Origin of the sequence: Anaerozeibacter quisquiliarum, from assembly GCF_051162045.1 — a bacterium.
Lineage (GTDB): Bacteria > Bacillota > Clostridia > Christensenellales > Aristaeellaceae > Anaerozeibacter > Anaerozeibacter quisquiliarum.
In genome coordinates this window covers 1-55,841 of sequence record NZ_JBISDI010000011.1, presented here as the reverse complement: position 1 = coordinate 55,841, position 55,841 = coordinate 1, and the positions used below count along the sequence as shown (strand labels likewise).

Annotated in this window: 54 protein-coding genes, 1 other RNA gene and 1 pseudogene (1 of these 56 running past the window's edge); 16 read left to right on the top strand and 40 right to left on the bottom strand. The window is 65.1% G+C overall.

All coding sequences use genetic code 11. The features are described from left to right. Window positions 1–364: the beginning of an SDR family NAD(P)-dependent oxidoreductase gene (locus ACH6CV_RS06605; RefSeq protein ID WP_456357386.1), read on the bottom strand. The gene continues 431 nt to the left of window position 1, outside the view; 364 of the gene's 795 nt are visible here — the first part of the coding sequence; its start codon is at window positions 362–364; its stop codon lies beyond the left edge, outside the window. 138 nt (window positions 365–502) lie between these two features. Here ACH6CV_RS06605 and ACH6CV_RS06600 point away from each other — a divergent pair, with 138 nt between their 5' ends. From ACH6CV_RS06600 to ACH6CV_RS06590, 3 genes are all read left to right on the top strand, one after another. Further along, on the top strand, window positions 503–1,309 hold the full coding sequence (locus ACH6CV_RS06600; protein ID WP_456357385.1) for a Cof-type HAD-IIB family hydrolase: 807 nt from the start codon (window positions 503–505) through the stop codon (window positions 1,307–1,309). A 105-nt stretch (window positions 1,310–1,414) separates the two neighbouring features. Then, on the top strand, window positions 1,415–1,738 hold the full coding sequence (locus ACH6CV_RS06595) for a hypothetical protein (protein WP_456357384.1): 324 nt from the start codon (window positions 1,415–1,417) through the stop codon (window positions 1,736–1,738). Window positions 1,739–1,952: 214 nt separating this feature from the next. Continuing rightward, complete coding sequence (locus ACH6CV_RS06590) at window positions 1,953–3,299, top strand: MATE family efflux transporter (RefSeq protein WP_456357383.1); 1,347 nt, start codon at window positions 1,953–1,955, stop codon at window positions 3,297–3,299. Between the two features lie 70 nt (window positions 3,300–3,369). Here the strand turns inward: ACH6CV_RS06590 and ACH6CV_RS06585 are convergent, their stop codons facing one another. From ACH6CV_RS06585 to ACH6CV_RS06560, 6 genes are all read right to left on the bottom strand, one after another. Further along, on the bottom strand, window positions 3,370–3,624 hold the full coding sequence (locus ACH6CV_RS06585) for a hypothetical protein (protein WP_456357382.1): 255 nt from the start codon (window positions 3,622–3,624) through the stop codon (window positions 3,370–3,372). Beyond that, window positions 3,614–4,597 carry an ABC transporter ATP-binding protein gene (locus ACH6CV_RS06580; protein WP_456357381.1) on the bottom strand — a complete coding sequence of 328 codons (984 nt, stop codon included), beginning with the start codon at window positions 4,595–4,597 and terminating at the stop codon, window positions 3,614–3,616. Before ACH6CV_RS06580 ends, ACH6CV_RS06585 begins: the two co-directional genes overlap by 11 nt. Next, window positions 4,594–5,586, bottom strand: a complete 993-nt coding sequence (locus ACH6CV_RS06575) for an ABC transporter ATP-binding protein (protein ID WP_456357380.1) — start codon at window positions 5,584–5,586, stop codon at window positions 4,594–4,596. Before ACH6CV_RS06575 ends, ACH6CV_RS06580 begins: the two co-directional genes overlap by 4 nt. Before the next feature lie 11 nt (window positions 5,587–5,597). Further along, window positions 5,598–6,533, bottom strand: a complete 936-nt coding sequence (gene opp4C / locus ACH6CV_RS06570) for an oligopeptide ABC transporter permease (protein ID WP_456357379.1) — start codon at window positions 6,531–6,533, stop codon at window positions 5,598–5,600. Window positions 6,534–6,549: 16 nt separating this feature from the next. Continuing rightward, window positions 6,550–7,515: an ABC transporter permease gene (locus ACH6CV_RS06565; RefSeq protein ID WP_456357378.1), complete on the bottom strand. Its 966-nt coding sequence runs from the start codon at window positions 7,513–7,515 to the stop codon at window positions 6,550–6,552. 110 nt (window positions 7,516–7,625) lie between these two features. Continuing rightward, window positions 7,626–9,278 carry an ABC transporter substrate-binding protein gene (locus ACH6CV_RS06560; protein ID WP_456357377.1) on the bottom strand — a complete coding sequence of 551 codons (1,653 nt, stop codon included), beginning with the start codon at window positions 9,276–9,278 and terminating at the stop codon, window positions 7,626–7,628. A 175-nt stretch (window positions 9,279–9,453) separates the two neighbouring features. On the opposite strand from ACH6CV_RS06560, the gene ACH6CV_RS06555 reads away from it, so the two are divergent. Then, window positions 9,454–11,163 (top strand): alanine/glycine:cation symporter family protein, encoded by a 1,710-nt coding sequence (locus ACH6CV_RS06555; RefSeq protein WP_456357376.1) that lies wholly within the window; start codon window positions 9,454–9,456, stop codon window positions 11,161–11,163. Between the two features lie 63 nt (window positions 11,164–11,226). Here ACH6CV_RS06555 and ffs read toward each other — a convergent pair. Together ffs and ACH6CV_RS06545 are read right to left on the bottom strand one after the other, a co-directional pair. After that, window positions 11,227–11,326: signal recognition particle sRNA small type (ffs, locus tag ACH6CV_RS06550), an RNA gene on the bottom strand. A 59-nt stretch (window positions 11,327–11,385) separates the two neighbouring features. Further along, complete coding sequence (locus ACH6CV_RS06545; RefSeq protein WP_456357375.1) at window positions 11,386–11,580, bottom strand: hypothetical protein; 195 nt, start codon at window positions 11,578–11,580, stop codon at window positions 11,386–11,388. A gap of 82 nt (window positions 11,581–11,662) precedes the next feature. Between ACH6CV_RS06545 and ACH6CV_RS06540 the strand changes: the two genes are divergently transcribed. Further along, a complete protein-coding gene (locus ACH6CV_RS06540) occupies window positions 11,663–12,235 on the top strand; it encodes a glycerol-3-phosphate responsive antiterminator (RefSeq protein WP_456357374.1) in 573 nt (190 codons plus the stop codon). A 5-nt stretch (window positions 12,236–12,240) separates the two neighbouring features. Next, the gene (locus tag ACH6CV_RS06535; RefSeq protein WP_456357373.1) at window positions 12,241–13,053 is read left to right on the top strand and encodes a metallophosphoesterase; all 813 of its coding nucleotides are present in this window, start codon (window positions 12,241–12,243) and stop codon (window positions 13,051–13,053) included. Between the two features lie 530 nt (window positions 13,054–13,583). Here ACH6CV_RS06535 and ACH6CV_RS06530 read toward each other — a convergent pair. From ACH6CV_RS06530 to ACH6CV_RS06470, 13 genes are all read right to left on the bottom strand, one after another. After that, a complete protein-coding gene (locus tag ACH6CV_RS06530) occupies window positions 13,584–14,792 on the bottom strand; it encodes an LCP family protein (protein ID WP_456357372.1) in 1,209 nt (402 codons plus the stop codon). A gap of 86 nt (window positions 14,793–14,878) precedes the next feature. After that, a complete protein-coding gene (locus ACH6CV_RS06525; protein ID WP_456357371.1) occupies window positions 14,879–16,231 on the bottom strand; it encodes a TldD/PmbA family protein in 1,353 nt (450 codons plus the stop codon). Next, the gene (locus ACH6CV_RS06520; RefSeq protein WP_456357370.1) at window positions 16,231–17,619 is read right to left on the bottom strand and encodes a TldD/PmbA family protein; all 1,389 of its coding nucleotides are present in this window, start codon (window positions 17,617–17,619) and stop codon (window positions 16,231–16,233) included. Before ACH6CV_RS06520 ends, ACH6CV_RS06525 begins: the two co-directional genes overlap by 1 nt. Window positions 17,620–17,806: 187 nt before the next feature. Beyond that, window positions 17,807–18,361 carry a hypothetical protein gene (locus ACH6CV_RS06515; protein WP_456357369.1) on the bottom strand — a complete coding sequence of 185 codons (555 nt, stop codon included), beginning with the start codon at window positions 18,359–18,361 and terminating at the stop codon, window positions 17,807–17,809. 2 nt (window positions 18,362–18,363) lie between these two features. After that, complete coding sequence (gene floA, locus ACH6CV_RS06510; RefSeq protein WP_456357368.1) at window positions 18,364–19,362, bottom strand: flotillin-like protein FloA; 999 nt, start codon at window positions 19,360–19,362, stop codon at window positions 18,364–18,366. Window positions 19,363–19,448: 86 nt separating this feature from the next. Further along, window positions 19,449–21,026 carry a hypothetical protein gene (locus tag ACH6CV_RS06505; protein ID WP_456357367.1) on the bottom strand — a complete coding sequence of 526 codons (1,578 nt, stop codon included), beginning with the start codon at window positions 21,024–21,026 and terminating at the stop codon, window positions 19,449–19,451. Between the two features lie 37 nt (window positions 21,027–21,063). Beyond that, window positions 21,064–21,564 (bottom strand): NfeD family protein, encoded by a 501-nt coding sequence (locus ACH6CV_RS06500; RefSeq protein ID WP_456357366.1) that lies wholly within the window; start codon window positions 21,562–21,564, stop codon window positions 21,064–21,066. An 85-nt stretch (window positions 21,565–21,649) separates the two neighbouring features. Then, on the bottom strand, window positions 21,650–22,192 hold the full coding sequence (gene cobU, locus ACH6CV_RS06495; protein WP_456357365.1) for a bifunctional adenosylcobinamide kinase/adenosylcobinamide-phosphate guanylyltransferase: 543 nt from the start codon (window positions 22,190–22,192) through the stop codon (window positions 21,650–21,652). Continuing rightward, window positions 22,189–23,016, bottom strand: coding sequence for a metal ABC transporter permease (locus ACH6CV_RS06490; protein ID WP_456357364.1), 828 nt, complete (start codon window positions 23,014–23,016; stop codon window positions 22,189–22,191). The genes cobU and ACH6CV_RS06490 overlap by 4 nt, the downstream gene beginning before the upstream one ends. Beyond that, on the bottom strand, window positions 22,997–23,719 hold the full coding sequence (locus ACH6CV_RS06485; RefSeq protein WP_456357363.1) for a metal ABC transporter ATP-binding protein: 723 nt from the start codon (window positions 23,717–23,719) through the stop codon (window positions 22,997–22,999). Before ACH6CV_RS06485 ends, ACH6CV_RS06490 begins: the two co-directional genes overlap by 20 nt. 3 nt (window positions 23,720–23,722) lie before the next feature. Then, window positions 23,723–24,151: a Fur family transcriptional regulator gene (locus ACH6CV_RS06480; RefSeq protein ID WP_456357362.1), complete on the bottom strand. Its 429-nt coding sequence runs from the start codon at window positions 24,149–24,151 to the stop codon at window positions 23,723–23,725. A gap of 12 nt (window positions 24,152–24,163) precedes the next feature. Then, entirely contained in the window at window positions 24,164–25,090 is a 927-nt protein-coding gene (locus tag ACH6CV_RS06475) for a metal ABC transporter substrate-binding protein (RefSeq protein WP_456357361.1), read from the bottom strand. A gap of 120 nt (window positions 25,091–25,210) precedes the next feature. Continuing rightward, a complete protein-coding gene (locus ACH6CV_RS06470; protein ID WP_456357360.1) occupies window positions 25,211–25,684 on the bottom strand; it encodes an SH3 domain-containing protein in 474 nt (157 codons plus the stop codon). A 332-nt stretch (window positions 25,685–26,016) separates the two neighbouring features. Here ACH6CV_RS06470 and groES point away from each other — a divergent pair, with 332 nt between their 5' ends. Both groES and groL read left to right on the top strand, forming a co-directional pair. Further along, window positions 26,017–26,304, top strand: coding sequence for a co-chaperone GroES (groES, locus tag ACH6CV_RS06465; RefSeq protein WP_456357359.1), 288 nt, complete (start codon window positions 26,017–26,019; stop codon window positions 26,302–26,304). Window positions 26,305–26,340: 36 nt separating this feature from the next. Beyond that, on the top strand, window positions 26,341–27,969 hold the full coding sequence (gene groL / locus ACH6CV_RS06460; RefSeq protein WP_456357358.1) for a chaperonin GroEL: 1,629 nt from the start codon (window positions 26,341–26,343) through the stop codon (window positions 27,967–27,969). Window positions 27,970–28,772: 803 nt separating this feature from the next. Here the strand turns inward: groL and ACH6CV_RS06455 are convergent. The 16 genes and pseudogenes from ACH6CV_RS06455 to ylxM all read right to left on the bottom strand — a co-directional run bounded on the left by ACH6CV_RS06455 (window position 28,773) and on the right by ylxM (window position 43,212). Next, a complete protein-coding gene (locus ACH6CV_RS06455) occupies window positions 28,773–29,960 on the bottom strand; it encodes a tRNA(Met) cytidine acetate ligase (RefSeq protein WP_456357357.1) in 1,188 nt (395 codons plus the stop codon). Then, window positions 29,961–31,214 (bottom strand): zinc-binding dehydrogenase, encoded by a 1,254-nt coding sequence (locus ACH6CV_RS06450; protein WP_456357356.1) that lies wholly within the window; start codon window positions 31,212–31,214, stop codon window positions 29,961–29,963. An 81-nt stretch (window positions 31,215–31,295) separates the two neighbouring features. Further along, window positions 31,296–32,081 (bottom strand): sorbitol-6-phosphate dehydrogenase, encoded by a 786-nt coding sequence (srlD, locus tag ACH6CV_RS06445; protein ID WP_456357355.1) that lies wholly within the window; start codon window positions 32,079–32,081, stop codon window positions 31,296–31,298. A 161-nt stretch (window positions 32,082–32,242) separates the two neighbouring features. After that, the gene (locus tag ACH6CV_RS06440; RefSeq protein ID WP_456357354.1) at window positions 32,243–32,989 is read right to left on the bottom strand and encodes a GntR family transcriptional regulator; all 747 of its coding nucleotides are present in this window, start codon (window positions 32,987–32,989) and stop codon (window positions 32,243–32,245) included. 22 nt (window positions 32,990–33,011) lie between these two features. Further along, entirely contained in the window at window positions 33,012–33,836 is an 825-nt protein-coding gene (locus ACH6CV_RS06435) for a PfkB family carbohydrate kinase (protein WP_456357353.1), read from the bottom strand. Window positions 33,837–33,875: 39 nt separating this feature from the next. After that, window positions 33,876–34,733 (bottom strand): carbohydrate ABC transporter permease, encoded by an 858-nt coding sequence (locus ACH6CV_RS06430; RefSeq protein WP_456357352.1) that lies wholly within the window; start codon window positions 34,731–34,733, stop codon window positions 33,876–33,878. Window position 34,734: 1 nt separating this feature from the next. Next, window positions 34,735–35,640, bottom strand: a complete 906-nt coding sequence (locus ACH6CV_RS06425; protein ID WP_456357441.1) for a carbohydrate ABC transporter permease — start codon at window positions 35,638–35,640, stop codon at window positions 34,735–34,737. An 89-nt stretch (window positions 35,641–35,729) separates the two neighbouring features. Beyond that, complete coding sequence (locus ACH6CV_RS06420; protein WP_456357351.1) at window positions 35,730–36,998, bottom strand: ABC transporter substrate-binding protein; 1,269 nt, start codon at window positions 36,996–36,998, stop codon at window positions 35,730–35,732. A gap of 100 nt (window positions 36,999–37,098) precedes the next feature. Beyond that, complete coding sequence (locus ACH6CV_RS06415; protein ID WP_456357350.1) at window positions 37,099–38,073, bottom strand: SIS domain-containing protein; 975 nt, start codon at window positions 38,071–38,073, stop codon at window positions 37,099–37,101. A gap of 912 nt (window positions 38,074–38,985) precedes the next feature. Then, window positions 38,986–39,522: a rubrerythrin gene (gene rbr, locus ACH6CV_RS06410; protein ID WP_456357440.1), complete on the bottom strand. Its 537-nt coding sequence runs from the start codon at window positions 39,520–39,522 to the stop codon at window positions 38,986–38,988. Window positions 39,523–39,597: 75 nt separating this feature from the next. Further along, a pseudogene (gene trmD / locus ACH6CV_RS06405) lies at window positions 39,598–40,266 on the bottom strand (tRNA (guanosine(37)-N1)-methyltransferase TrmD); the annotation flags it as partial. A 3-nt stretch (window positions 40,267–40,269) separates the two neighbouring features. Beyond that, window positions 40,270–40,794: a ribosome maturation factor RimM gene (gene rimM, locus ACH6CV_RS06400; protein ID WP_456357349.1), complete on the bottom strand. Its 525-nt coding sequence runs from the start codon at window positions 40,792–40,794 to the stop codon at window positions 40,270–40,272. Window position 40,795: 1 nt separating this feature from the next. Beyond that, window positions 40,796–41,023: a KH domain-containing protein gene (locus ACH6CV_RS06395; protein ID WP_456357348.1), complete on the bottom strand. Its 228-nt coding sequence runs from the start codon at window positions 41,021–41,023 to the stop codon at window positions 40,796–40,798. A 24-nt stretch (window positions 41,024–41,047) separates the two neighbouring features. After that, complete coding sequence (gene rpsP, locus ACH6CV_RS06390) at window positions 41,048–41,287, bottom strand: 30S ribosomal protein S16 (RefSeq protein ID WP_456357347.1); 240 nt, start codon at window positions 41,285–41,287, stop codon at window positions 41,048–41,050. 213 nt (window positions 41,288–41,500) lie between these two features. Then, complete coding sequence (ffh, locus tag ACH6CV_RS06385) at window positions 41,501–42,841, bottom strand: signal recognition particle protein (RefSeq protein WP_456357346.1); 1,341 nt, start codon at window positions 42,839–42,841, stop codon at window positions 41,501–41,503. A 14-nt stretch (window positions 42,842–42,855) separates the two neighbouring features. Further along, window positions 42,856–43,212: a YlxM family DNA-binding protein gene (ylxM, locus tag ACH6CV_RS06380; RefSeq protein ID WP_456357345.1), complete on the bottom strand. Its 357-nt coding sequence runs from the start codon at window positions 43,210–43,212 to the stop codon at window positions 42,856–42,858. A gap of 153 nt (window positions 43,213–43,365) precedes the next feature. Between ylxM and ACH6CV_RS06375 the strand changes: the two genes are divergently transcribed. The 6 genes from ACH6CV_RS06375 to ACH6CV_RS06350 all read left to right on the top strand — a co-directional run bounded on the left by ACH6CV_RS06375 (window position 43,366) and on the right by ACH6CV_RS06350 (window position 49,579). Then, entirely contained in the window at window positions 43,366–44,418 is a 1,053-nt protein-coding gene (locus ACH6CV_RS06375) for an aldose epimerase family protein (RefSeq protein ID WP_456357344.1), read from the top strand. 237 nt (window positions 44,419–44,655) lie between these two features. Next, on the top strand, window positions 44,656–45,432 hold the full coding sequence (locus ACH6CV_RS06370) for a hypothetical protein (protein WP_456357343.1): 777 nt from the start codon (window positions 44,656–44,658) through the stop codon (window positions 45,430–45,432). A 13-nt stretch (window positions 45,433–45,445) separates the two neighbouring features. Then, window positions 45,446–46,675, top strand: coding sequence for a sporulation integral membrane protein YtvI (gene ytvI, locus ACH6CV_RS06365; RefSeq protein ID WP_456357342.1), 1,230 nt, complete (start codon window positions 45,446–45,448; stop codon window positions 46,673–46,675). A gap of 79 nt (window positions 46,676–46,754) precedes the next feature. Further along, window positions 46,755–47,459, top strand: a complete 705-nt coding sequence (locus ACH6CV_RS06360; protein WP_456357341.1) for a response regulator transcription factor — start codon at window positions 46,755–46,757, stop codon at window positions 47,457–47,459. After that, a complete protein-coding gene (locus ACH6CV_RS06355) occupies window positions 47,452–49,122 on the top strand; it encodes an ATP-binding protein (protein ID WP_456357340.1) in 1,671 nt (556 codons plus the stop codon). The genes ACH6CV_RS06360 and ACH6CV_RS06355 overlap by 8 nt, the downstream gene beginning before the upstream one ends. A gap of 307 nt (window positions 49,123–49,429) precedes the next feature. Beyond that, window positions 49,430–49,579, top strand: coding sequence for a hypothetical protein (locus tag ACH6CV_RS06350; RefSeq protein ID WP_456357339.1), 150 nt, complete (start codon window positions 49,430–49,432; stop codon window positions 49,577–49,579). A gap of 3 nt (window positions 49,580–49,582) precedes the next feature. On the opposite strand, the gene ACH6CV_RS06345 is transcribed toward ACH6CV_RS06350, so the two are convergent. Next, a complete protein-coding gene (locus ACH6CV_RS06345) occupies window positions 49,583–50,923 on the bottom strand; it encodes an Ig-like domain-containing protein (protein WP_456357338.1) in 1,341 nt (446 codons plus the stop codon). A 372-nt stretch (window positions 50,924–51,295) separates the two neighbouring features. Between ACH6CV_RS06345 and mgtA the strand changes: the two genes are divergently transcribed. Then, on the top strand, window positions 51,296–53,941 hold the full coding sequence (gene mgtA, locus ACH6CV_RS06340) for a magnesium-translocating P-type ATPase (protein WP_456357337.1): 2,646 nt from the start codon (window positions 51,296–51,298) through the stop codon (window positions 53,939–53,941). Between the two features lie 58 nt (window positions 53,942–53,999). Here mgtA and ACH6CV_RS06335 read toward each other — a convergent pair whose 3' ends face one another. Continuing rightward, on the bottom strand, window positions 54,000–55,253 hold the full coding sequence (locus ACH6CV_RS06335; RefSeq protein WP_456357336.1) for an MFS transporter: 1,254 nt from the start codon (window positions 55,251–55,253) through the stop codon (window positions 54,000–54,002). 148 nt (window positions 55,254–55,401) lie between these two features. Here ACH6CV_RS06335 and ACH6CV_RS06330 point away from each other — a divergent pair, with 148 nt between their 5' ends. After that, complete coding sequence (locus ACH6CV_RS06330; protein WP_456357335.1) at window positions 55,402–55,836, top strand: hypothetical protein; 435 nt, start codon at window positions 55,402–55,404, stop codon at window positions 55,834–55,836. The last annotated feature ends 5 nt before the right edge of the window (window positions 55,837–55,841 follow it).

The following is a 55,841-nucleotide window of genomic DNA, read 5'->3' as shown; positions in this document are numbered from 1 at the left end:
CGCCGAACAGCGTGCTTTTGAAGCACAGCGAGACCGCGCGATCCACCTGCGCGGCGCTGAACTCCCAGCTCTCCTTGACAACCGTGGCCCCCACGTTGTTCACCCAAGCGTCGATCCCGCCAAAGGCCTCGGCTGCGCGGTCCGCGAAGCCGTACACCTGCGCCTCTTCGGTGGCATCCACCAAGAAGAACCGGATGTCGCCGTAAGCCGACAGCGCGCGTTCGGCCTCGCCGATCTCCCGCGCCCCGCGCGCGCAAGCCGCCACGCGCGCCCCCTCCAGCAAGAACTCCTTCGCAATGGCCAGCCCAATCCCCCTGCTCGCGCCCGTCACCACGGCCGTCTTGCCCTTCAGGCCCAAATCCATGCGCAACGCCCCCGTCGTTCAATTCCTACCGTCATTATACCGAATCCAGACGAAAACACAAGCGAAGCCATGCGCTTGCCGCGCCCATCTCGCCATGGTATAATGCGCTCATAAAATACAACAGCGATGGGATGGGCCATGGCGTACAAGATCGTGTTTTCAGATATCGACGGCACCCTGCTCGACAGCGCGCACCGGGTATCCGATCGGCTCAGGGCGGTGGTCGCCCGCATAAAGGCGCGGGGCGTCGAGTTCGTGCTGGCGTCCGCGCGGCCGCCCGACGGCATGCGGGAAATCCGCGACCGGGTGGGCGCGTCGGAGACCATGATCTGCTACGGCGGCGCGGTGATTTGCGACGACGAGCGGGTGTATTACAGCGACCGGCTGCCCATCGAGCATGTCCGGGCCGTGTGGGCGGCGGTCGAGGGAAAAGGCATCAACGTCAACTTCTATCAGAACCTGGACTGGTACGTCGAGGCCGAGGACCGTTGGAGCCGGCAGGAGGGCGAGATTGTGCGGATGACGCCCACGGTCACGCCGATCGGCCCGCTGCTGGACGACTGGATGGCGCGGGGCTTAAGCGCCAACAAGCTGCTGCTGATCGCCTCGGCTGAGGAAATGCGCCGGGTCGCGCCCGCGGTCGAGCGGGCGGCGGGCGACGCGGCCGTGGTCAGCTTCTCCAAGGACAACTACCTCGAGGTGGTGCCCCGCGCCACCGACAAGGCCAAGGCCGCCCGGTTCTACTGTGAGCTGCGCGGCATCGAGCGCGAGGCCGTCGTCGCCGCCGGCGATCAGGACCAGGACCTGCCCCTGCTGCGCTTCGCCGGCTTCGGCATCGGCATGGCCAACGGCTCGGCCGAGGTCAGGGCGCAGGCCGATGTCCTCGCCCGCTCCAACGACGAGGACGGCTTGGCGCTCTCGCTCGAGGCGCTGTTTCGGCTGTGACCGCCGCGCGGGCGTTTGAAGTCGTCCGGTTCGGTTTATATAGCTCGGTAACGGCGGGCGGCGCAACCGCCGCTCAAGAACATATAGACATGAGGAGGTGCCGGAATGCATTGTCACAACCATGCAGATGAACTGGGCCGCCGCGTATCAGCGCCGGGCGACGATCTTCCCGAGCTGCACTGCTCGCCGGAATTCCCCGGCGGCTGCGCCGAGCCCATGGCCGAGCAGGGGCCGCTCGAGGCGTCCGCCCGAATTCCGCCGCGCGCCGTAAAAACCTTTCGAGCGAATCCCGCCGGCGACCACGAGGTCGTCGCGGTGCCCGACCTTGACCCGGCCGACCCCTACGCAACGCAAGCGCCCGGCTACCCCGAAGGCGCCTACTCCCACGAGTTCTCCGCCGGCGGCGTGGCGCCGGAGCGCGAGGACTGAGAGATCGGCTTTCGCCGATGTGAAATGTGCTGCGGCACATAGGAAGAGGCTTTCCTATGTGCCGCAGCACATTTCGCATCGCGCAGCGATATTTCACGCGCAAGATGGCGCTTTTCACGTGCCAAACACACCTGCTGGTTGCTTGACGCCGGGCGAACAGGTAGTGTACAATAACACCTCGGGTACCTTGAATACGGCAATGGGATGGATGAGCATGGACGCGAGGCATGAACGTTACGACTTGACACGGGGCAATATCTTCCGCAAGCTGGTACTGGTGGCGGTGCCGATCATGGGCACGCAGTTCATGCAGATGGCCTACAACCTGACCGATATGTTCTGGCTCGGGCGGATGGAAGCCTCGACGATGGCGGTGGCGGCCTCGGGCATGGGCGGCATGTTTCTGTGGCTGTCGCAGGCGTTCCTGCTCTTCGGACGGATGGGCGCGGAGATCGGGGTATCCCAGAACTTGGGGCGCGGCGACCGGCGCGCGGCGTTAAGCTACGCCGAGCACGCGGCGACGATCGCGCTGCTGCTGGGCGTGGCGTTCGGGCTCGCGCTGTCGCTGTTCGCCGGGCCGATGATCGGGCTTTTCAATATTCAGGAGGCCGACGTGCGGGCGAACGCAGCCGTCTATATGCGCATCACCGGCTTGGGCATCCCGCTCACCTTCCTGTCGGCGGCGATTACCGGCTCGTTCAACGGCGCGGGCCGGTCGCAGCTGAGCTTCTGGGCCAACGCGGTCGGACTTGCGGTCAACATGGCGCTCGACCCGCTGATGATCCTGACATTCGGCTGGGGCGTGGCCGGCGCGGCATGGGCGACGATCATCGCGCAGGGCGTGGTGTGCCTGGGCTTTGTCATCTTGTCGCAGCATAACAAAACGCGCGTGTTCGAGCACTTCCGTCTGTGGGTGTGCCTCAAGCGCGAGGTGGCCGGGCAGATCATGCGCTGGGGAGTGCCGATGGCGCTGGAAAGCGGCGCGTTCACGCTGCTGGCGATGGCGGTGACCGACCTGAACGCCACCTTCGGGCAGGAGGCGCTGGCCGTGCAGAAGATCGGCAGCCAGATCGAATCGCTGAGCTGGCTGATCGGCGGCGGATTCGGCTCGGCGGTGACGGCGTTCGTTGGGCAGAACTACGGCGCCCAGAAACCCGATCGCATCCGCGAGGGAGTGCGCATCAGCGCGCTGACCATGGTGGCATGGGGGCTGATCGTGACGGCGCTCCTATACTTCTTCGGCCGCGCGCTGTTCAGCTTGTTCTCGCCGGACGCGCAGGTGCTTACCCTGGGCGAGTCGTACTTGAAGCTGCTGGCGATCGCCCAACTGCCGATGTGCCTGGAGGCCGGCTACGCGGGCGCGTTCCGCGGCGTCGGCAAGACGCTGCCGCCCAGCCTTTCGAGCATCGTGAGCAATGTGCTGCGCGTGCCGCTGGTGTACGCGCTGGTCGACGCGGGGCTGGGCCTCTGGGGCATCTGGCTGGGCGTGGTAATCACGTCCACGCTGCGCAGTCTGGCGGTCACGGTCTGGTACGCGGCCGACGCGCGGCGCTTCAAATGATCGTTACAGGGATAGGCGGGATGGCGCGAGGGGCGAAATAAGAGAGTTGACCGGCCTTCCCCCGCAGCCACTACCCCATCCACAGTTTCATCAAATAACCCACCAGCGCCATCGCGGCGGCCAGGCCCAGCACCCAGGGCACCACCAGGCTCAGCGCGGCCAGAATCATCGCCAGCACGTCGTGCTTCTCCAGTTCGACGCCGGGCACCCTCTCCGGCTTCTCCGCCCGCCTGAACCAGTCAAACAGCGGAAAACGCGAATGCCGCTCCCGGATGCGCTCCTTCTCCCGCCTCAGGCGTTCCGCCCGCCCGTCCTTAGCCTTCATGCCCGTCCACCAGGTGGCAGGCTACGCAGTGCCCGCCGCCCACGTCGCGGAACTCCGGTTCCGCTTCTTCGCATAGCTTGGTCGCCCTCGGACAGCGCGTGTGGAACCTACAGCCGCTCGGCGGCTTTGCCGCCGACGGCATGTCGCCGGTCAGCAGCACCCGCTCGCGCCGGTGTTCGGGGTCCATCTCGGGCACCGCCGCCAGCAGCGCCTGCGTGTAGGGATGCAGCGGCCTTGCGAACAGCTCGTCCTTGTCGGCCAGCTCCACGATCTTGCCAAGGTACATCACCGCCACGTCATCGGAGATGTAGCGCACCACGCTCAAGTCGTGCGAGATGAACAGGTAGGTCAGCCCCATCTCCTGCTGTAAGTCTCGCAGCAGGTTGATGATTTGAGCCTGGATCGACACGTCGAGCGCCGACACCGCCTCGTCGCACACCACGAACTTCGGGCGCAGCGCGAGCGCGCGCGCGATGCAGATGCGCTGGCGCTGCCCGCCCGAGAACTCGTGCGGATAGCGCGCGATGTGGTAGTCGCTCAGGCCGCACTTGGCGATGATCTCGTGCACCTGTTCGGTCATCTCGCCCCGCGTCTTGGCGACGCCGTGCGCACGCAGTGCCTCGCCCACGATCTCGCCCACGGTCAGCCGCGGGTTCAGCGAGGAATACGGGTCCTGGAACACGATCTGCATGTTGCGCCGCATCGCGCGCAAGTCGCGTTTTCCCAGCGCATACACGTCCTTGCCGTCGATCGTCACGCTGCCGCCGGTCGCCTGCGTCAGCCGCAAGAGCGAGCGCCCCACCGTGGTCTTGCCGCAGCCCGATTCCCCGACCAGGCCCAGTACGCGGCCCTCTCCGATCGCAAAGCTTACGCCGTCGACGGCGCGCACCCGGCCCACCTCGCGCCGGACGAGGCCCGCGGTGATCGGGAAATGCTTGACGAGATTGTCTACCTTGACCAGCGCCCGCTTCATTGCGCTCCCCCCTTTGCCCCGGCCTCGCTGAGCCAGCAACGGGATTTCCGCCCGTCCGGCTGGACAAACAGCGGCGGCGCTTCCCGCTCGCACCTGTCCGTCTTGTGCGGGCAGCGCGGGTGGAACTGGCAGCCCGACGGGCGGTTGAGCAGGTTGGGCACGATGCCCGGGATCACGTACAGCCGCTCCTGCTCGCGCATGGCCTGGGGCTTGCTCATCAGGAGGCCCTGCGTGTAGGGGTGCAGCGGGTCCCGGAACAGGCGGGCGACCGGCGCTTCCTCCATCACGTGCCCGGCGTACATCACCAGCACCCGGTCGCTCATCTCGGCGATCACGCCCAGGTCGTGGGTAATGAACATGATCGCAGTCTTGTACTCGGCTTGCATCTGCTTCATCAGCGTAAGGATCTGCGCCTGGATCGTGACGTCGAGCGCGGTGGTCGGCTCGTCGGCGATCAGCAGTTTTGGCCGGCAGGCCAGCGCCATCGCAATCATCACGCGCTGGCGCATACCGCCCGACAGCGCGAACGGGTAGTCCCCCGCGATGCGCTCGGGGTTGGGGATGCCCACGCTGCGCAACTGTTCGACCGAGGCCGCGTGCGCCGCCTTCTTGTCCATGCCGCGGTGCAGCGTGAACACTTCGCCCAGCTGCCGCCCCACCGTGAACACCGGGTTCAAGCTGGTCATCGGCTCCTGGAAGATCATCGAGATCTCGTTTCCGCGCACCTTGCGGCGCTGCTCGGCATTCATCGCGATCAGGTCGCGGCCGTCAAACACCGCGCTGCCCGACTCGATCTTGCCCGGCGGCATCGGGATCAGCCCCAGCATCGACATGCTGGTGACGCTCTTACCGCAGCCGCTCTCGCCAACGATGCCCAGCGTCTCGTTTGCTTTCAATTCAAAACTCACGTTTTCGACCGCCGACACGCGTCCGGCCTCGGTGTAGAAGGAGACCGAAAGCGAATCGACCGCCAACAGGTTTTTGTTCATGCCTCCGCCTCCTATTCCTTGGATTTGGGATCCAGCGCGTCTCTGAGGCCGTCGCCCAGCAGATTGAAGCACATGACCGTCAGAAAGATCATGCCGCCCGCCGGCATCCACAGCCACAGGCGCTTCTTGATGTTGGAGACATCGCGCGCCGACTGGATCAGGCTACCCCAGGTGGGCGTGACCGGATCGACGCCGAGCCCCAGGAACGACAGCGCGGTCTCGGTCAGGATCACGCTCGCGATGCCGAGCGTGGCGTATACGATCACCGAGGACATGACATTGGGCAGGATGTGCTTGAAGATGCGGCTGCGGTCGGAAATGCCCAGCGCCTCACACGCCTCCATGTATTCCTGCTCGCGGATCGACAGCACCTGCCCGCGCACGATGCGCGCCATGCTGGGCCACGAAAGCCCGCCCAGCACCATGACCAGCAGGAATATCTTCCAGTTGTCCATGCCGATGGCGGCGACATACTGGGCAAGCGCCGGGAATTTCACCTTGTCGGGCGATCCGAACACGGCGATGATCGTGATCGCCACCATCATAAAGGGCAGCGACAAGAACAGCTCGCACAGCCGCATCAGGAAATTGTCGAGCCGCCCGCCGTAGAAGCCGGCGACCGCGCCCACCACCACGCCCAGCACCACCTCGACCAGCACCACGAGCAGCGCGATGACCAGCGAGATGCGCCCGCCGTAGAACAGCCGGACGAACACGTCGCGCCCGTTCTCATCGGTGCCCAGCCAATGCTCGGCGCTCGGGGCCTTGTACTTCTTGCCCATTTGGTTGTTGTTGAAGTGATAGGGCGAGGCCATCGGCACGATGATCGACGTGAGCACGATCGCGGTCAGGATCAAGAGCGATATGACCGCCATCTTGTTCTTGCGCAGCCGCCGGAAGATGACGCCCAGCTGGCTCTCTACCTTGTATTTCTTGAGTTGCACCATGTGCGCGCCTCCTTCCTCAATCGTACTTGATCCGCGGATCCACGACGCCGTACAGGATGTCCGAGAGCAGCATGCCCGCCATCAACAGGAACGTGTCCATCATGTTGATCGTCATCAGCAGCGGGTAATCGCGGTGGAAGATGGCGTCCACGCCCACCTTGCCGAGGCCCGGCCAGCCGAACACGCTCTCGGTCATCACCGCGCCCGACAGAAGGCCCGGCAGCTGGAATCCCAAGAGTGTGATGATCGGAATCATCGCGTTTCGAAGCGCGTGGCGGTAGATGACCACCTTTTCCCTGAGGCCCTTGGCGCGGGCGGTGCGGATGTAGTCCTGCCGGATCACGTCGAGCATGGCGCTGCGCGTGTAGCGCATGAAGCTGGCCGTCTGCCCGAGGCCCAGCACGATGCCGGGCAGAACCATGTGGTGCAATATGTTGACCGTTTTGACATGCCAGGGGGCGTTGCGCACCGCCTGATCCATCATGCCAAACATCGGAAACCATCCAAAATCAACCGATAGGAACTTGATCAGCAATATACCAAAGAAGAACGTGGGCATCGACAGGCCCACGAGCGAGAACACCGACAGCACGTTGTCGCCGGTGGAATACTGGCGGGTCGCCGAGACGATCCCCGCGGGGATGCCGATCGCAAGCGACAGCACGAGCGCGAACAGCGCAAGGATGAATGTGGGGAAAATAAAGCTGCCGATGACGTCGGCCACCGGCTTCTTGAAGTAGGTGGAATAGCCGAGGTTGCCCGAAAGCAGCTGGCTGACCCAGCTTGCAAACTGCTTCCACAGCGGCTGATCGAGGCCCATGGTGGCGCGCAGGTGTTCCTTCATCTCCGGCGTCATCTTGGGATCGATCATGCCGGTGACCGGATCGCCCGGCGCGCTGTGGATCAGCAGGAACACCGCGATCATGATCACGATGAACACCGGTATCATCTGCAAGACTCTCCGAATGAGGTAGTTACGCATGTATGTTCCCCCGCTCGTTCTGATGTTGCGAAGGGCTATGGCATCAAGGGGGCCAATCCCCCTCCGGGGAGGGGAATTGGCCGCCCTTGGCGCTACAGTTCCTTGGGGCGTTACGCGGCGATGTCTACATCGTAGATGCACTTCACCCAATTGTAGAAGGGGTTCATTTCCTCAAAGCCCGTCACATTGGCGGCCACGCCCCACAGCTGATCGCGCACGGCGTTGTACAGCATGGGCAGGTCGTCGTTGGACAAAAGCGCCCATTCGGCGTAGATCGCGGCGCGCTTCTCCATGTCGAATTCCTGGCGGCCGGCCTTGAACAGCTCCTCGGCCTTCTCGTTGTAGTAGCCGCCGGGATTGTACCCGCCGGGCGCGGAGGCGGCCTTGCCCACCAGGTCGCTCGAATCCGGATCAGAGCTCAGCTGCCAGCCCTGGGTCCACATGTCAAACTTGTCAAACGCGCGGTTGTCGTAGGCGTCGTCCATGATGCTGTTGAAGTCGCCGGTCATGACGGTCAGCCCGACGCCGATTTGCGGCCACTGCTCCACGAGCAGCGCGCTCAGGTTGCCCGGCCACGGCGCTTCGTTGTAGATGAACATGGTCAGCTCGAGCTTGACGCCGTCCTTCTCGCGGATGCCGTCGCCGTCGCCGTCCACCCAACCGGCCTCGTCCAGCAGCGCCTTGGCCTTTTCCTGGTCAAAGGGGTAGGAATCCAGCTGATCCGCGTGATCCTTGGGGTAGGCCCAGAACTCGGGGTTGTCATACACGAGCATCGTGCAAGGCTTGGCAAAGCCCTCATACTCGTTCTCGATGAAGCCGGCGCGATCGAAGCCGTGCATCAGCGCCTTGCGCACGCGCACGTCGGAAAGCTTCGGGCTCTGGTGGTTGAGCATTATGCAGTTGTAGCCCAGGCCGATGAACTGAATGACCTTGGCGCCGCCGTCGACGATGCCGTCATAGCTGTCCTGGTTGCTGGCCGGCGCTTCGATCAGGTCGCACTGGCCCGAGGTCAGCGCCATGATCTGGCTCTCCGGCGGCACGCACAGCACGGTCACGCCGTCGAGCTTGGGCTGCTTGCCCCACCAGTTGGGGTTGCGCACCAGGTTTGCCGCCTGGCCGGGATCGAACGAATCCAGGATGAACGGGCCCGCGCCCATGGGCGTGGCGTTCAGCGCCTTGAAATCTTCGTAGTTTTCCTTCTCGTAGTACTTCTTGCTCATGATGCCGTACTCGGAGAATTGCTCGATCTTCGCCACATAGGGCTCGGTCAGCGTGAACGAAATCGTGTGCTCATCGATGACCTTGATGCCCTCGAAAACGTCGGTCTCGCCCTTGTTGTAGGCCTCAAAGCCCAGGATGTCCGCCGCCTGGGGCGAGCGGGGGCCGTCGTACTTGGGGTCACCCATCATCTTCCAGGTGAACTCCACGTCCTCCGCCGTGATCGGGTCGCCGCTCGAGAACTTGAGATCCGGCTTGAGTTTGAAGGTGTAGGTCAGGTGGTCGTCGGACAGCTCGTAGCCTTCCGCGACGCAGTTCTCGTCGAAGATCACGTTGTTGCCGGGGTCGGAAGAAGCCAGCGCGACAAACATCAGCTTGCAGATGTAGTCGTCATACACGTCGTCGGACAGGATCGGGTTGAACGCGCCCTTGATCGAGCTGGTGGCGAACCTCAGCACCTTCTCGGGCGCCTCCGCCGCCGCAAACGGCGTAAGCGCCGTCGCCATCAGCAGCATGACCAGCAATAGGGAGCCCAGTTTCTTCATCGAAAAACCCCTCCTTAACGTTTTGGCGTAGGCGGAATAGCCATTTGCGCCTTCTTATAAATATACCCCATTCCCCTGTGAATTGCAATCACCCATCGGCGAAATAACCATGGATTTGCAGAATTTCCCGACCGTACTATAGAGGGTGGGCAATTGTATGAAGGAGGGCTTTGACATGTGGGAGGCGCCATCTCAGAAAATCGCGGAAATCAACGACCTGATCGGGGGCGTGGTGTGGGGCGCGCCGTTCCTGATCCTGATCGTCGGCACCGGCGTCTGGCTGACCGCGCGCACCGGCTGGTTCCAGGTTCGGCGCGCCCGCCACGTCGCGCGGCACACGCTGCTCGCGATCTTTCAGCGCGGCGACGCCACCCGATCAAAGGACGCGAAGTCCATCTCGCAGTTCCAGGCGCTGTCCACGGCGCTGGCGGCTACGATCGGCACCGGCAACATCGCGGGTGTGGCCACGGCGGTGGCGATCGGCGGGCCGGGCGCGGTGTTCTGGATGTGGGTGAGCGCCTTCTTCGGCATGATGACCAAGTTCGCCGAGGCGACGCTGGCCATCTACTATCGCAGGCGCAACGACCGCGGCGAGTGGTCGGGCGGCGCGATGTACTACCTGGACGAGGGGCTCAGGGGCAAGAAGTATATCGGCAAGGCGGGCCGGCCGCTCGCTCTGTTGTTCGCCGCGTTCTGCGCGCTGGCGGCGTTCGGCATCGGCAACATGACGCAAGTCAACTCGATCGCCTCCGCGATGCAGGCCTCGTTCGGCGTGCCGCCGCTCGCGACCGGCATCGCGCTGACCGTGCTGGTCGCGCTCGTGCTCGCGGGCGGCCTCAAGGCGATCGGCGGCGTAGCCGAGAAGCTGGTGCCGTTCATGGCGCTGTTCTACATCGTCGCGGCGACGATCGTCTTCTTCATGAACTTGCATCAAATCCCCTATGTGTTCTCCTCGATCTTCCGGGGCGCTTTTGAGACCCGTGCGCTCGCGGGCGGCGCAGGCGGCTGGGCGTGTGCGCGCGCGGTCACGCTGGGCATAAGGCGCGGCGTGTTTTCCAACGAGGCGGGCCTCGGTTCCTCGGCGATGGCGCACGCGGCGGCCGACGTGCGGGAACCCGTGCAGCAGGGCATGTGGGGCATCTTCGAGGTGTTCGTGGACACGATCGTGGTGTGTACGCTGACCGCGTTCATCCTGCTGTCGGCATCCGCCTACGCCCCGCCGCTTGGGGAAGCGCTCAAAAACATCACCACCCAGCCGCAGTACGTGCGCATCGGGGACGCGGACGCCCAGCCGCTGATCGACGCCCGCGACGCCCAAGTGCCGCTGGGCGACGATTTCATTTACACGCGCGTGCTGACGGTGCGAGGCGTCGCCGAGCTGGACGCGGCGGGCAAGCCGGTGCCGGACGAATATGGCAAGGCGGTGCTGAAGGCGGTGGAATTCAAGCAGGTGGAAGGGGTGCCGCTCGTCACCTATGCGTTCGCGCAGCACTTCGGCCCGGCGGCGGGCAAACTGCTGGCGGCCTGTGTGCTGCTGTTCGCATTCTCCACGGTGCTGGGCTGGTCGTTCTACGGCACAAAGGCCGCCGAATACCTGCTGGGCACGAGGGTTGCGCCGTGGTACAGGCTGCTGTTCGTCGGCTTTATCCTGATCGGCGCGACGATGAACCTGACGCTCGCGTGGAACATCTCGGACACGCTGAACGGCCTGATGGCGCTGCCCAACCTGATCGGCGTGCTGGCGCTGTCGGGCACCGTAACCAGGCTCACGCGCAATTACATAAAGCGCAGGATCGACGGCGACTCGACCCTGGAACCGATGCTGTCGGCCCACCCAGACATCCAGGCCGCGCAGCGCGAGGCGCTACAATCGGAAGAGAGCTGAACCCAAATCGCCGTGCGGCGGATGGCTGCGCGGCGATTCGTTCGCCAAAAAATCCACACGGGCTCGAGCCAGGAAAACCCGCGGCGCACGCCAAATTCCGCTTATTGCTGCTGCCTTCCGGCCCTGACAAGATTCACGGCATGACGCCGCACGGGATCTGAACTGTCATCGCCCGTGTGAACAAAGAGCAGTATAGCATACCTCGCGGCGCTTGGCAAGGCATTAGCCAAATCTCAATAGGAAAAAGCCGGCCGCGATCAGGATCAGCCCCACCATCGCCATCCACAGCCATCCGGGCAGCGCCAGAATCAGCAAAAGTAACCCGGCGACCATCAAAGCGACGCCCCAGCAGCCGGTCGGCCGCGAACCCCCTCCGCAAATGCGTCCACGCATCGCGCCCACCCCCTTCTCCAGCATATGCCCCCGCCTTTCGGCTTGACAGTCGGCGCGCGCGCAATTATACTTAATCGCAATGGAAACAACCGCGGGAGGCAACCACATGCAAGCATTTCTGAACGCGCTGTCCGACCATCCGGTAATCGCCTCGGCGCGCGACCTGTCTTCGGTGCGCCGCGCCGTTGCGACCGACGTGGCCGCGATCTTCCTGCTGGGCGGCTCGATCCTGACACTTTCGGAACTGGCCGAGTGCGCGCGCTCGGGGGGCAAGCGCGTGTTCGTGCACCTCGACCTGCTGGGCGGCCTGGGCCGCGACAACGCGGCGGTGGAGTGGTGCGCGCACGAGATCAAACCCGACGGCATGATCTCCACCCGCGCGCCGCTGCTCAAGCGCGCAAACGAGATGGGCATGATTACGATTCAGCGCCTGTTTGTGATGGACTCTTCCTCGCTGCACCACGGCATCAACCTGTTCAAGGCCTATGCGCCCGATATGCTCGAGGTATTGCCGGGGCTCGTGCCCAAGGCGATCTCCTCGCTCAAGGCCGAGCTCAATCGCCCCATCATCGCCGGCGGCATGATCACCGAGCCGGGCGAGGTTGCGCAGGCGCTCAAGGCGGGCGCGTCGGGCGTATCGAGCAGCGTCGAGGCGCTGTGGCGGCACGCGCAGGCATGAGTTTTATGCGCTTTCGGGACGCGCAGCCCGGCATTTGCCGCGTCTCATTGCGCGTGCCGGGCCTCTGCCCCGGCCTCGCCGGCAGGCGCCTCCTGTTCGTCACCGACATCCATCACGGGCGCTGGTTTTCGCGCGAGGCGGTTTCGCGGCTGCTCGCCCGGCTGGCCCCGCTCGGCGCGGACCTCGTGCTGTTGGGCGGCGACCTGGCCGACGACGAGCCGCACGAGCGCGCGGTCTTAGCGCAGCTCGCGCGATTGCGCGCGCCGCTCGGCGCATTCTGCGTACCCGGCAACAACGACTACGAAGCCTTCGGCGGCGATTACGCCCCGTTCCGCGCGATGCTCAAGGTGGCGAACATCACACTGCTCGTCAACGAACGGGCCGAACTGCCTGTTCCCGGCGGCCGGCTGGTCGTGTCGGGGTTGGACGATGCCAAGTACGGCAAGCCCGACGCTCGGGCGCTGGCGTTCGACAAGCGGCCCGGCGACTTCCATCTTTTGCTCGCCCATTCGCCCTGGGCGCTGTCTCAGGTGCCGGACAACCCGCCCGCGCTGGCGCTGTGCGGCCACACCCACGGCGGTCAATGGGCGATCGGGCGGCTTACGCCCTACTCGCTGGGCTACGAATGGCGGCAGCGGCGGCGCGGGCCGCTGCTTGTGACCGGCGAGCACCAAGTCGGGCACATGAAGGTCGTCGTATCCAACGGGATCGGGTTCAGCCTGCTGCCCATCCGCATGGGCGCGCCCGGTCAGGTGCACTTGGTCGAGTTGACAAATTTCCCCACGCCGCTTGACATGTCGCGGGGGCGGGCGCTATAATTTATATTGCGTGAACGAATCTTCCTGGGGTGTGCGTAACGCGACTGCTTTTACCCACATCTTCACAAAAGGATTCCGGGTCGGAAGCGGATGCCAGGCCCCAGGGTGTTTCCCTCCGGGGAAGGCAGCAAGCAACCGCAGGTTTCCGTCCTGCCTGAGCGGCGGGTGAAAAAGCGGAAGCGAGCGGCACTCCGGGGGCGTTCATGGCAGCCTTGGAACACCGGCCTTCGGGCGGGTCTTTCCGGGCATTTTTTGTTATCAACGGAAGGGTCCGTTGCATTAAGCTAAGACAACTCCTTCCTTGCCTCCCTCTGACGCGCGCATCCTTGGATGCGCGCGCGGTGGTCATGGGCCGGAGGGAGAGAAACCCGTTGGTCGCATAAGCGCGAATTCGCTTGACGGCCGGCAGGTTTCTCTCCCTCAGCCGGCTGCGGCTGACAGCTCCCTCGTCAGGGGGATGCAAGAAACGGGGGCCGCAGCGGCTTTTTGGCGCTGCGGCCCCCAATGCATTCGTCGATTATGCCCTGGCCTTACGGTATCCCCACGTACACGAACTGATACTGCCGTGCCTTGTTGGCCTCGAAGTCGCAGTCCCACAGCGCCGCGGTGCCGTTGCGGGTTTCGCTCAAGAACGTGCCCTTGTAGGGGATGCGCCCGCGAGTGTCCATCTTCGCGCCGTTCTTGATGACGCTGGTGGCGACGCCGACCGCGCTCATCATGTCGATGTTGGTCTCAAACTCGCCCCACATGCCGGTCGCGATCTGCATCAGCTGGATGGCGTTGGCGTCCTTTACCTTCTTGAGCACCGCGTCCAGCACCAAGCGCTGGCGCTCGGTGCGCTGGTAGTCGCCGCTGCCCACGTGGCGGATGCGCGCGTAGCCCAGCGCCTGGATGCCGGTCAGCAGCGTATCCTGGCCGTAGGTCTTGAGCTCCAGGTTCGCCTTGTTCTCGAGAAACCAGGTCTGATCCATACCCGCCGCCTTGGCCTGCTCGCCCAGACTCTTGTTGATCTCGGCCATCTCCTCGGCGGTGACGTTCATGCGGATACCGTCGAGCTTGTCGATGACCTTCTGGAAGCTCGAAAAGTTGACCATCGCGTAATCCTTGATGTTGGTGCCGAACAGCTGGTTAATCAGCCGCATCAGATACTTCGGCCCGCCGTAGCCGATGGCCGAGTTGATCTTTATGCTCTTGGTCTCGCCCTTCTTGTTGACGACGGGCACCACCAGATCGCGCATGATGCTGGTCAGCTTGACCTCGCCGGTCTTGGTGTTGACCGCCGCGATCAGGATGGTATCGGTGCGCGATACCTTCTTGATGTTGCGCGAGTCGTTGCCCAGCAGCAGGATATTGCGCCACTCGGCCGGCAACCCGGGCGTAATCGCCAAGTCGGCGACGTCGACCTGTTCGTCCTCGGGCGGCATCAGGTCGGGGTCGGTCTCGAGGATGTCGTCCACCGTCGCCGGGCCCGCGTTGCCCTGCGCCTGCTGCCCGGGCGCGCTCTGCCCGCCCGGGCTCTGCGCGCCGGCTGTGGCCGGGGCAACCGTCGGAGCCGTCGCGGCGGGCTGCTGGGCCACCGGCTGTTGGGCGACCGGGAACGCCTGGGGCGGCTGCGCGCCGCGGCTGCGATTGGCGATCAGCACGCCCACCATCACGGCCAGCACCACCATCACGGTCAGGAACGCGTAGAAGCGCCCGGTGACGCGCAACTTACGCCGGCGGTATCCTCGGTTGTTCACGTACATTGCCCCTTATTCAATCATTTGATGGGCAACATTATACCGCCAATGTGCGCGAAATGCAAGCAGGCAAGATTTTATGTACGTCAGCGCCCCGCAATCGTCAACGCCCCGGCCAGCAGCGTGGGGCTGCCTACGCAGGAGGTGCCGGGGACAGAGAACCAGAGGTCGCCGCCCACTTCCTCCACCTGTCCCAGCAGCTCGAAGAAGTTTCCGGCCGCGGTGATGCCGCTGACCGGGCGCGCGATCCGCCCGCCTTCAATGAGAAAGCCCTTCGCGCTCAGCGAGAACGCGCCGCTGACCGCGTTCGCGCCCGCGTGCAGACCTTGGAGTTCGGTAATCAGCAGTCCGTCGCCCAGCGTTTTGAGCAGCGCGTCCCGATCGCGCGCGCCGGGCTTTATGAAGAAGTTGGTGGGTGCGACCGACACCTGCGACGCGTACGACGTGCGCGCGGCGTTGCCGGTGGTGGGCACGCCTTGCTTGTGCGCGGTCTTGAGGTTGTGCAGCAGCGTCGTCAGTACGCCTCCGTCGATGACCTTTTTGGCGCGCGCGGCCACGCCCTCGCCGTCAAACGGCGCGCCGGCAAACGCATAGGGGTACAGCGGGTCGTCGATCAGCGTCACACAGCCGCTCGCGACCCGCTCGCCTTCGCGGCCGCCGAGCAGCGACAACCCCTTCTGCGCCGCATCCGCGCTGAAAGAGGACGCGAAGGTCGTAAGCATGTTGGCGGCCGCCTCGTTACCCAGCGCCACGCGGTAGCTGCCCGATGCGACCGGCGCGCCGCCAAGCCCCGAACAAGCCTCGTCCACCGCCTCGCGCGAAAGCGCCATCACGTCCAATTCGTCAAACCCGCGCGCGAAGCGGAACTTGAAGCCGGTGTTGACCTCGTCGCCCTCGCGCGCGACCGCCGACACGTACATGCCCGCGCCGCCCTGCGTAAAGCACAGGTTCTGTCCGCGCGTGTTGACGATGCGCACCTGCGACCGGCTGGTGAACAGCGCGCAGTCGTCGATCTGCGTCACGCGCGGATCGAGCGAACGCGCCGTCTTTTCGAGCAGCAGCGCCCGCTCGATCTTCTCGGCGGCCGTCACGCTTTCAAGCGCCGGGTCGAGCGCACGCAGCTCGGGGTACTGCGCGTCGCCCGGGTGAATGAATTGGATGTCGGGGCTGTCGATCAGCCGCGCGTTGGTCTTGACCCCGTCGATCAGCTGCCCGATCGCCGCCTCGTCGAGCGCCTGGGTGGCGGCGTAGCCCATCTTGCCGCCGATCAAGGCGCGAAAGCCCAGCCCCAGACTGCTCGACACGTCGTAGGACTTGATCTCGCCCTCGTGTATGCCCACCTGGAACGAGTCGTCTTCGCACAGGTAGCATTCGGCGGCCTCGAAGCGCGATTCCTCCGCGCGCGCAAGCAGCGCGTCCATGAATTTCGTAACGTCCATCACTTGCGCCCCCCTACGGTCATCCGGCTGACCCGGATCATCGGCTGGCCCACGCACACCGGCACCGAGCCGCTGAGCGAGCCGCACATGCCCTCCGCCAGCCGGAGATCCCGGCCCACGCGGTCGATGCGCATCAGCACCTCGGTCCCCTTGCCCACAAGCGTCGCGCCGCGCACCGGCCTGTCGATCTTGCCGTCCTTGACGAGGTAGCCCTCGCCGACCGCGAAGTTGAACTCGCCGGTCACCGGGTTGACCGAGCCGCCGCCCATCTTGGCCGCGTACAGCCCATTGCCCATTGTGCGGATGATCTCCTCGTCGGGCGTACCGCCTGCCGCGATGAAGGTGTTGCGCATGCGCGATGTGGGCTCGAACGCGTAGCTCTGCCGCCGCGCGCTGCCGGTCGGGGCCATGCCCATCCGCCGGCCGTTGAGCCGGTCGATCATGTAGTTCTTCAGGATGCCGTTTTCGATCAGCACGAGCCGATTTGTGTCCATTCCCTCGTCGTCCATGTTGATCGAGCCCCACGCGCCGGGGATCGTGCCATCGTCGATCGCGGTCACGACGTCGGACGCCACCTTTTGCCCGATTTTTCCGCACATCTCGCTGGCGTTGATCGCCACCGCCGTCGCCTCGAGCGAATGGCCGCAGGCCTCGTGGAAGATCACGCCGCCGAAGGCCCCGTCGATCACAACCGGCATCTCGCCGGCCGGGCACTCCTCGGCCGACAGCATGGTCAGCGCGGTGCGCGCCGCCATGCGGGCGCGCGCCTCCACATCCACCGCCTCGAACAGCTCGTACCCGCCGAGCGCGCCCGGCGCTTCGGCCCCCACCTGGTTTTCGCCGCCGCTGGACGCCACCGCATGGATGGCGATGCGCGTGCGCGTGCGCCGGTCGGTGCGCAACAGCCCCTCGCTGTTGACCACGGCGATGTGCTGATCGGCGTCGACCAGCGACACCTGCACCTGCGATACGGCCGCGCCTTCGTCCTTGGCCGCATGGTAGGCCGCGCGCATCAGCTCGGCCTTGCGCGCGCCCGGCGTGGTTTCCGGGGCGAGCCGCAGCGGGTGGATATTCGCCGCCTGGGTCTGCGCCGCCAGCGCGATCGACAACCCCGGCCGTTGGTTTTGCGCCACCGCGTCGGCCGCCTGCCGCGCCGCCTTGAGCAGCGCGGCCTCCGACGTATCCGACGTGTGCACGTACACGCTGTTCAGCCCCCGGTACACCCGGATGCCCGCGCCATGGCTGCGCAGCGTGGTCGCCGCGTCCATCTGACCGCCGATCAGCGACAGGTTGTTGGTCAGCGCGTCCTCAAAGAAGATTTCCGCAAAATCGCCGCCCTTCGACAGCGCGCATTCGAGCGCGCGCGTGGCGGCATTTCGGTCGATCATAATCTGCCTCCCCGGTGAATTTTCCCAGGTAAGCGCTGATTCAAGCACACGTGCGATGGCGAGCTGAATTTTCGTCAGATTGGGCTTGCGCAACCCAAAGGCGCAGCAGCGCTACATCGAGGATGATGCGGGCCCGATCCGGCAAAGGCGCAGCCGTCACCGCGCGCGGGATTCGATCAGCGTTTGCCTAACGCAGCGATACCGGCTTGCCGAGCACCTCGGCCATAACCACGGCATTGCGCGCCGCTGTTCTCGTGAACCGGGTGCGCCGCGCGCGCGCAGGCCCCGACGCGAGGCCGCCAAACGCCACCGGATGATACTCGGTCGCCGGCACATAGGACATCGAACCCCATGTGTGGCCGCCCTCGGACAGCGCGGCCAGATCGCCCGGCGCGCCCGTAGGGGCGGCCTGCGGCCGCCCGCCCTCGCCGTAACCCTCACCCTCGTGAACCCCGTGCTCAATCGAGCCGCCCAGGCAGCCCCGCTCGTCCGCCCGGCCTTCACCCTCGCCGGCCGTGCCCTCGAGTCTTCTGCGCGCTTCGGCAAAGACCTCCTCGATGCTCCGGGGCTGTCCATCCGCTTCCCCGCCGAACATCTCGGCCCGCCCCCACGGCGAAGGCGTAGCCGGCGGCGGGGTCTGCACCCGTCCATCCCGCCGTCCGCCGTCGGCGCCCTTCGCGGCCCTGCCGATCAGGCGGGCGACGAGGAACAGAACCGCCAGCGCGATCATCAAGCCATCCATGGCTACTTCCCTTCATTGGGCGCGGGCGCGCCGTCCACGCCGGTCTCGGCGATCGACTCGCGCATCCGCGTGTCGGAGATCACGTTCTGCATCCTGTAGTAGTCCATCACGCCCAACTTGCCCTCGCGCAAGGCGCCGGCCATGGCCCGGGGCACCTCGGCCTCGGCTTCGACCACCTTGGCGCGCATTTCCTGCACAGAAGCTCGCATTTCCTGCTCGGCGGCCACGGCCATCGCGCGGCGCTCCTCGGCCTTGGCCTGGGCGATGCGCCGGTCGGCCTCGGCCTGATCCATCTGCAACTGCGCGCCTACGTTGCGGCCCACGTCGACGTCGGCGATGTCGATCGACAAAATTTCAAACGCCGTGCCCGCGTCCAGCCCCTTCGCCAGCACCGTGCGGCTAATCAGGTCAGGGTTCTCGAGCACCTCCTTGTGGGTCTCGGCCGAGCCGACCGTGGTGACGATGCCCTCGCCCACGCGCGCGATGATCGTCTCCTCGCCCGCGCCGCCGACCAGCCGCTCGATGTTGGCCCGTACGGTGACGCGCGCCTTGGCGCGCAGCTCGATGCCGTCCTTGGCGATCGCCGCCACCACCGGCGTCTCGATCACCTTGGGGTTGACCGACATCTGCACCGCCTGCAGCACGTCGCGCCCGGCCAGATCAATCGCGCGGCAGTCGTCGAAGTCGAGCGGGATGTTGGCCGCCTGCGCCGCGATCAGCGCGTTGATGACGCGATCGACGTTGCCGCCCGCCAGCAGGTGCGCCTCCATCTCATTCATATTGACCTTGAGCCCGGCCTTGGTGGCCTTGATTAGCGGCAGCACGATGCGCGCGGGGTTGATGCGCCGAAAGCGCATGCCCACCAGCGTGGCGATGCTGACGTGCACGCCCGACGCCACCGCCGAGATCCACAGCCCCACCGGCACAAACGAGAAAAAGAAGATCAGGAATACGACGATTGCGACGACCAGGAATAATCCGCCAATGACGCCCGCTTCCATGGCCATGCCTCCTCATCTTATGATAGATTGTCCTGATTTGTCACGCGCATACGGCTGCGGCCGTATGCGCGTGACAAATCGCCTGCTTATGTGCGCGTCGTGTCGCTCTCGAACTGCGGCGTCTCGTAGCCGTCGGCCGTCTCGCCCTCGAACTTCGGCGTCTCGTAGTCGCCGTCTCCGCCCTCGAACTGCGGCGTCTCGTAGCCTCCGAGCGGGCCTTCCTCGACCGCGGCCGCCAGGGCGCTGATGAGTTCGGCCACACCCGGCGTCTGCAGCAGCGCGCCCAGCGCGTTCATCCCGGTCACCTGCGCCTCGGTTATCAGCGCCTGCATCTGCTCCTCGGTCAGCTCGGTGAGCTTGAGCAGCGGCAGCGCGTCCATCTCGGAGAGGATCGCCTCGCCTGCCGGCCCGGCCTGCTGCGCGATATCGAACGCCAGTTCCATGTGCTTGGGTACATCCGGCGCGTCGATCGCCAACGTAAGCGACACCCGCCCGGCGCGCTCGAACGCGCCCTCGGCCTCCTTGAGCGTGCCCTGATAGCCCAGACGCGCGGACAGGGGCGTCCCGCCCTGCGCGGCAACCGTGAACTCGCCGGTCAGCGCCTCCTGTCCGTCCGGGGACAGCGTGCGCTCGCCGTTCATGTGAATCCCCACGGGCGCCTCGTCGGGCGCGGTCACCGCCATGTCGAGCTTGAACACCTGGCGATCCGGACGGTCGTCGGCGTCGAGCTCGTAGGAAACCTCCCCGCCCTCGATCCCGGCGTGCATCGTCACCCGGACGCGCTCGGCGTCCTCGCCGCGGCGCACCTCGATCAGCACCGGCAGTTCGATCCGCTCGGTCTTTTGCCCCTCGGGCGCGTCGATCTTTGTTGCGATCTCGGCGCGTACGGCCGATTCATCCTCGGCGGCCCACAGCGTCACGTCGAACGTCGCCTTGACGCCGGTTTTCTCCATCAGCTCCGCGAAGCTGGTCATGCCCTTGAACATCTCGCCGCCCTCCACGGAGGACAGGAGCTTGAAATACTGCTCGAAGTAGGCCTTGTACGCCGGCGCGACCCGGCCGTAGGCGTCGATGATCTGGTCGAGCAGCGCCATGTCCGCCGTAAAGCGGAACTTGGGCAGCGTCATCGCCTCGTCCATCACCATCGCCTGATCCATGTCGCCCTGGCCCGCGCCCGCGAGATAGGGCTCCATGACCTTCTCCATCTCGGCCTTCAGCTTGGGCTGGGCCTCGGGATCGCTCAGCTGGCGGGTCATCTCAAAGGCGGACTGCGTCATGCCCTGGAAGGCCTGTATGTCGAAATCCACGGGCACATCGACCGCCGCGCTGTCATGCGCCATCTCCTCGAGTTCGGCCCACGTCAGGCCGTAGCGGTTGGTCAACCCTGCGAGCCACAATTGCAGCCCCTCGTCGTCCATCGCCGCGCGCACCGCGCCGATCGGCGTCTCGCCCTCGGCGCTGAACTCGATGTACTTGCGCCCGGCGAGCTCGCCGGTGGTCGTGCGTACGCTCGCGCCGATGTCGCCCGTAAGCTCGTCGATCGCGTAGTGCAGGTTGCCGACCGTCAGGCTGTGCCCTTCGGCCTCGGCCAGCGCGGCCATCGGCGCGATCAACAGCGCCGCGATCATCGCCAGCGTCAGCAGCTTCTTCATCAGGTTCTTCATTTGGGTGCCCCCTTCCTTATTTACGCCTTGTATGCCTTCATGCCTTGATCTCTTCCACCACGACGCGGTTGCCCGCAACGCGCACCACCTTGACCCGCGCGCCTTCGGGAATGAACGCGCCGCCGGACACGATGTTCAGCTTCTCGTCCCCGAACTGCCCCATGCCGGCGGGGCGCAGCGCGGTCAGCGCCGTACCCTCGCGGTTCAGGTGACGGTCGGGCGCGCGCCCGGCGTCGCGGACCGGGACGCTGGTGTCATTGAGCACCAGCTTCGAGCGCAAGAAGCCGCCCTTGCCGATGAAGCGCAGGCAGATCGGCAGCGCGATCAACAGCAGCACGATCACGATGCCCGCGAGGATCAGCGCGTGCGCGAGGCTGCCCGTGCCGGTCACGATGCCCACCACCAGCAAGATGATGCCCAGCGTGCCCGGCACGCCGAAGCCCGGAATGCACATCTCGAACACCACCAGCGCATAGCCGATCACCAGGCACAGGATCGCCGGAATGTGCGAAGACAGCGTTTGAAGCAACGTGCCCATCGATCAGGCCTCCCTTCCCAATGATTATACCATTTTGGGCGAAAAAGTAAACAACGGCGAATGCGGTCCGGCCGGATTCGCTTGGTTATTTTATGCGCATCGGTATGCCCGATACGCAGAAATATACCTCGTCGCTCAGAGCGGCCAGGCGCTGGCCTATGCGCCCGGCGATGTCGCGGAACGCGCGCCCCAGCGGGTATTCGGGCACGAGCCCCAGCCCCACCTCGTTGTTGACCATAATCAGCGCGCAGCCCCGCGCGCGGACGCGCCCAACCAGCGCCGTAAGTTCCGAAAGCGCCAGGCGTTCCACTTCTTGGACGTCCTGTTCGCGCGCCTGTTCCCAATCTGTGGGTTGATCCATACAAAAATTTGTCACCAGGTTGGTCACACAGTCGAGCAGCACGCAGTCATGCCCTTGCCCGACCGCCTGCGCAAGGCCCCGCGAGCCCTCGAAGGTGTCCCACGACGCGGGCCGATCTAGGCGGTGGCGCGCAATCCGCGCGCGCATCTCGTCGTCGAGCGCGCGGGCGGTGGCGATGTAGAGCACGCCTTTGTACGCGCGCGCCCTGTCCTCGGCCAGCCGGGACTTGCCGCTGCGCGCGCCGCCGGTAATCAGGATCACGCTCATCGCGCCCGCCCCCTCTCCCGGATCAGCCCGATCGCGCCGAAGACCGCAAAGCACAGCGCGTTGACGGCCACCACGCTGGCCCCCGCGGGCGTCGACAGCAGGTACGATGCGATGAGCCCCGCGAGAAAGCACACGACCGACACGATGGCGCTCGACAGGATGACGCTGCGAAACCGCTTGAACAGCCGCATCGAGGTGAGCGCCGGGAAGATCAGGAGGCTCGAGATCAGCAGCGTGCCCACCACGCGCATGCCCACCACGATGGTGACCGCGGTCAGCAGCGCGATCAGCGTGTCGTACAGCGCCGCGCGGATGCCGGTGGCGCGCGCGAAGCTCTCGTCGAACGTAACCGCGAAGATTTGGTGGTAAAACAGCATGAACAGCACGAGCACCGCCGCCGACAGCGCGACCGACAGCACGACGTCGCCCTCCGAGACGGCCAGAATCGAGCCGAACAGATAGTTGTCCACGTCCACGTTGCCGCCGATCAGGGAAGTGACCAGCACGCCCACCGACAGGGCGAAGGTCGAGATCAGCCCGATCGCGGCGTCGCCCTTGATGCGGCCGCTCTCGCTGAGTCTGAGCAGCGCGAACGCGGCCAGCATGACCACCGGCATCGCGAACGGCAGCGGCGCCCAGCGCAGCGCCGAGGCGACCGCCAGCGCGCCGAAGCCCACATGCGACAGCCCGTCGCCGATCATCGAGTAGCGCTTGAGCACGAGCGGTACGCCGAGCAGCGCCGCGCACAGCGCCACCAGCGCGCCCACCACCAGCGCGCGCAGCAGGAAGCCATAGGACAGCATCTCAAGAATGCGCGCAGGCATACCCCTCGCCCCCCTTCCACAGCCGGCCGCAGTCGTGCTTCACGTAGTCCTCAACGCTGCCGAAGAAGGCCAGCGTGCGGTGCAGGCACAGCACCTTGTTGGCCTCATGCAGCGAGGCGTTCAGGTCGTGCGACACCATGACCACCGCCACGTGCAGCTCGCGGTTCAGGCGGCGGATGATGTCGTACAGCTCCTGCGACGCCAGCGGGTCGAGCCCGGCGGTGGGCTCGTCGAGCAGCATCAGCTTCTCGGTCGCGCACAGCGCACGCGCCAGCAGCACCCGCTGCTGCTGGCCGCCCGACAGCTCACGGTAGCATGCGCCCGATAGCCGCGCGATGCCCAGTTGCTCCATCGCCTGCCGGGCGCGCGTCTTCTCGGCGCCGGTGTAGAAGGGCCTGAGCCCGCGCCGGTTGAGGCAGCCCGACAGCACCACCTCGCTGACCGAGGCAGGAAAATCGCGCTGCAGCGCGGTCTGCTGCGGCATGTAGCCGATCTCAGAGCGCGCGAGGCCGTCTGACATGCGTATCTCACCCGCGCGCGGGCGGATCAGCCCCAGCATGCCCTTAATCAGCGTCGACTTGCCCGACCCGTTTTCCCCCACGACCACCACGTAGTCGCCCTCGTCGATCTCGGCCGACACATCCTCGACGGCGATCAGGTTTTCATAGCCCAGCGTCACGCGGCTGAGCGTCAACAGCGCCATTTTCTATCCCTCCCGGCATTTTTCACACGCGCCGACCAATACCGTGCGCTCGGCATCCAGCAGAAAACCATGCGCCTCGAGCAAGTGCGCCTTGATCTGATCGAGTTGCGCACAGTCGACGTGCAGCAGCCGCCCGCAGCTTAAGCACTGGCAGTGCAGGTGACGGTCGCAGGCGCTGGCATCGCCTACGTACTGATAGATCGCCTGCCCCTCAAGCGACAGCGCCTTGCGCGCCTCGCCGCTTGACGCCATCCGCTCGAGCTGGCGGTATACCGTCGTCTTGCCGACCGCCTCGCCGCGCTGTTTCAGCGCCTCGTACAACTCGTCCGCCGTGACCGCGCGCGCCCCGAACGCGCGCAGCGCGTCGGCCACCCGCCGCTTCTGGCGGGTGTCATAGCCCTCGCCTGTCATGCCGTCCCTCCATATGTTCATGCGCTTGGCATGCTAAAATAGACCAGCTTTAAGCGCTTCCACGTTGTTCTTCATCAGGCTCATATACGTAGCCCCCGCCTCGAAGTCGTCCTTCGATATGTTGTGGCAGGCGTGCATCAGCATGGCGCGCGCGCCGGTTTCGCCGGCGATCGCCTCCGCCATGCGCACGTTGCCCTGTTCGATGTGGTAGACCGTCGGGATGCCCTTCGCGCGCACTTCGCCGATCAGGAACGCCAATGTCGCGGCGCTGGGCTCGGTATCGTGCCCGCAGCCTGGGAACGCCGCCGCGTAGGCAAGCCCGTAGCGCTGCGCAAAGTAGCGCATCGGGAACCGGTCGCCAAACACGATCTCACGCCGCGCGCCACCCTGTACCACCGCCTCGAACGATTGGTCGAGCTCATGAAGCTCGGCAAGATACGCCTCGAGGTTGGCCCTATACGCGTTTGCGTTCTGGGGATCGACTTCGATCAGCGCGTCCGCAATCGCGCGCGATATGGCCATCGCGTTGACCGGCGAGGTCCAGATGTGCTCGTCGGGCTCGGCTTCTTCTTCCTCGGCCTGCATGCCGGGCACGATTTCCTCATCAAGCACCGTGACCGTGTCCATCAGCCGAAGCGCGCGCGCCCGCGTCTCCGGGGCCGCGAACAGACGGTCGACCCACGCCTCGCTCTCGCCGCCGACGTAGATGAACAGGTCGGCCTGCGCAATGCGCAGCATGTCGGTCGGCGCGGGATCGAAAGCGTGCGGCTCCACGCCCGGCTTCATCAGCATCTCCACCCGGGCGCCCGTGCCCCGCGCGATCTGGCGCGCAAAATCGTAGGGCGCAAACAAACTCGCCACCACCACCGGCCCCTCGGCCTGCGCCGCGCCCGCGCCGCGCGCGCAGCCGGCCGTCAGCAGTACGGTAAGGATCAGCCCCGTCAACAAAATGCGTTTCATGAATCATAGACCTCCACGGATATGAAATCGGTTTTCATTTTCATATTATAACCGATTTCAAGTGCCGTCAAGCGCATTTTGCATAAAAAAAAGCAGGCACGCGGGCCTGCATTGTTCAAACTATCCCCTGACGTAATTCAGATACTTGAGCTGCACCCAACCGCCCTTGCCGTTGGCCAGCTTGACGAAACCCCAATCGCCGCGGCGGTTCTGGAGCTTGACCTGCGTGCCGCGCCGGATGCTGCCCAGCTTGTCGGCGATGCTGCGGGGGGCCTTGCGCACAGTCAGGTTGGTGATCTTGTATACCTTATAGATCGCGTTCTTCTTGATCGGGTTGCCCGCCGCCTTGAGGTAGGTGCGGTAGACGTAGCCTTCCTTGCCGTCCGCGGTCTTGATCTTCCACCAACCTTTGACGGTGGCCTTGTGGATGACCGTCTGCTTCTGGGATATCTTGAAGATGATCTCCGAATCGCCGCTCGGGGCCTTGTGTACGCGCAGGCCCTGCACGCGCGACTTGTAGGTCTGCCCCACCTTCGCCGAGGCCGGCAGGGGCAGCAGCGACAGCATCACGAGCGCCGCCAATATAGCGCTCAAGGCGCGCCTCACCTTCGCACAAACCCCAAGCATCGATCGCAACCCCCCAACCTCTTCGGTAATCCGTCTATGCCTCAGCATACCATATCGCCGCCTTTTTGTAAAGGTGGCGAACCGGTAAAATCCGTGCGAGACGGCCGGAAAAATGCGGCAATCCCGGGCATGCGGCGATGCCCACGCCGCGGGTCTTCGTCATTCTTTACCAATATTTCATGTGATTTGCCCCGGATTTTTGTTGTGCTCGGCGCGTGTTTGGGATAAACTATGCCCATAAGTTAGCACTCGTTCCTTTCGAGTGCTAACAAAACCACAAGACACAGGGAGGGTGTACCATGCAGATCAAACCGTTGGGCGATCGCGTCGTGATCAAGAACCTGGAGGCGGAAGAGACCACGAAGGGCGGCATCTTGCTGACCAGCGCGGCCAAGGAAAAGCCGCAGATGGCCGAGGTGTTGGCCGTAGGTCCGGGCGGCAATGTGGACGGCAAGGAGATCACCATGCACGTCGCAGCCGGCCAGAGGGTCATCTACTCGAAGTATGCCGGCACGGAAGTCAAGTTGGACGGCACCGAGTACATCATCGTGCGCCAGTCCGATATCTTGGCCGTCGTTGAAGGCTAACCGAAAATCGCGAGAAGGGCAAGGAGGCAATTGACAATGGCAAAGCAGATTCAGTTTGGCGAAGAGGCGCGCCGCTCGCTTGAGAGAGGCATCAACGCGCTGGCCGATACCGTAAAGATTACCCTGGGCCCCAAGGGCCGCAACGTGGTGCTTGACAAGAAGTTCGGCTCCCCGCTGATTACCAACGACGGCGTGACCATCGCCAAGGAGATCGAGCTCGAGGATGCGTTCGAAAACATGGGCGCGCAACTGGTGAAGGAAGTCGCCACCAAGACCAACGACGTGGCCGGCGACGGCACCACCACCGCGACGCTGCTGGCGCAGGCCATCGTGCGCGAGGGCCTCAAGAACGTAGCCGCGGGCGCGAACCCGATGGTGGTGCGCCGCGGCATCGAGAAGGCCACCTCGGCCGCCGTGGATGCGCTGGCGGGCATCAGCAAGCCGGTCGCGGGCAAGCAGGCGATTGCGCAGGTCGCCGCCATCTCGTCGAGCGACGAGGAGATCGGCGCGCTGGTCGCCGACGCCATGGAAAAGGTGGGCAACGACGGCGTCATCACGGTCGAGGAATCGAAGACCATGAAGACCGAGCTCTCGATCGTGGAAGGGATGCAGTTCGACCGCGGCTACGCCTCGGCCTACATGGCGACCGACACCGAAAAGATGGAAGCGGTGCTCGACAACCCGCTGATCCTGATTACCGACAAGAAGATCTCCAACATCCAGGAAGTGCTGCCGGTGCTCGAGCAGGTGGTGCAGGGCGGCCGCAAGCTGCTCATCATCGCCGAGGAGGTCGAGGGCGAGGCGCTGGCCACGCTGGTGCTCAACAAGCTGCGCGGCACGTTCACCTGCGTCGCCGTCAAGGCCCCCGGCTTCGGCGACCGCCGCAAGGCCATGCTGCAGGACATCGCGATCCTGACCGGCGGCCAGGTTATCACCGAGGAACTGGGCCTCGAGCTCAAGGATACCACGCTCGACATGCTGGGCAACGCCCGCCAGGTCAAGGTGGACAAGGAAAATACCACGATCGTCGAAGGCGCGGGCGACTCCTCCGAGATCAAGGCGCGCGTCGCCTCGATCCGCGCCCAGATCGAAGACACCACGAGCGACTACGACCGCGAGAAGCTGCAGGAGCGCCTGGCGAAGCTCGCCGGCGGCGTGGCGGTAATCAACGTGGGCGCGGCCACCGAGGTGGAGATGAAGGAGCGCAAGCTGCGCATCGAGGACGCGCTCAACGCGACGCGCGCCGCGGTTGAAGAGGGCGTCGTGCCCGGCGGCGGCACCGCGCTGATCTCGGCCAGCAAGGCGGTCGAGGCGCTCATCAAGGAGACGAGCGGCGACGTGCGCACCGGCATTCGGATCGTGCTGCGCGCGCTCGAGGAACCGGTCCGCCAGATCGCGACCAACGCCGGCGTCGAGGGTTCGGTCGTCGTCGAGAAGATCAAGGCGAAGGACAGCGTCGGCTTCGGCTACGACGTGCTCAAGGACGAGTACGGCGACATGACCGCCTGCGGCATCATCGACCCGACCAAGGTGGCCCGCAGCGCGCTGCAAAACGCCGCCTCGATCGCCGCCATGGTGCTGACCACCGAGTCCCTGGTGGCCGACCTGCCCGACAAGAATCCCCCCGCGGCCCCGGCTCCGGGCGGAATGGGCGGAATGTACTAGGACGCCGCTTACGCGGCTTGGCCTCGAAATCTTCCCGCCCGGCCTATTGCCCGCTTTCGCGGGCGGCCGGGCGGAAAGCTTTCGAGGCCGTTTGGGTTACGGGGGAACGGGGCCGCCTTCCTGAATTTCCTGCGGGAAATTCCGGGCGGAAGGCGGGGGACGGGGGGACGGGGCCGCCTGCCTGTCGGCCTGCGGGCCTCCCGGGCGGCAGGCGGACGGGAAGCGATTCCGAGTCGGTCGGCTGCGGCCTCCCTTGGTCGCAATCGCATACACGCCCCCGGTACATGCCCGTGGGCGCGTGGTGACGGGGGCTTCGGCCCCCCATTCCCCCGGGGAGGGGAACGGTGGGAACGAAAAAGCGAAGGAACGAAGAACGAGGGAGCGAAGGAACGAAGAAACGAAGAAACGAAAGAGCGAAAGAGCGAAAGAGCGAAAGAACAAACGGCGAGGCGCTTCGCGCTCGCCGTCGGGGCGGTCTTCGGTCGCCTGCCGTAGCAAACGTGCTATGCGGGCGGCCTTTCCCATTCCCCTCCCAGGAGGGGTGCCCGCAGGCGGGGTGGTGGCCCCCGCGGGGCGTAACCAACCTCCGTACCCGCTTTCTCGAGCCCTGCCATCAGGCTCACCACCCCGTCGCTCCGCGCCACCCCTCCGAGGAGGGGAATGGCTACCCTATTCCCCTCCCAGGAGGGGTGCCCGCAGGCGGGGTGGTGAACCTGTCGGTCGCATAGCCGCAGCTTCGTTTACCGCGCAACCGGGCGGCCGATGCGGCGTCGGCCCATTCCCGTTGGCGTATATCCTCCGCTTCAATCAACAACGACCATCCGCTCCGTCAAATCACGGTCGGCCTTGCGCAGCGCGGGCGCGCGCGTCGTCAGTCCCCACAGGTCGGTCGCGCGGCGCTCCAGTTCGAAGCAGGGATCGCCTTTTAGGCGCACGGGATCGGTAATCAGCGGGATGGCGGCGCGCTCAGACAGGGTTTTTAAGAGCGGTTTTGCGTCGCGGCGAAAGCCGAGTACGCGGGCGTAGGGCGCGCCGTTTTCGTATTGCGCGGCCAGCGCGCGCGTCAGGTCCAAAAGCGCATAGGTCAGCGCGCGCGCGATGCGCGCGCGGGTGTAGCGCTTGCATTTTACAAGGTCGGTCAATCCCTCGCGGCTCGTCGCTTCGCGCGCGCTGCTTAGGATGCGCATCTCCAGCCCCTCGACCACGTCGGGCAGCGCGCGCAGCCGCTCGGCGTCCATGCCGCGCAGCCGGTAGAGCAGCAGCTCGTCGAGCGCCTCCGGCCGGGGCAGCGCGTCCGGCCAGGCCGCGGCCAACGCCTCAAACGTGGCGGGCGGCACGCTGCCCCGGATCGCCGCCGGGCCCTCGGCGCGCAGCGCGCGGCGCACGGCGCTGGCGGAGGCGATCTCGCGCAGCTGCTGATCGTGGTAGTCGCCCACGCGCTGAACGGACAGCGGCCGCATCGGCTGTTTGAATCGGTTGTTGACGCGCAGGTACTCGAGCGCCAGCGCGGTGTTGGGCGCAGCCACCCGCTCGGGCGGCATGGAGAGGTACTCGGCCAACGCCCCGCCGCGCGCGCGCGCGTGCGACTGCCCGCCCGCGAGCCGGGCGCGGATGGCGGCTTTAAGTTCCTGCGGCTCGGATTCCAGCAGCGCGGCCATGGTCGACAGCAGCGCCAGGTTATCCGTCTCGCAGCCGAACGACAGCACGTCCGCCCCAAGCGCGTTAAGCAGCGTCACCCCGCCGAGCGCGAACTGCGGGGCCGGGCGCACGGCAAACAGCGCGGGCAGCTCGACCACCAGGTCGATGCCGCCCGCAAGCGCCATGCGCGCGCGCGCCCATTTGTCGCACAGCGCCGGCTCGCCCCGCTGGGTGAACGCGCCGCTCATAACCGCGACGACATGGTCGCAGCCCGCCGCGCGGGTGCGCGCCACATGCAGCGCGTGCCCGTTGTGAAACGGGTTGTATTCGGCGACGACGCCGGCGATGCGCATCTAGATCGCCTTCGCGTTCGCCAACAGATACTTCTCCGCCTCGCCGTTCCACAGGCCCTTATTGGCCTTGCACAGCCTATCGAGCTCGGCGAACAGCGCATCGGTCTTGCCCTTCTCGGCGAAGTCGTCGATCGCGGTCAGCGGCATCGAGATGCCGGTGTAGATCAGCTTCTTGCCGCCCGGAATCTTGGGCAGGTTCAGCGTGGTCTCGACCACCGCGTCGAGGCCGCCGACGTGGGTAATCATGCCCGCCGGGTTCAGCCGACCGTCGGCGATCATGTCGAGCGACTCGATCATATCGGCGGTGTTGCCGCCCGACGTACCCACGATGTGGGTCATGTTGTAGTGTACGTTGTAGAAGTTGAGCATGGCCGACAGGTTGGGGTTGGTCGGGCCCGCGAAGAAGTTCAGGCAGCCGTCGCGCGAGAGGATCTTGTCGCCCTGCTCGATCACCGGGGCGACCGGCGCGAATACCATCACGTCGTCGTAGCCGCGGCCGGCGGTCAGCGCCATCAGAGCGCCCACCGGGTCCTCGCCCGAGGTGTTCAGGTACACGAGCTTCACGCCGTGCTTCTGCGCGTCCTCGACCGTGTAGATCGATGCCGCGCGGTCGAGCCGCGCCTGGTCGATGTCGGTCACGACCAACAGCCCCGGCCTGCGGTCGCAGTGAATCGCGTAGTCGATCGCGCCCAGGCCCATCGGGCCCGCGCCCGCCAGGATCGCGAGGTTGCCGCCCTCCACGATGCCCATGTCATGCACGTACTCGCCCGCGCGCGTATGGTACATCGCGTGGAACGTGCCCACGATGCAGCTCAGCGGCTCGGCCAGCGATCCGTAGAAGAAGGCCTCGGCGTTGTACTTGAGCAGGCTTTCGGCCTCCATGACGATCGGCTCGATGATCGCATAGGTGGCGTCGCCGCCCATGTATTCAAACGAATAGCCGGGCGTCTGGATCGCGCCGTTCATCGCGGGCTGGATGCCGAACTTCTCGCCTGCTTTGAACTGATCGGCCCAACGGCTGCCTACCTGCTCGATCACGCCGCAGAACTCATGGCCCACGATGACCGGCTTCTTGTCGATGCCGTCGGGCACGCGCTTGTGCTTGCTGCCCTGCATCGCCGCCTTGTAGGAGGACATGCAGATGGAGTCGGACACGATCTTCACCAGGATCTGGTCGTCCCTGATCGAGGGCAGTTCGAAGCTCTCCAGCCTCAAATCGTTTTCGCCGTACAGGCGCACCGCAGTGGTTTTCATATGGGTTCTACCTCCTTATAAGCCCATGATCCCCCGTAGTCCCTCTCACGCGAATACGGCCGCAGCCGTATTCGCGCAACCCTAAAACATCTGTTGCCCGCCGGTCACGTTGATCGCCTGGCCGGTCATGTAGCTCGCCTCGTCGCTCAGCAAAAACACCATGACGTTGGCCACGTCCTCGTACTGGCAGCCGCGCTTCATCGGCACCTGGTTCATGTACTTCTCGCGGATCTTCTCCTTGGTGGTGCCCTGGTTGCGGGCGTATTGCTCGTAGAGCGAATTGACCCACAGCGGCGAGTCGAGCAGGTTGCCCGGCAAAATGGCGTTCACGCGGATGTTCTCCTCGGCCAGCTCCAGCGCCAGCGACTGGGTCAGCCCCACACCGCCGAACTTCGAAGCCGCGTAGGCGCAGTTCTTGGCCGAGCCCTTCTTGCCCGACTTCGAGTTGATCTGCACGATCGAGCCCTTGCCGCTTGCGCGCATGTGGGGCACGACGGCCTTGCAGCTATTGAAGTAGCCGTTCAGGTTGACGTCGACCACCTTGCTGAACTGCTGATAGGTCATCTCCTCGATCGGGCCCGAGATCACGATGGCGGCGTTGGCGACCATCAGGTCGATCCGGCCCCATTTGTCGACAGCCGCCTTGGCCATGGCCTCGCACTGCGCCCCATCACACACATTGACCTGTACGGCGACCGCGTCCCTGAGCGAAGCCGCCACCTTACCGGCCGCTTCGATATTCATGTCGGCCACGAGCACGCTCGCGCCCTCCCGATCGAGCCTAAGCGCCAGCGCTTCGCCCAAGCCCTGCGCCGCGCCGGTAATCACCGCCACCTTGCCCCGAAGCCGTCCCGCTCCCTCGTACATGTCCGGTTCATCTCCTTAAGAAACAGTTCTCTACAATAATTATACCACATTCGCAACCGGCATACACATTGGGTTCGTAAACTGGGCGATAATTCGGATGAACGGACGGCGGCGGACCTCCGTTTGAAGGTCCGCCGCCCTGCGATCATGCCCATGTGATATCAAATGCTCCGCTCGTAGGTGATGGTCATCTTGACCCGGTCGGCGCACATCAGGTTGAACGAGCAGTGGTTGGCCAGACCGTCCGCGCCGTAGGTAGTCTTCTCCACCAGAAACAGCGAGTCGCCGGTGTTGCACTTCAGGTCGCGGGCCTCGTCCGGCCGCGCCAGCGTGGCGGTGATCTCCTTGACGACGCGCACATTTTGAAGCCCGTACTTTTTCTCCATCAACTCGTAGGTGGAGGTGTTGTCCTGAACCAGGTCCATAAGGCCGGGCAGCCTGCCCTCGGTGAACACCGAGCGGTCCAGCGAGATGCGCGAATTCTCCACCTCGAGCACGCGCACCAACTCGCATACCGGCGCGCCGGGCGGTATGCCCAGCATGCCGGCCTCCTTGCCCGTCGCGCCGCGCCGCTCCTTGCGCAGCACCCGCACGTAGGAATCCCCCTCGCGCATGCTGCTGAAGCCCTGAAACCCGTCCATGGCCATGACCTTGATGGCGATCTTGGGTTGACCCACAAAGGTACCCTTGCCCTGCTTGCGCTCCAGCAATCCCTCGCTCACCAGTTCGTGCACGGCGCGGCGCGCCGTGATCCGGCTCACGCCGAACTGCCGGCACATCTCCGCCTCCGACGGCAGCCGCTGACCCGGCGCATACTGACCCGTGCGGATGGCCACCCGCAAGTGCTGCATCATCTGCTCGTACAGCGTCGTATACGATTCGCTTATCAAGGACATCTTTTCGCTCACAGGCAGACCCCTTCGTCAATAATTACGCCTCAAAGGGCTTCCCATAGCCGAACCCGCCGTAGGTGGCGCACGTCTTGGCGGCGCAGTCGGCGGCAAAGTCGAGCGCCTCCTCCATGGCCGCGCCGTGTACAAAGCGGGTCAGGAAGCCGGCGATGAAGCTGTCGCCCGCGCCCATCGTATCTACTACGCGAACCGGCTTGATGCCCTGGCGATACAAGGCGCCCCGCCGGGAAAACAGCGCGCCCCTGTCGCCCTGGGTGATCCCGATGACCTCCACGCCGTGTCCGTGCACCGACGCGATGAGCGCTTCGGTCTCGGCATCGCTGAGCTCGGAGCCGCTGAAAAACGCAAACCGCAGATGGGGGCAGATCAGCGCCAGGTAGTCCTCGCTGAGGGGCAGGTTGGAAAAATCGTAGGACAGCTCGCACGCCGAGCGCATCTTGGCCAATTCAGGTTCAATAGAAGAATAGCACGATGTGTGGCAAATGTCAAATTGCCGCATGTAGTCGATGTCGGCCGGCATCAGGCGGATGCGCACGATGTGTTGGGCGGTGTCCTTGGGCCCGCCCACAAACGCGCGGTCGCCCGCAGGCGTCAGCTGCACCTGGGGATGGCCGGTGATGGCGTACACCTTCCGGCTGCGGCCGTAGGCGATGCCCTCCTGCCGGAGCGCCCACTTGAGATGCTCCGCCTCGCGGTCGTCGCCGAACACGCCCAGGTATTCCACCCGTTCAAACCCCGCGCGCTTACAGCCCACGGCCACGTTGACGGCATTGCCGCCGGGGTAGTACATGTTTTGATCCAGGTAACAGTCCACCACATTGTCGCCCAGCGCCAGCATGTTCATGATCGAAAAACTCCTTTTGTTTTGGTGGCCCGGCGGCCACTAGCCTTTGACCGCGCCCGCCGTCATGCCCCGGATGAACTGCTTCTGCATCGCGATGAACACCAGCACAAGCGGAACGGCGGAGATCGTCAGCCCCGCAAACAGCAGCGCGAAATCGGTGTTCAGCGCGTCCCTAAAGACCATCAGGCCCGAGGGGATGGTCTTGTACGCCCTGGAGTCGATGAAGATGATCGAGAACAGGAACTCGTTCCAGGCGTAGTAGGCCACCAGGATGGCGCAGGTCAGCAGGATGGGCTTTGAAATGGGCAGGTAGATGCGCGTGAGCACCTGCATCGAGGTGCATCCGTCAATCGTGGCCGATTCCCGCAGTTCCTTGGGCAGGCACAGGAAATAGGAGCGCACCAGCATCAGCGTGATGGGCATGCGATAGGCCGCGTAGGGCAGAATCATGGCCCAGTAGGTGTCGTGGATGCCCAGCGCCTGGATGATCTTGTACAGCGGGATCAGCGTCACCTGCGGCGCCAGCATCATCCCGCCCATGCCCATCAGGAACACCAGCGAATTGCCGCGGAAGCGGTAGCTGACCAGCCCGTAGGAGGCCAGCGCGGCGATCGAGACGCACAGCACGATCGTGCTCGCGGTGACCAGCACGCTGTTCAGGAAGTAGCCCGATATGCCGGCGTTCCAGGCCTTGACGTAGTTCTGCCATTGGGCTGCGGCGGGCAGGCCCCACAGGTTGCGGAAGAACTCCCGCTCGGTCTTGAGCGAGGAGAGCACCATCCACACAAGCGGGTACAGCACCATCACAAAGTACAGCGACAGAAGCGAGGCGGCGACGATCATACCGGGGGACCAGCGATGCCGTATGGCCGTAGGGCGCTTCAATGCAGACGCCATCTCAGTCCACCTCCCCGGAGCGCAGGCCGACCTTTTGCAGCGCGGCCAGCGTAAGGCAAATCAGCAGCATGAGGATGGCGATGGCCGAGGCATAGCCCATCCTGTCCTGGGTGAAGGCCATGTTGTACATGTACACCGACAGCGTCACCGAGGCGTTGCCCGGCCCGCCCTTGGTCAGGATGTACACGTCGTTGAACACCAGGAACGCGCCGGAAACGGTGGTCACCATGGTCACAAAGATCATCTCGCGCACCTGGGGCAAGGTGACGGTGAAGAAGCGCTGCACCCGGCCCGCCCCGTCGATCTCCGCCGCCTCGTACATCTCCTCGGGTATCTTCTGGATGGCGACGATGAACAGCATCATCGTGTAGCCCATCGAATGCCATTGCGACATGGCGATCGCGCAGAAGATGGCGCTTTCGGATCGACCCAGCCAGCCGGTCTTGCCGTTTCCGCCCAGCAGGTTAATTAAACCGTTCAGAATGCCCTTGGGCGCGTAGATCTGGGTGAACAGCATGGCGATGACCGTGGTGGAGATCAGCACCGGCAAGAAGTACATCGTGCGAAACGGCGTGGCCACCCGCCGGAAAAGCCGGTCCTCCAGCAGCGCCGCGCAGATCAGCGACAGGAACACTTGGCAGAGCACGGAGAACAGGCAGTACCAGATGTTGTTCCGGATCGCCGAGTAGATCACCGGGTCCGTGAGCAGCGTCTTCAGGTTTTCCGTGCCGACGAAGGTCTGCTCCGGGGAGAACGCGGAGAACTTGCGGAAAAGGTAGTAGAAGTTCTGCAGCATGGGGATGTAGACGAAGGTCCCCATGAGCAAGACCAGCGGTAGCACATACAGCCAGGGCGTCAGCACCCGGCCCGTCACGCGTCGGCGCGCGGCCGGTTTGGCGATGCTCATACGCACGGCAGAGCCTCCTTCCATCGCGGAATAGCGCAATGCCGCCAATCCGAGGCAGCGTCAGATTGGCGGCATTCCCATTCACAGGATTATTTGCTCGCCGCCTCTTTGGCCGCGACCTGGACGCCCTCCATGACCTGCTCGGGCGTCATGTCGCCGGTCAGTAACAGCTGGCCGCCCTTCATGAAGGCGGAGGCCACGGTGGCATCCAGCGCGTTGTCCTGCCACAGCGTGGTGCCCGAGGATTTTAGGATCAGTTCCACGGCTTCCAATTGCTTGGGGCTGGACACGGTCTGGGCGTTAACCGCGCCCTTGACGCAGGAGAGCTCGCCCGTCATCTTTGTCATCAGGCTGCCGTTTTCCTGGCTGATGAAGAATTTTACGAAGGCCTGGGCCGCTTCGGGGTGCTTGCATTCGGCGGAGATCATCATGCCCTCGGGCGCGCCGGTCAGCTCGTCCGGGTCGCCCTTGCCGTCGGGCAGCGCGGGCATATCGAAGAAGCTGTACTCGAAGTCCGCGCCGTCCGCCAGGTACTTGATCTCGGCCAGCTGCATGTAACAGAGCATGCCCTCCTGGTCGATGAACGCATTGCGGGCGTAGGTGTGGTCCACCGAACAGGGATCCTCGGTCATGTACTGCTTAAGGTCCGCAAAGCGGTTCAGCATGGCGATGTAGCCGGGATCGCTGAAGTCGCCCTCCAGCGCGTAGTCCTTGGCCACCACCGCCGGGTCCACCATGCGCTGCACCAGCGTGCCCATGTAGTGGGATACCGCCCATTCGGCCGAGAAGCCCTCGCTGAGGGGGCGCTCATGGCCGGCGGCCTTCAGGGCGTCCAGCACGGCGATGAATTCGTCCCAGGTGTTGGGCTCCGCGAGGCCCAGCCGGTCAAACTCGGTCTTGTTGTAGAAGAACACCTTGCCGTCCATCGACCACGGAATGCCATACTGCTTGCCGTCGTAGTTGAACGGGCCCCACTGGCTCTCGGTAATCTGGGCCGCCCAGTCGGGATCGGCGGCAATCATGTCGTCAAGCGCCAGCACCCGGCCGGATTTGACGAGGTTGCGGCCAAAGCTGCCGCTCCAGGACATGAACACATCGGGAATCTCCGAAGAGCCCACCAGCACGCGAATCTTTTCCTTATAACTGTCGTTGAGCACCGGGTCGATCAGCACGATGTCGATGTTGGGGTTGGCCGCCTCGAACGCCGCGACGACCTGATCCATGTACGGTCCCTTGGGCTCGTTGGGCCAGCGGTGGAAGAAGGTCAGCGTGACCTTCTCCTGTGCGAGGGCGGACAAGGCGGTAAACAGACCGAGGACGAGGACCAGCGCCAGCAACATGGACAGTGACTTCTTCATGTTTTCTCCTCCTTGTGCTATGATAACATATCTTGCCGGGTCTTGCGACCGCGGTTATGATTCGCAACGAAAAGAGGCGGCGGGATTCATGGTCTGGCAATCAATATTCCATCTTCCACATGTAGCGGCGCACGGACAGCGGATGCCCCTTTTGCTCGGCCAACTGGTCGGCGTACTGGCGAAGAACCGCCCCGGCGATGATCGGAGCGAAGTAGCCGCGCAGGTCCTCGTCGATGCCATCCATGATGAAGCTCGCGGCGTCGATGACCTCCACCCGGTCGGAGTACTTCCTGGCAAAGGCCAGCGCGCGCTCGTCCAGGTAGCGGGTCGCGCCGCTGTTCAGGATGATGATGAAGGGCACGTTGTCGTCGGTCACCTCAAACGGGCCGTGGAAGTACTCGCCCGAGTGAATGGCGCTGGAATGCACCCAGAGCATCTCCATCAGCAGGCAGACGGCGAAGGAATAGGCCAGGCCGTAGCACGCGCCGGAGGACATGGTGTAGATCAGCCCCTCGCGCTTGTAGGCCTTGCCATAGACGCGGGCGTTTTCAAGGGTGGCTTCTTTATTGGCCGGAACCAGGCGTTCGAGCGCGTCCACCGCGCGGATCGCGCGCTCATATTTTTCATTGGGCGCGATGGCGTTCAGCACATGGAATACCAGGCGGAACAGCATGGCGTTGTTGGTCTCGGCGGGATTGGATTCCGGGCCCCAGGTGTACTCGACGCCGTACTGCGCCGCTTCCCACAGCGGAGAGCCCGGCTTAAAGGAGAAGCACACGGTCAGCGCGCCGGCCCTGCGGGCAAAGGCGGTGGCTTCCACCGTCTCCGGCGTATTGCCGCTGTGCGAGCAGGTAATCACAAGGCTCCCCGGGCCCAGTGCCTTGGGCGCGCGGTGGATGAACTCGTTTGCGGTGTATACCGCCGAGGGCGTCTCGACTTCCAAATCGCAGATGTACTGCGCCGGTTCGAAGATGGCCTTGGAGCCCCCGCACGCGACAAAGTAGATGTTGCGGATGGCGCGCCCCTTAAGCGCCCCCTGTACCCGGTCGAGCTGCTGAACCTGATTCGCGTTCATGTGTCGTCCTCCTGCCCTGTATAATGGATTGTGCGATCATATGACATCATATGACGTCATATCGCTTTATAGGTGAGTATATACACCGAACAGGCACTTGTCAATAGATTTGAGTCAGTTTTTTGGAATTTTCAGACTTTCTGGATTTCTTCGTTAGATTTTTGTACCCGCCATTTCCCCGGCGGGAGGGTATGGGGAGGGTCTCACCGACAGGTTCGGGTGGGCGTAGGCCGCCCCTACGGCGAGCGCGAAGCGCCTCGCCGTTCGTCTGACCCAGCCCTTACGGCGAAACGCCGCGTCCGTAGGGGCGATGCCCGCATCGGCCCGGCCGGTCGGGCACCCCTCCCAGGAGGCGAATAAGCAGGTAGCCATTCCCCTCCTCGGAGGGGGTGGCGCGGAGCGACGGGGTGGTGAGCCTGATGGCAGGACTTGAAAAGCGGGTACGGAGGTTGGTTACGCCCTGCGGGGGCCACCACCCCGCCTGCGGGCACCCCTCCTGGGAGGGGAATGGGGGGCCGAAGCCCCCGTCACCACGCGCCCACGGGCATGTACCGGGGGCGTGTATGCGATTCCGACAAAGGGAGGCCGCAGCCGACCGACTCGCAATCGCTTCCCGTCCGCCTGCCGCCCGGGAGGCCCGCAGGCCGACAGGCAGGCGGCCCCGTAGCCCCCGTACCCCCGCCTGCCGCCCGGAAAACCCCGCAGGGTTTTCAGGCAGGCGGCCCCGTCACCCCATCGCTCCCCCGCCTTCCGCCCGGAATTTCCCGCAGGAAATTCAGGAAGGCGGCCCCGGAACCCCGTAACCAAAACGGCCTCGAAAGCTTTCCGCCCGGCCGCCCGGAGCCCGCGAAGCGGGCGAACGGGCAACCGGGCGGAAAGCTTTCGAGGCCTCGCCGCGTAAGCGGCGCGGTCCTAGTAATTCTTCTCCTGCAACTGGAAGTAGGCCTTCGGGTGGGCGCAGACCGGGCACTTCTCGGGGGCGCGCTTGCCGATCATCAGGTGACCGCACACGCGGCACTGCCAGACCATGTCGCCGTCGCGCGAGAACACCAGGCCCCCCTCGACGTTGCCCAGCAGCGTCAGATAGCGGTCTTCATGAGACTTCTCGATCTTGGCCACGGCCTCAAACTGGCGGGCGATCTCATCGAAACCTTCCTCGCGCGCCACCTCGGCGAAGCCCTTGTACATGTCGGTCCACTCGTAATGCTCGCCCGCGGCGGCCGCCTTCAGGTTGTTCGGCGTGTCGGAGATGCCGCCCAGGTGCTTGAACCATATCTTGGCGTGTTCCTTCTCGTTGTCCGCAGTCTCCTGGAACAGCGCCGAGATCTGCTCGTAGCCTTCCTTCTTGGCGACGGAGGCAAAGTAGGTGTACTTGTTGCGCGCCTGTGATTCGCCGGCAAACGCCGCCTGCAGATTGGCCTCGGTGCGGGTACCCTTCAGTTCCTTCATACGCGTAGCTCCTTTCGGTCGTCTGTTACATCGGCCCTCTATAGTATACCCACCATGTTGGGTGGCTAAACCCTCGATGAGGTCGCGCCGCCGCTCGCGCGTGATGCTCAGCGCCTGCTCACGCCGCCAGGCCTCGATCTGCGCGTGGTGGCCGCCCACCAGCACCTCGGGCACCGAAAGGCCCCTGTATGTGCGCGGGCGTGTATATTGCGGGTATTCAAGCAGCCCCGAGGAAAAGCTCTCGTCCACGCTCGATTCCGCGCTGCCCAGCACGCCCGGAACCAGGCGCGCGACCGCGTCGATCACCACCAGCGCCGCCAATTCCCCACCGGTCAACACATAGTCGCCGATCGACAGTTCCTCAAAGCCGCACAGGTCGAGCGCGCGCTGGTCGACGCCCTCGTAGTGGCCGCACAGCAGCGTAAGCTCCCTCTCGCGCGAAAGCTCGCGCGCAACCTCCTGGCTGAACGTGCGTCCGCGCGGCGACAGGTAGATGCGTCGGCCGCAAAAACCGTCCCGCTCCAGCGCCTCCACCGCGTCCACGATCGGTTGCGCCAGCATCACCATGCCCGCGCCGCCGCCGAACGGGTAGTCGTCGGTGTTCTTGTGCTTATTGGCCGAAAACGGCCGGATGTCGACCGGCTCGGCCTCGATCAGCCCGCGCGCGGCCGCGCGGCCCAGGATGCTCTCGCCGAGCACCGGGCGCAGCATGTCGGGAAAGATCGTCAGCACCTTGATACGCATGCATTATTCCTCGTATACCGCGACCTCGCTCAGGCGCTTGGCCGATAGCAAGATGCGCTTGCGCGCAACATCGACCGAAAGCACCACGCTCTTGAGCGCGGGCACCAGCACTTCGCCGCGCGCGCCGCGGAACACGTACACGTCGCTCGCGCCCGGCTGCAGCACCTCATGAAGCCGGCCGACCGGATTGCCCTCGTCGTCGGTCGCCTCGCAGCCGATCAGATCGACGATGAACTCGGCGTCCTCCGGCAACTCGATCGCGTCCTCGCGGCCGACGTACATCAGCCGCCCGCGCAGCGCCTCGGCCCGGTCGCGGTCGCGCACCCCCTCGACCACCATGTAGACCGCGTCCGGGTCGATCCGGGTGGCGCGCACCTTGGCCTCCCGGTACGCGCCGTCCAGCAGCCAGTAGATCTTCGTCAGCGCCTCAAAGCGCATCGGGTCGCTCGTAATCGGGCGCACCTTGATCTCGCCCTTGACGCCCTGGGGCTTTAACACCTCGCCGATCGCCAAATACCCATCCAGCATGTCAGATAATCTCCACGAATACCGGTTTTTGTCCCTTGGCCGTCGCCGCCTTGACCACCGTGCGGATGGCCTTGGCGATGCGGCCCTGCTTGCCGATGACCTTACCCATGTCGCCCTCGGCAACCCGCAGCTCGATCACTACGCTGTCGGCGCCTGTAACTTCGCGCACGTCCACCTGATCGGGCTGCTCGACCAACGACTGAGCAATGAAGCGAACCAATTCGACCATGTGCATCACCTCTCGCGCGCAGGCTTAGAGCGCGCCGCCCTTCTTCAACAGCGCGCGCGTGGTATCGGTCGGCTGCGCGCCCACGCCCAGCCAGTGCTTCGCGCGCTCCTGATCGATCTTGAGCTCGACCGGCTCGGTCAGCGGGTTGTAGTAGCCGATTTCCTCGATGAAGCGGCCGTCGCGTGCGTTGCGGCTGTCGGTGACGACGATGCGGTAGAACGGCTGCTTCTTCATGCCCATTCTCTTCAGGCGAATCTTGACCATGTGGGTTTCCTCCTCATTCTTGACACCGTTATGAAATTTATCAAATCCGCCCGCCGTTCAGACGGGAGGGGTTTGAACCTCGGGAAGTTTGGAGGGCCGCAGCCCTCCATGTTTAATCATAGGTGCCGGCTCTGCCAGTGCCTATGGATGCAGGCAAAGGGCGCGCTTGCCCGTTCGACTCGGAATCATCTCATGCGGCCGGATTCGCGCGACTCACTTCAGCCCGAACGGCATCTTCATCCGGCCGCGCTTGCCCGCGCTCATCATCTGCTTCATCATGCCGCGCGCCTGTTCGAACTGCTTGAGCAGCAGGTTGACCTCCTGCACCTGCACGCCGCTGCCGGCGGCGATGCGCCGCTTGCGGCTGGCGTTCAGGATGTCGGGGTTGCGCTTCTCCATGGCCGTCATCGAGCGGATGATGGCGATCGTCTTGCGCTGCTCCCTGGCGACCTTGTCCTCGTCGATCTCAATGTCCTTGAGCTTCGCGCCCACGCCGGGGATCATCTTGAGCAGGTCGGAGACCGACCCCATCTTGGTCACCTGCTGCATCTGTTCCATATAATCGTCGAGCGTAAAGCTCTGCGTGCGCACCTTGCGCAGCATGTCGCCGGCGGCCTTCTCGTCCATCGTGTCCTGGGCCTTCTCGATGAGGCTCAGCACGTCGCCCATCCCTAAGATCCGCGAGGCCATGCGCTCGGGGTGAAAAGGCTCGATGTCGGTCGGCTTCTCGCCCACGCCGCTGAATTTGATCGGCTTGCCGGTGACCGCCTTGACCGAGATCGCCGCGCCGCCGCGCGTGTCGCCGTCGAGCTTGGTCAGGATCACGCCGTCGACGCCCAGGTTCTTGTTGAAGGTGTCGGCCACGTTGACGGCGTCCTGGCCGGTCATGGCGTCAACCACGAGCAGGATCTCCGTGGGCTTCACGGCGGCGCGAACCTGCCGGAGCTCTTCCATCAGATTTTCGTCGATGTGCAGCCGGCCGGCGGTATCCAGGATCACCGGGTCGCGCCCGTAGTAGCGCGCATGCTCGATGGCCGCCTTGGCGATCTCGACCGGGCTCGTCTGGCCGCGCTCGAACACCTCGACGCCCACGGTCTCGCCCACCACCATCAGTTGCTTGATCGCCGCCGGGCGGTAGATGTCGCAGGCCACCAGCAGCGGCTTCTTGCCCTGCTTCTTAATCAGACCGCCGAGCTTGCCGGCCATCGTGGTCTTGCCCGCGCCCTGCAGGCCGCACAGCATGTACACCGTCGGCGGGTTCGACGCATAGGTCAGCCGCGCGCCCGTGCCGCCCATCAGCGCGGTCAATTCCTCGTTCACGATCTTGACGACCTGCTGGCCCGGGGTGAGGCTTGCCAAAATCTCCGCGCCCACCGCGCGCTCGGTCACGCGCCTGACGAAGTCCTTGACCACGATAAAGTTCACGTCGGCCTCGAGCAGCGCCATGCGCACCTCGCGCATGGCCTCCTTGACGTCGGCCTCCGTCAGCTTGCCCTTGCCGCTCAACTTGCGGAACGCCTGGGATAATTTCTCGGTCAGGCCCTCAAACGCCATGGCGCTTCACCTCGCTATATCTCACGTTGGACGTACTCGATCCGCTCGAGCGCCCGGCGGGCTGAGTCCAGCGCCGACTCGCTGCCCGGCGCGGGCGTCACCGCCGAGAGCTGCTCGCGGCAGGCCGCCACCGCCCGCTCCATGTCCAGCCAGCGCACCATCAGCCTGAGCTTTTGCTCGTAGCCCAGCAGCTTTCCCTTGGCGTGGCGCAGCGCGTCGTACACGCCCTGGCGCGACACGCCCAACTCCGCGGCGATCTCGGTCAGCGACCAGTCCTCTTCGCAGTACAGCCGCACGAGCTCCGCTCTCCGCTCGGTCAACAGCGGCCCGTAGAAGTCGTACAGCAGGCCGATCTCGATTCGCTCCTCCATCGCATACGCCTCCGCAAGTGGGTTTATTCTACACGATCTCGGGCGTTCCCGTCAAGTAAAATATCTTGACACCAACAAGCCCTTGCCAGCGCGCGCCAAAAGCGGTATGATTAGGGAACAACGGAATCTTTACAAATTGCGGGAGGACATCCTATGGGCATCGCAAAGACATCGTTCGGCCGTTTGCCGGACGGCAGGGAGGCTACGCTGTACACGCTCAAAAACACGTCGGGCGCCTGGGTCTCGATCACCGACTTCGGCGGTACGCTGGTCTCGCTGGGCGTGCCCGACCGGGAGGGGACGCTGGGCGACGTGCTGCTCGGCTACCCGACCGTCGCGGGTTATACCCCGAACATGGGCTACCTGGGCGCGTTGATCGGGCGGGTGGGCAACCGCATCGCACACGGGCGCTGCCTGTTGAACGGCGAGCCGCTCAAGCTCGCGACCCGTTCGAACGGCCACCACCTGCACGGCGGCGGCGAGGGCTTTGACCGCAAGCTGTGGACGGCTTCGCCCGACGAAGCGGCGGGTACGCTGACGCTCGCCTACGTGAGCCCGGACGGCGAGGAGCACTACCCGGGCACGCTGAGCGTGACCGTGGTCTACGGCTGGAGCGAGGACAACGCGCTGTCGATCCGCTACACGGCCGACTGCGACCGCGATACGCTGTGCAACCTGACCAACCACGCCTACTTTAACCTGGAGGGCGAGGGCAGCGGCACGATCGAGGCACACACGCTCAGGCTCGACGCCGATTTCTTCACCGTCACCGACCGCGATCTGATCCCCACGGGCGAGCTGCGCGCGGTGGACGGAACGCCGTTTGACCTCAGGCAACCCAAGCTGCTGTCGGAGGGGCTCGGATTGACAAAAAGCGACGAGCAGCTCGGCTACGGCGGCGGCTACGACCACAACTTCTGCCTGAACGGCGAGGGCTTCCGCGAGGCGGGCCTGCTGTACGCGCCCGCGTCCGGCCGCGCCATGGTGCTTGAGACCGACCAGCCTGGCGTGCAGTTCTACGCGGGCAACACGCTCTCGGGCGTTAACGGGGCCAAGTGCGGCCGCGTCTACGGCATGCGCGAGGGCCTGTGCCTCGAGACCCAGGCCTACCCCGACGCGCCCAATCACGCGCATTTCCCGAGCATCGTGCTGCGCGCCGGCGCGCGCTACGATACCCGCACAACTTATCAATTCTTCGTTCAGTAGGCAACTTCCTCCCCGGGGGATTCCCGGGGAGAAACCCTCTGTGTTCAATCATTTGCGCCGGCTCTGCCGGTGCAAATGGGTTCCGATAAAGGGCAAGCTTGCCCGCCCGACCCAAAATCAACTCCGGCAGCCGGATGCGAGGGACCGCGCTTGACACCTAAAAGAGATCATGGTAGAGTAACACGAGACCGATCAATGAGTTAATGCTGATGCTAGATTGATGAGGAGGAATTCACCATGCCGCAAAGCGATACCGCCCTGTCCGGCTTCCGGGATGTCCTCACCAGGCTGACCAGCGCGGCCGAGCCCTGGCACTTTCTGCTCGCCGCCCTGATCCTGCTGGTTTTGTCCATCGTGCTGATCGGCGCGCTGGCCAGACGCAACCGTCGCTACGACGACCTGCTCGAGGAGCGCGAAAAGCAGGATTATGCCGCGCAGCGCATAGAAAAGGAACGCCAGCAGGCGCTGGGTGAAAAGGACAGCGCCCTCCGCCTCGCCGAGCGCGAGCGCGAGCGAGCGCGCGAGGAAAAGGACGCGCAGCTGCGCGACAGGGACGAACAGCTGCGCGAGAAAGACGAACGCATCGAGCAACTGACCGGGCAGGTGAGCGCGCTGACCCGCTTCCGCGACGAGTACGTCGCCATCCCGGACGCGCGCGCCGAGGCCGCCCGCATCGTGCGCGAGGCCAAGGAGCACGCCTACCTGGTCTCCAGCCGCACCGAGATGGAATACGCCGAGCTCATCGAGCACGCCAACCAGGAAGCCGAGTCCATCCGCTCGCTGGCGCAGCAGCGGCTCTCGCGCTCACATGAGACGCTCAAGGCGGCGCTGGTGCGCGCGAGCGAGATCGTCGAGGAGGCGCACGCCGCATCTTCCCGGCTGTCCCAGTCGGGCGTGGCCTACGTGCCCGCGCCGCGCCTGATCGAGGCGCCCTCCGAGGCCGAGGCCCAGGCGGAAACGCCGGTGGAGCCGCAAGCGCCCGCCGAGGCTGGCGGCGCGGCCGAAACCGAATAACGAGGAGGCCTCCGTGTCCAAATTAACTGCCAAGCTCTCCGAGCGGCTGCCGCCCATGGCGGTCAATGCCCTGAAGATCATCGGTGTGATGGTTGCGCTGGCGCTGGGCCTGTTCCTGATTCTCAAGCTGGCCGACTTGATCCTGCCCTTCGTCGTGGCCTTCGCGGTTGCATCCATCGTGGAGCCGCTTGTTCGTGTGCTGAACAGGCGGCTCCGCCTGTCCCGGGGCATCGCTTCGGCGGCGGCGGTGCTGCTCGTGGTGGCGGTGCTGGCGGCTGCGCTGGGTCTCGTGACGGTCAGGCTGATAAACGAGGCGAAGGATTTCGCCTTCCAGTTGCCCGCGATGTATACGGATCTGACGAACAAGACCGCTGTCCTGCTGGCCGACTTGGGCGCGCGCTACGACTTCATCGACAAGGAAGCCATCGGCATGGTCAACCAACTGCTGGACAGGCTGCGCACCGGGCTCTTAAGCCTGGTCAACACCGTCACGCGCGGCGCGTGGGGCGTGGTGTCATCGGTGCCGCGCATGGTCGTCACCGTGGTCGTAACGCTGCTGTCGGCCTTCTTCCTGGTGCGCGACCGCGACTACATCGCGCGCTTCCTGCACCGCCAGCTGCCCGAGTGCTGGATCCGGCAGGCGAAGTCGGTGCGCGACGACCTGTTCGGCGCGCTGTTCGGCTACGTGCGGGCGATGCTGATCCTGATGACGGTCACCTTTGTCGAGTTGGCGGTCGGCTTTTCGCTGGTGGGCATCGACCACGCCGTCCTGTTCGCGATGGTCATCGCGGTGCTGGACGCGCTGCCGGTGCTGGGCACGGGCACCTTCGTGGTGCCCTGGGCGCTCTACAACCTGCTGACCGGCCATTTCCGTATGGCCGTCGGTCTCTTGCTGGTGTTTGCCGTGGTGTGGACGGTGCGCCAACTGCTCGAGCCGCGCGTAGTGGGTAACCAGATCGGCATCCATCCGCTGCTGACGCTGCTGAGCATGTACATTGGCATGCGCCTCCTGGGCGTGTTCGGCATGATCTTGGGCCCGATTTCGCTGATCGTGCTGCGCAACCTGTTCCGCGTCTGCACGGACGGGCGCACGCTGCGCGAGATGCTGTATGAGGGCATCGAGATGCCCGAGGAGGAACTGCGCAAGGATCTGCCGCCCGAGCCCGAGCCGCCGTCCCTGCTGGGCCGCGCGGCCGATACCGCCTCGAATCTCCTGTCAAAGCGATTCTCCAGGCGCCGGTGATTGCTCTGGGGCCCGCCACGCTTTTGACACAGCTTTTTGATAAGCTGTGCCCATCATCCGATGTTCGGAGGGGAACGCCATGGACGAACACCAACGCGGATACCGCATCCTGATTGCCGACGACGACGCCAATGTACATCAGTCGCTGGGCAGCTATTTCCGACGCGAGGGTTACCAACTGCTGTCGGCCTACGACGGCGAGGAGGCCGTGCGGCACGTGCGTCACTCGCGCCCCGACATGATGCTGCTGGACATCATGATGCCCAAGATGGACGGGCTGGTCGTGTGCCGGGAGGTGCGCAAGAGTTCCAACATCCCGATCATCATGCTGACCGCCAAGGGCGAGGAGTTCGACAAGCTGCTGGGGCTGGAGCTGGGCGCGGACGACTACATTGCAAAGCCCTTCAGCCCGCGCGAAGTGCTGGCGCGCGTCAAGGCGGTGCTTAGGCGCATGTACGAGCTCAAGGACACCTCGAAGGACACGCAGCTGGTCGTGTGCAACCTCGACATCGACATGGGCGCGTTCATCGTGAAGCTGAACGGGCAGGTGGTGCCCTGTACGCCCAAGGAGATCGAGATCCTGTGGACGCTGGCCGGCAACCCGGGCATGGTGTTCAGCCGCGAGCACCTGCTGCAGAGCATCTGGGGCTATGACTTTCTGGGCGACACCCGCGCGGTCGACAGCCACATCAAGCGCATCCGCGCCAAGCTGTGCGTCCCGGAAAACCCCTGGGACATCAAGACCGTGTGGGGCGTGGGCTACCGCTTCGAGGTCAATGGATAACGCGCAGTCGAGCCGCCCCGCAAGCGCGGTCGCCAGGCCGCTTGGCCGACATACGATTTTCTTCAGGGTGCTGACCGGCTACGTCGTCATGGCGATCATCGTCGTGGCGTTGGCCGGTTTTGTCAGCGCGCTGCTGATCCGCCGGTATGTGCTCGAAACCAACCTTGCCGACCTGCTCGACCGCGCCGAGGCGGTGGCCGCTTCGCTCGCCCGCGCGGACGGCCGGCTGCGCGTGCTCACGCCGCGCGGCCTGCGCGAGATGGAATCGCTGTGCGACGCGCAGCTGATCTACGTAGGCGACGACATGGTGGCGCGCCAGATGCCGGTCAAGCCGCGCGGCTGGTGGCTGGTGCCTCCGCCCTCTCCTTCGCCCACGCCCGACGCGCCCTCGCGGCCGAAACGGGCCAAGTCCCTCCCCACCCTCTACCCCGCGCTGAGCAATCGCATGCTCGCGCTCTACGGCGATCTGTTCCGCGGCGCCGTGATCGACCCCGACCGGCAGGCCGAGCTCGCCCGGATCAACCTGGCCGGCTCGGTGGACGAGCAACTGGTGCGCTCGATCATGAACGGGGAAAAGGCCACCGACGTGCGGCAATTGCAGCTGCTTTCCTATCCGGTCATCTTCGCGGGCATTCCGATCGCGGATTTGGAGGGCGGAGCGACCAGCGCGGCGCTCATCCTGTGCCGGCCGCTGACCGAGGTCAGCCGCGTGACCGGACAGATTCTCACGATGTTTTCGCTCTCGGGCGCGGCGGCGCTCGCGTGCGCGGCGGCGCTGGCTTGGTTTATGAGCCGGCGCATGACCAGGCCGATCATGGCCCTGTCCGCGATCGCGGCGCGCATGGCCGACGGCCATTACGGCGAGCGCATTGCGCTGGGCACGCGCGACGAGATCGGGCAACTGGGCGACACGCTGAACACGCTGTCGGCGCGGCTGGAAGAGGACGCGTCGGCGGCGCAGAAGCTCGAGCAGCTGCGGCGCGACTACATCGCCAACATCTCCCACGAGCTGCGCACGCCGCTCACCGGCATCCGGGGCATGGTGGAGCCGCTGCTCGACGGCATGATGGAGACCGAGGCCGAGAGGGAGTCCTGCTACCGCATCATCTATCAGGAGACCGTGCGGCTGGAGAAGATGATCGCCGAGATGCTCGACATGAGCCGGCTGCAGTCGGGCCGCGCGGATCTCGCGCTCGAGCCGATGCCAATCGCCGGGCTGCTTGAGGCGGCGGCGCGGCGGATGCGCTCCCGCGCGGACGAAGCCGGCATCGCGCTTGACGTGGACGCGCCGGGCGATCAGCTTGCGGTGATGGGCGACGAGGACCGCATCCTTCAGGTGCTGATTATCCTGATGGACAACGCGCTTTCATTCACCCCGCCGGGCGGCCGCGTAACGCTCGCCGGGCGCCGCGCGGGCAAAGGCGCGGTGGCGATCTCGGTCGCCGATACCGGCGCGGGCATCGACCCGGCCGATCTGCCCTACATCTGGGAGCGCTTCTACAAGGCCGACCGCTCGCGCATGCGCACCTCCGGCACCGGCCTGGGCCTTTCGATCGCCAAGATGGTGGTCGAACTCATGGGCGGCGAGATCGGCGTGGAAACCGCGCCGGGCGAGGGATCGACGTTTACGTTTACACTCAAGGAAGCCATCCAATTGCCATAGCGAGGCAAGCCGCATTTGCCGTTATCTCAGGCACAATCAGGTCTGACCTTTCATATCGGTTATGGCCCTGGGCGCTCTTTTGCATTTCCAGCATTTGATGGCTTGCTCACCGCTTGAAACGCCTAACCAACTGTCCGTCATCGGCTGCCGCCCGTGCGCAAGGTCCACCGCCGGCAGCCGCCCTCACGGCAACGCCGCGTCCGTCACGCGCATGCGTCAACGTATGCGGTCGGCGGAACCCTACACAAAAATTTGCATAAAGCGCCTCCCCGCCGGCCACAATAAACCGACTGGGAGGCGATTTTTCTTGGCTATGATGGAATGCGCACACTGCGGCGAAGCGGCGGAAGCGCGCGCTATGGGGTGCTGCTCGGGCTGCGGTGCGATGGTGTGCAGCCATTGCCTGGAAGCGCAGACCTGCCCCGAAGGGCCCGCAACCGACGGCGGCATCGACTGACGCTCAACCGAACAGCGCGAAATCCGAGTTCGCCGGGTAGGCCACCACGGTCTGAACGTCGCTTGCGTTCAAGCCGATCTTGTCTTTCCAATAATCGTGCAGCGCGCGCACCCGCGCATAGGCGTAAGCATGCAGCTCACGGAGCGTGATCTGTCCGTTTTTGTCGGCGTCGGCCGCGCCGCCGCCGCCCTCGGCCACCGCCTTGCCGAAGAAGTTGTAGGTCATCGATCGGACCAAGGTGCCCTCCGGGTCGGTCGTCTTGACGCCGTAGCCCTTTTCACTGCCGCGCGCGGCGCAGAGCACCTGGTACTTGCTCGCCCTGAACTCGCCCGACTTGGGCGCGGCCCCGAGAAATGCGCCGAGGAACGCCTCGTTTGCGTCGTCCTGCCCGCCCTTGTTGATCGTCGTGCCGCTGTAGCAGGCCGCGAGCATCAGCACCACCCGGCCCGGCACCTTGTCGAGCACCGCACGCAGTTGCGCGGGGGTAATGGTGCCGCCGCCCACATACAGCCGGTACGCGCCGCCGGACAGCCCGCCGTGGCAGGTGATGTAAAGGTAGCTGGTGTCGCCGCTCTTCGCGCCCGCGAACGCGCGGGCAATCGCCGAGAGCGCCTTCGCGCGCGTGACGTTGACGGCGGTCTGCGTGCCGATGCCGTTCTTCGTCAGCATCGCGGCCACGTCCTCCGCCTCATAGGGCACCATGGGCAGCGCCGCCAGGCCCATCGCCTTGTCGGCCCTCCCCTCGCCGATCACCAGGCCCCGCCTGACCGCGCGGGCCGCGTCCACCCGCACGGCGCACACCGCGCGCTTGCCGCCGGGCGCGACGGCGCAGATGTTGGCCCTACCCGCGCCCACAAACGATACCATGCCCGCCGACACGGTCGCCACGCGCGGATTGGAGCTCGTCCAGCGCAGAGCGCCCGCGCTCGCGGCCGACGGCGCGACGGTGGCGGTAAGCTTGACCGGCGCGTCCCCGCGCGAGGCGGTCAGCCGGGCTCTACTCAGCACGACGCGTGTAATCGCGGGCGGCTTCACCGTCAGACGGCAGCTGGCCGACGCGCCGCTTAAGTCCGCGGCGTAGGCGGTAATCGTGGCCACGCCGGGGCTCAGCGCGCGAATGCTCCCCTGCGGCGACACAATGGCCACCGACTCGTCCGAGCTCTTCCAGCCGACCTTCTTCTTGTCGGCCGCTGGCTGCACCCGGAAAGGCATCGGGGCCTCCTTGCCCGTGACGAGCGTCGCCTGGGCATATTTGAGGCGAATCGACTTGACCCGCGCCCGCGCGCCCGCCGCCGGCAGCAGCGCGATCAGCACAATCAGCACCCACATCAGCTTGCGTCTCACATCGAATCCTCCGCACAATATTCATAATTGGAAATAATTTGGTAATATAATACCACAGGTTTTGTCCGCGCGCAAGGGCCGCAGGGCGAAAAATCTGGGGTTGACGCCGCGCGGGCCGGCGGCTATAATGATCGCGGCATCATCAAAGCAAGGGAAGTGAGCCAATGGACGGCAAGCCTCGAAGTACCCGGGTCGGTTTCCTCCCCATGTCAGGGCATACCCATCTCCGGCGTTTCGCGCGCTCTTTCGTCCATTGCGTCGCAAATTCAATGGATTGATCGCTTGTGCGTGCGCCGCCGTCCGTGGGGACGGCTTTTTTGTCGCCGCCGTGCGCCTGACGTGGGCATCATAATCCAGAAAGGAATGATCCCCATGATGACCATGCGCAAGCGTACCCTGAACCGGAACATCGAGCAGAGCAAGCGTGCCGCGCAAGCGCGGCTCAGGTCCCTCGCCTTCTTGGATGCCGGGGCGCTTTGGACGAGCCTGTCCTCGGCCCCGACCGGGCTTAGCGCGGACGAGGCCGAGCACAGGCTCGGCGAGCACGGCAGGAACGTCGTCACCGCCGGAGCGCGCAGTACGCCGCTCAAGCGGCTGCGGGAGGCGGTCGTCCATCCCTTCAACCTGATTTTGCTGGTAATCGCGGTCGTCACCTGGTTTACCGACATCGTCTTCGCGCCCAAGCCCGACTATCTGACGGTAATCATCATCCTTATGCTGGTGACGCTGTCGAGCGCGATCGCCTTTGTGCAGAACGAGCGCTCGAGCGCCGCCGCCGAGCAGCTGTCGAAGATGATCTCGAACAAGGCCGACGTGCTGAGGGGCGGCGAAAAGGTCGAACTGCCGCTTTCCGAGGTGGTGCCCGGCGACGTGGTGCTGCTGTCGGCGGGCGACATGCTGCCGGCCGACGTGCGCTTTTTGACCACCAAGGACACCTTCGTGGCCCAGGCCGCGCTGACCGGCGAGTCGAACCCGGTGGAGAAGTCCGGCGCCGTACCCGGCGCGCCCGAGCAGAGCCCGACCGAATGGCGGAACATCGGCTTCATGGGCACCAACATCGTCAGCGGCAGCGCCAGCGCGGTGGTGCTTTTGACCGGCAACGACACCTACTTCGGCGCGATGGCCGAGTCGCTGACCGGCGACCGGGCGAAGACCAGCTTCGAGCGCGGCGTCGACTCGGTCAGTCGGCTGCTCGTGCGCATGATGCTGGTCATGGTGCCGATCGTGCTCGCGATCAACGGGTTTTACAAAAGCGACTGGCCGGGCGCGCTGCTGTTCGCGATCAGCCTGGCGGTGGGGCTGACGCCGGAGATGCTGCCGGTAATCATGACCTCCACGCTGGCCAGGGGCGCGATCAACATGTCGCGCCACAAGGTGATCGTCCGCACGCTCGGCGCGATCCAGGCCTTCGGCGAGATGGACGTGCTGTGCACCGACAAGACCGGCACGCTGACCGAGGACCGGATCGTGCTGGAGAAGTACATGGACCCTCGCGGCGCGGACGACGACCGCGTGCTGCGCCACGCCTACCTCAACAGCCACTTCCAGACCGGCCTCAAGAACCTGATCGACCTGGCCATCATCAACCGCTCGGTGCAAAACGGGCTCGAGGGCATCCTGACCGGCTACCGTCGGGTGGACGAAATTCCGTTCGACTTCGCGCGCCGCCGGATGAGCGTGGTGCTCGAGAACGCAGCCGGCAAGCGCCAGCTGATTACCAAGGGCGCGGTCGAGGAGGTCATGGCGATCTGTTCGTTCGTGGAGCTCGACGGTCGGGTGGTCAAGCTGAGCGACGAGGCGCGTCGCGTCGCGCTCGACACCTGCGAGCAGCACAATGTAGAAGGGCTGCGCATGCTGGCGGTGGCGCAGAAAAACGAGGTGCCCGGCAGCGGCGTATTCGGCGTGGCCGACGAAAACGACATGGTGCTGATCGGGTTCGTGGGCTTTCTCGACCCGCCCAAGAAAAGCGCCGCCGCCGCCATCACCGCGCTGCGCGAGCATGGGGTGCGCACCGTGGTGCTGACCGGCGACAGCGAGGGCGTGGCCGTCAAGGTATGCGGCAAGGTCGGCGTGGGCACCGGCCTCGTGCTGACCGGAGGCGACGTGGAGGCGATGGACGACCACGCGCTCGAGGCGGCGGCCCGGGATTGCGACCTGTTCGCCAAGCTCTCCCCCGCCCAGAAGGGGCGGGTGGTGCGCGCGTTCCAGGCCGCAGGGCACACCGTGGGCTACATGGGCGACGGGATCAACGACGCGCTCGCGCTGCATCAGGCCGACGTAGGCATCTCGGTCGACAGCGCGGTGGACATCGCCAAGGAGACCGCCGACATCATCCTGCTGCAAAAGGACCTGATGGTGCTGGAGCAGGGCGTGCTCGAGGGCCGGCGCACCTTCGGCAACATCGTCAAGTACATCAAGATGGCGGCCAGCGGCAACTTCGGCAACATGATCTCGGCCATCCTGGCCAGCCTGTTCCTGCCGTTCTTGCCGATGCTGCCGGTGCAGTTGCTGACGCAAAACCTGCTGTCCGACCTGGCCCAGATGGGCATCCCCTTCGACAGCGTGGATCAGGCATACCTCAAGAAGCCGCGCAAGTGGGAGACCGACTCGATCAAGTCGTTCATGGCGGTGCTCGGTCCGCTGAGCTCGGTGTTTGACATGCTGCTGTTTGCGGTCATGTGGTGGGTGTTCGGCGCGAACACGCAGGCGCTCTCGCCGCTGTTCCACGCCGGCTGGTTCGTGTTCGGCACGGTCTCGCAGGCGCTGGTCATCCACACCATCCGAACCGGTCAAATACCGTTTGTGCAGAGCCGGCCGGCCCGCCCGCTGCTGATCTCTACGCTGCTGGTCGCGGCGATCGCCATCGCGGTGGGCTTCACGCCGCTGGCCGTCGGCATCGGCATGATGCCGCTGCCCCCAGCCGTCCTGCCGTGGCTGCTCCTGCTGCTGGCCGGCTACTTCCTGTGCGCGCAGTTGGTCAAGCGCGCGTATATACGGCGGCACGGAGAATGGCTGTAGGGGAAACGCGGCGAACGGGACGGGCCGATGCTCACATCGGCCCGTCCCGTTCCTTATATCACATGTCCGGCCGGCTCATGCCTATGCGCCGCTGGACTTGGCGCGTCCACAGCGCGCTGACGGTCGTGGTCGCAAGAAACGACAGGCCCGTGAGCAGGAACCAGCGCGGCACACCCCAACGCTCGGCGAACGCGCCCGCGGTCAGCAGGCCCACCGGGATGGCGAGCGACATGCCGGTCTCGGTCAGCGCAAACGCGCGCCCCTGCGCCTCGCGGGGTATATGCTCCTGAATGTAGGCGACGTAGGGGATGTCGAACAGATTGCCGCTCGCGCCCATCGCGCAGCACAGCAGCGCGAACGCCCAGAAGCCCGGCATGCTGCTGGGCAGCAGCGCGACGCCCAGCGCCGACAGCCCCAGCGCGTATTGCGCCAGGTGGATCATCCGGAGCTTGTTGCCGATCTTGCCCACCAGGCCGGCGGCCAGCGCGGACAGCATAAGGCCCAGCGCGTAGAGCAGCTCCACCAGCCCGCCGTGCCGGGCGCTGACGCCGAAGTAGCCGCTGCTCATCAACGGGTACAGGCTGCCCGTGGGCGCGAAGAATACCATCGAGAGCATCGAGCACAGCGTGACGACGACGAGCGCCCGGTCGCCGGCCAACACGCGCGCGCCCTCGGCCAGTTCGCGCGTCAGGTGCCGCCGCTTGTGCGCCGCCCCGGGCACCTGCGGGATGTCGATCGCGGCCGCGCCCGCGCTCGCCACCAGCGCGCCCGCGAGGTCCAGCAGCAGTATCCAATAGATCGGCATCTCGGCGTACATCAGCGCGCCCAGCACCGGCCCCAGCATGCGCGCGCCCGAACGCATCAGCTGCTGGAAGCCGCCGACGCGCACCAGCTCATCGCGCGGTACCAGCAGCCCAATGGCCGACTGGGTCGCCGGCGAATGGAACGCGCCGCCCAGCGCCCGCAGCGCCATCACCGCGTAGATGACGGCATGCGGCGGCCGCCCCAGCGCGAAGCCGGCTGCCAGCATCGCGGACACCGAACCGATGAACAGGTCGGAGGCGATGATTACGCGCTTGCGCGGCAACCGATCCACCCACACGCCCGCTACCGGGCCCAACAAAAACTGCGGCAGGAATGCCGCCAGCCCCGACAGCGCCATCACCATCGACGAGCCGGTCTCGCTGGCCAGGTACCAGATCAGCGCAAACTGCGCGGCGGAACTGCCGATCAGCGACACCGCCTGCCCCGACGCAATCAGCACAAATCGCTTGCGCCAGCCTTGCTTGTCCGAGTGCGTACGCTCGTCCATAGCCGCCCCCCTCGCGATGATTTCGGCAATTATAACACATCCTTGCGAATTTAGCAATGCTGAAACGCCCCATTTTATCGGTGTTGCCGCCCGAAAATTCGGCATAAACTAAAACTGAGGGATATCTATGTGATGTGGAGTGATGTGCATGTTGGCGTCCATCATGCTGGTGAGCGAGCGCGATGCCGTGGGCGGCCAGTCGGAGAGCGCGGGCCAACTGGCCGCGTCGCTGCTGCGCGCGGCCGGCTACGCGGTGACCGGACTGGCGCTGGTGCCCAGCGAGCAGCTGCCGATCGAGGCGGCGCTTACGCGCCACGCGCAGGCGTTGCACTCGGCGCTGATTGTGACGATCGACCTGGGCTGTGACCGGGTGCGCGAGGCGACGGCGGGCGCCGCGCAGGCGGTATCCGACATCGTATTATCGACGGGCGCGCGCGCGGCGTGCGCGCTGTACGACCGCGCCATGATCCTGTCGCTGCCCGGCGACGAAGCCGCCGTGTATGCGGGCCTGTCCTCCATGCTGCCCGTCCTACGCGACCGGCCAGGGCCGCTGGCGCGTGAAGCATCGGCCGCGCCGATGTGAAATGC

What these genes read in the sequence shown, in the direction of transcription:
- ACH6CV_RS06600 (WP_456357385.1), top strand. Translation starts at nt 503, where the DNA reads ATGGCGTACAAGATCGTGTTTTCAGATATCGACGGCACCCTGCTCGAC.
- ACH6CV_RS06595 (WP_456357384.1), top strand. Translation starts at nt 1,415, where the DNA reads ATGCATTGTCACAACCATGCAGATGAACTGGGCCGCCGCGTATCAGCG.
- ACH6CV_RS06590 (WP_456357383.1), top strand. Translation starts at nt 1,953, where the DNA reads ATGGACGCGAGGCATGAACGTTACGACTTGACACGGGGCAATATCTTC.
- ACH6CV_RS06585 (WP_456357382.1), bottom strand. Translation starts at nt 3,624, where the DNA reads ATGAAGGCTAAGGACGGGCGGGCGGAACGCCTGAGGCGGGAGAAGGAG.
- ACH6CV_RS06580 (WP_456357381.1), bottom strand. Translation starts at nt 4,597, where the DNA reads ATGAAGCGGGCGCTGGTCAAGGTAGACAATCTCGTCAAGCATTTCCCG.
- ACH6CV_RS06575 (WP_456357380.1), bottom strand. Translation starts at nt 5,586, where the DNA reads ATGAACAAAAACCTGTTGGCGGTCGATTCGCTTTCGGTCTCCTTCTAC.
- opp4C (WP_456357379.1), bottom strand. Translation starts at nt 6,533, where the DNA reads ATGGTGCAACTCAAGAAATACAAGGTAGAGAGCCAGCTGGGCGTCATC.
- ACH6CV_RS06565 (WP_456357378.1), bottom strand. Translation starts at nt 7,515, where the DNA reads ATGCGTAACTACCTCATTCGGAGAGTCTTGCAGATGATACCGGTGTTC.
- ACH6CV_RS06560 (WP_456357377.1), bottom strand. Translation starts at nt 9,278, where the DNA reads ATGAAGAAACTGGGCTCCCTATTGCTGGTCATGCTGCTGATGGCGACG.
- ACH6CV_RS06555 (WP_456357376.1), top strand. Translation starts at nt 9,454, where the DNA reads ATGTGGGAGGCGCCATCTCAGAAAATCGCGGAAATCAACGACCTGATC.
- ACH6CV_RS06545 (WP_456357375.1), bottom strand. Translation starts at nt 11,580, where the DNA reads ATGCTGGAGAAGGGGGTGGGCGCGATGCGTGGACGCATTTGCGGAGGG.
- ACH6CV_RS06540 (WP_456357374.1), top strand. Translation starts at nt 11,663, where the DNA reads ATGCAAGCATTTCTGAACGCGCTGTCCGACCATCCGGTAATCGCCTCG.
- ACH6CV_RS06535 (WP_456357373.1), top strand. Translation starts at nt 12,241, where the DNA reads ATGCGCTTTCGGGACGCGCAGCCCGGCATTTGCCGCGTCTCATTGCGC.
- ACH6CV_RS06525 (WP_456357371.1), bottom strand. Translation starts at nt 16,231, where the DNA reads ATGGACGTTACGAAATTCATGGACGCGCTGCTTGCGCGCGCGGAGGAA.
- ACH6CV_RS06520 (WP_456357370.1), bottom strand. Translation starts at nt 17,619, where the DNA reads ATGATCGACCGAAATGCCGCCACGCGCGCGCTCGAATGCGCGCTGTCG.
- ACH6CV_RS06515 (WP_456357369.1), bottom strand. Translation starts at nt 18,361, where the DNA reads ATGGATGGCTTGATGATCGCGCTGGCGGTTCTGTTCCTCGTCGCCCGC.
- floA (WP_456357368.1), bottom strand. Translation starts at nt 19,362, where the DNA reads ATGGAAGCGGGCGTCATTGGCGGATTATTCCTGGTCGTCGCAATCGTC.
- ACH6CV_RS06505 (WP_456357367.1), bottom strand. Translation starts at nt 21,026, where the DNA reads ATGAAGAACCTGATGAAGAAGCTGCTGACGCTGGCGATGATCGCGGCG.
- ACH6CV_RS06500 (WP_456357366.1), bottom strand. Translation starts at nt 21,564, where the DNA reads ATGGGCACGTTGCTTCAAACGCTGTCTTCGCACATTCCGGCGATCCTG.
- cobU (WP_456357365.1), bottom strand. Translation starts at nt 22,192, where the DNA reads ATGAGCGTGATCCTGATTACCGGCGGCGCGCGCAGCGGCAAGTCCCGG.
- ACH6CV_RS06490 (WP_456357364.1), bottom strand. Translation starts at nt 23,016, where the DNA reads ATGCCTGCGCGCATTCTTGAGATGCTGTCCTATGGCTTCCTGCTGCGC.
- ACH6CV_RS06485 (WP_456357363.1), bottom strand. Translation starts at nt 23,719, where the DNA reads ATGGCGCTGTTGACGCTCAGCCGCGTGACGCTGGGCTATGAAAACCTG.
- ACH6CV_RS06480 (WP_456357362.1), bottom strand. Translation starts at nt 24,151, where the DNA reads ATGAACATATGGAGGGACGGCATGACAGGCGAGGGCTATGACACCCGC.
- ACH6CV_RS06475 (WP_456357361.1), bottom strand. Translation starts at nt 25,090, where the DNA reads ATGAAACGCATTTTGTTGACGGGGCTGATCCTTACCGTACTGCTGACG.
- groES (WP_456357359.1), top strand. Translation starts at nt 26,017, where the DNA reads ATGCAGATCAAACCGTTGGGCGATCGCGTCGTGATCAAGAACCTGGAG.
- groL (WP_456357358.1), top strand. Translation starts at nt 26,341, where the DNA reads ATGGCAAAGCAGATTCAGTTTGGCGAAGAGGCGCGCCGCTCGCTTGAG.
- ACH6CV_RS06455 (WP_456357357.1), bottom strand. Translation starts at nt 29,960, where the DNA reads ATGCGCATCGCCGGCGTCGTCGCCGAATACAACCCGTTTCACAACGGG.
- ACH6CV_RS06450 (WP_456357356.1), bottom strand. Translation starts at nt 31,214, where the DNA reads ATGAAAACCACTGCGGTGCGCCTGTACGGCGAAAACGATTTGAGGCTG.
- srlD (WP_456357355.1), bottom strand. Translation starts at nt 32,081, where the DNA reads ATGTACGAGGGAGCGGGACGGCTTCGGGGCAAGGTGGCGGTGATTACC.
- ACH6CV_RS06435 (WP_456357353.1), bottom strand. Translation starts at nt 33,836, where the DNA reads ATGAACATGCTGGCGCTGGGCGACAATGTGGTGGACTGTTACCTGGAT.
- ACH6CV_RS06430 (WP_456357352.1), bottom strand. Translation starts at nt 34,733, where the DNA reads ATGGCGTCTGCATTGAAGCGCCCTACGGCCATACGGCATCGCTGGTCC.
- ACH6CV_RS06425 (WP_456357441.1), bottom strand. Translation starts at nt 35,640, where the DNA reads ATGAGCATCGCCAAACCGGCCGCGCGCCGACGCGTGACGGGCCGGGTG.
- ACH6CV_RS06420 (WP_456357351.1), bottom strand. Translation starts at nt 36,998, where the DNA reads ATGAAGAAGTCACTGTCCATGTTGCTGGCGCTGGTCCTCGTCCTCGGT.
- ACH6CV_RS06415 (WP_456357350.1), bottom strand. Translation starts at nt 38,073, where the DNA reads ATGAACGCGAATCAGGTTCAGCAGCTCGACCGGGTACAGGGGGCGCTT.
- rbr (WP_456357440.1), bottom strand. Translation starts at nt 39,522, where the DNA reads ATGAAGGAACTGAAGGGTACCCGCACCGAGGCCAATCTGCAGGCGGCG.
- rimM (WP_456357349.1), bottom strand. Translation starts at nt 40,794, where the DNA reads ATGCTGGATGGGTATTTGGCGATCGGCGAGGTGTTAAAGCCCCAGGGC.
- ACH6CV_RS06395 (WP_456357348.1), bottom strand. Translation starts at nt 41,023, where the DNA reads ATGGTCGAATTGGTTCGCTTCATTGCTCAGTCGTTGGTCGAGCAGCCC.
- rpsP (WP_456357347.1), bottom strand. Translation starts at nt 41,287, where the DNA reads ATGGTCAAGATTCGCCTGAAGAGAATGGGCATGAAGAAGCAGCCGTTC.
- ffh (WP_456357346.1), bottom strand. Translation starts at nt 42,841, where the DNA reads ATGGCGTTTGAGGGCCTGACCGAGAAATTATCCCAGGCGTTCCGCAAG.
- ylxM (WP_456357345.1), bottom strand. Translation starts at nt 43,212, where the DNA reads ATGGAGGAGCGAATCGAGATCGGCCTGCTGTACGACTTCTACGGGCCG.
- ACH6CV_RS06375 (WP_456357344.1), top strand. Translation starts at nt 43,366, where the DNA reads ATGGGCATCGCAAAGACATCGTTCGGCCGTTTGCCGGACGGCAGGGAG.
- ACH6CV_RS06370 (WP_456357343.1), top strand. Translation starts at nt 44,656, where the DNA reads ATGCCGCAAAGCGATACCGCCCTGTCCGGCTTCCGGGATGTCCTCACC.
- ACH6CV_RS06360 (WP_456357341.1), top strand. Translation starts at nt 46,755, where the DNA reads ATGGACGAACACCAACGCGGATACCGCATCCTGATTGCCGACGACGAC.
- ACH6CV_RS06355 (WP_456357340.1), top strand. Translation starts at nt 47,452, where the DNA reads ATGGATAACGCGCAGTCGAGCCGCCCCGCAAGCGCGGTCGCCAGGCCG.
- mgtA (WP_456357337.1), top strand. Translation starts at nt 51,296, where the DNA reads ATGATGACCATGCGCAAGCGTACCCTGAACCGGAACATCGAGCAGAGC.
- ACH6CV_RS06335 (WP_456357336.1), bottom strand. Translation starts at nt 55,253, where the DNA reads ATGGACGAGCGTACGCACTCGGACAAGCAAGGCTGGCGCAAGCGATTT.
- ACH6CV_RS06330 (WP_456357335.1), top strand. Translation starts at nt 55,402, where the DNA reads ATGTTGGCGTCCATCATGCTGGTGAGCGAGCGCGATGCCGTGGGCGGC.